Origin of the sequence: Dyella mobilis, assembly GCF_016904945.1 — a bacterium.
Lineage (GTDB): Bacteria > Pseudomonadota > Gammaproteobacteria > Xanthomonadales > Rhodanobacteraceae > Dyella_B > Dyella_B mobilis.
In genome coordinates this window covers 561,840-619,510 of record NZ_JADIKF010000040.1, presented here as the reverse complement: position 1 = coordinate 619,510, position 57,671 = coordinate 561,840, and the positions used below count along the sequence as shown (strand labels likewise).

Below are 57,671 nucleotides of genomic sequence, written 5' to 3'. Positions count from 1 at the left end.
ATTGCACACGCTGGCGCTGCGCAGGGCGTGGCCCTGCTCAATCGCTTCGGCAAGATCCTGCCGGCCGGCTATATCGAAGACGTCTCTCCTGAAGTGGCCGCGCACGACATTGCCGCGCTGGCCGGGCTCAAGAGCGACGATTCGATTCATCTCAATCTTTACGAAGATCCGCGCGATCAGAGCCTGCGTTTCAAGGTGATCCACGTTGGCGCGCCGATTTCGCTCTCCGATGCATTGCCCATGCTGGAAAACATGGGCGTGCGCATGCTCGCCGAACACGTCTACACGCTGGAAAGCGAAGGCCGCACGCTCACCATTCACGACTTCGAGCTGAAACCGAAGGCGCCGCTGGCATTCGAACTGGCGCACCTGCGCGAGCGTTTCGAGCGCAGCTTCGAAGCGTTGTGGCGTGGCCAGGCCGAAAGCGACGGCTTCAACAACCTGGTGTTGTCGGCGCAGGCCGATTGGCGCCAGGTCGCCGTGCTGCGCGGCTATTGCAAGTATCTGCAGCAGGTGGGCATTGCCTTCTCGCAGAGCTACATGGAAGAGACGCTCAACCGTTATCCGGCCATCGCCGGCGTGTTGATCGAGCTGTTCAACGCCAAGTTCGACCCGCATCGCGAGCAGCTCGGCGCCGCCGAGCTGGAAAAGGCCCAGGCCGATTTGCGCCGCGAAATGCATGCGCTGATCCCGGCCGAAACGCAGAAAGCCAAGCCTGAGCTGATCGACGGCATGGTCAATGTGCTGGCGCAGCCGCGCGAACAGCAAGTGCACGTGCTGTGGGAAGCGCTGAAGGCGCTGCTCGACGATGTGGCCAGCCTGGATGACGAGCGCATCCTGCTGAGCTTCATGAACACCATCCGCGCCACCCTGCGCACCAGCTTCTACCAGAAGTGGGATGGCGCGCATCGTCACTACATCAGCTTCAAGTTCGACTCCAAGCAGGTGCCGGACGCACCCAAGCCGGTGCCGTATCGCGAAATCTTCGTGTACTCGCCGCGCGTGGAAGGCATCCATCTGCGCTTCGGGCCGGTGGCTCGCGGTGGCCTGCGCTGGTCGGATCGCCGCGAAGACTTCCGTACCGAAGTGCTGGGCCTGGTGAAGGCGCAGATGGTGAAGAACACCGTGATTGTGCCGGTCGGCTCGAAGGGCGGTTTCTTCGTCAAGCATCCGCCGGTCGGCGGCGACCGCGATGCGCAGCTGGCCGAAGGTATCGCCTGCTATCGCCTGTTCATCAACGGCCTGCTGGACATCACCGACAACCTGGTGGAAGGCAAGGTCGTGCCGCCGCACGACGTGGTGCGTCACGACCAGGACGATCCGTACCTGGTGGTGGCCGCCGACAAGGGCACGGCCACGTTCTCCGACATCGCCAATGCGATCTCGATCGAGCACGGCTTCTGGCTGGGCGACGCCTTCGCCTCCGGTGGTTCGAACGGTTACGACCACAAAGGCATGGGCATCACTGCCAAGGGTGCGTGGGAGTCGGTGAAGCGCCACTTCCGTGCGCTGGGCCGCGACTCGCAGAGCGAAGATTTCACCTGCGTCGGTATCGGCGACATGTCCGGCGACGTGTTCGGCAACGGCATGCTGTTGTCGAAGCACATCCGCCTGCTGGCGGCGTTCGACCATCGCCACGTGTTCCTCGATCCCAATCCGGATACGGCGAAGTCCTTCGCTGAGCGCGAACGTATGTTCAAGCTGCCGCGTTCAAGCTGGGAGGATTATGACAAGTCGCTGATTTCTGCCGGTGGCGGCGTGTGGCCGCGCAGCGTGAAGTCGATTCCGATTTCGCCGGAAGTGCGTGCGGCGCTGAGCCTGAAGGCCGATGTGCAGCACCTGTCGCCGAACGATCTGCTCAATGCCATTCTCAAGGCGCCGGTCGATCTGCTGTGGAACGGCGGTATCGGTACGTATGTGAAAGCGACCAGCGAGACGCATGCGGACGTGGGCGACCGCGCCAACAACGGCCTGCGCCTCAACGGTGCGGAACTGCGTTGCAAGGTGGTCGGCGAGGGCGGCAACCTGGGCTTCACCCAGAAGGGCCGTATCGAGGCCGCGCAGCACGGCGTGCTGCTGAACACCGACTTCATCGACAACTCCGCTGGCGTGGACACCTCCGATCACGAGGTGAACATCAAGATCCTGCTCGACGACGCCGTGCAGCGTAACGAGATCACCGTCGACGGCCGCAACAAGCAGCTCGCCTCGATGACTGACGAAGTAGGCGAACTGGTGCTGTGGGACAACTACCGCCAGAACCAGGCCATCACCTTGATGGAACACCAGTCGGCCAAGCGCCTGGGTTCGATGGCGCACTTCATTCGTACGCTGGAGGGCGAAGGCCTGCTCGATCGCCAGGTGGAAAACCTGCCGAGCGAAGCCGAGCTGACCGAGCGCAAGACGCGTAGCCAAGGCATGACCCGTCCGGAACTGTCGGTGCTGCTTTCTTACGACAAGATCCGCCTGTTCCAGCAATTGCTGGAGTCGGACGTGCCGGAAGATCCGTACCTGTCCAAGGAACTGGTGCGCTATTTCCCGGCACCGCTGCACGACAAATACGCCGAGCACATGCAGCGTCATCGCCTGAAGCGCGAAATCATTGCCACCGCGGTGACCAACTCCACCATCAACCGCATGGGCGCCACCTTCATGATGCGCATGCAGGAAGATACCGGGCAGGGCCCAGCGGCGATCGCCAAGGCTTATACCGCTGCGCGCGAAATTCTCGGCGCGCGCGACCTGTGGGCGCAAATCGAGGCGCAGGACAGCAAGGTGGCCGAGAGCACGCAGGTCGATGCGATCCTGCAGATATGGTCGCTGCTGCGCCACATCACGCGCTGGTTGCTGAGCCGTCCGGGCGGCACGCTGGAAATCGCCGCCAACGTGGAGCGCTACCAGGCTGCCGTGGCCGAACTCAGCGCCACGGTTACGGATGCGCTGACGCCGGCTGGCAAAGCAGACTTCGCCACCAGCCAGGAAAAGTGGGAAGGCCTTGGCCTGCCGACCGAACTGGCTCTGCGCCTGGCCAAGCTGCCGGAACTGCGCGCCATGCTCGACATGGTGGAAGTGGCCCAGCAGAGCGGCCAGCCCATCGCCAAGGTCGCCAACGTGTTCTACGAACTGGGCCAGAGCCTGGATCTGGAATGGCTGCGCGGCCAGATCGAAGCCCTGCCGGTGGATGGTCATTGGCATGCGCAAGCACGCGGTTCGCTGCTGGATGAGCTCAACCATCAGCACCGCGCCCTGGCTACGCAGGTGTTGGCGCTGAATGGCGGCTCGAAGGACGTCTCGCCGGTGCAGGCATGGCTGGATCGCGACGATCCCACGCTGAAGTACACGCGCAGCATGCTGGCGGAAATCCTCACCCAGAACGCGGATTATCCGATCGCATCGGTGGCGGTACGTCGTCTGGCGCAGTTGGCGCAGGTGCCGGTAGGCTGACAGCACGCATCAGCGTCAGGGTAGTGTGCAGAAGGGCAAGGCCGTCATGGCCTTGCCCTTCGTCGTATCGTAAGCTCCAGAACACGACCCTCATCGAAGACGGATCTTATGCGCCTCGCGTTTGTCGCCAGCGAAACCAACGTGGCCCAGCAAGCTCGCCGCAAACTCGTGGATCGTTACGGCGACGTGCCCGCTGTCGAGGCGGAGGTGATCGTTGCCCTGGGCGGCGACGGCTTCATGTTGCGCACCTTGCACGCGCATCGCGCCATTGCCGTACCGGTCTACGGCATGAAGCTGGGCCGGGTCGGCTTTCTCATGAACAAGTACAAGCTCGAAGAGCTGCCCGAGCGCATCGCGCGCGCGCACACCGCCGAATTGTTTCCGTTGGAAATGGTCGCCACTGACAGCGATGGGCAGACCCGCACGGCGCTTGCCTTCAACGAAGTGTCGTTGTTGCGTCAAACCAACCAGGCCGCGCACCTGGAGGTAAGGCTCAACGATGACGTGAAGCTGGCCACCCTGGTCTGCGACGGCATCCTGGTTTCCACGCCGGCCGGCTCCACGGCCTATAACCTGTCGGCGCACGGCCCCATTCTTCCACTCGATGCCAACGTGCTGGCGCTGACCCCGATCAGTCCGTTCCGCCCGCGCCGTTGGCGCGGCGCCATCCTTCCGCATCGCACCCAGGTGAGCCTGCGCGTGCTGGATTCGGGGAAGCGCCCGATCAGCGCCACCGCCGATTTCCTGGAAGTGCGCAACGTTCGTACCGTGGACATCCGCCAATCGCAGGAACGCGGCGTGCGCTTGCTGTTCGATCCGGAGCACAATCTGGAACAGCGTATTCTGGATGAGCAATTTGCCGCCGATTGAACTCTTTTCGACCATGACCCGTTCTACTTCTTCTGTCCACGATGCTCGCTCGGCGACCGACAACAAGCTGGTTGTCGCGATTTCGTCGCGCGCCTTGTTCGATCTGGGCGACAGCCACACCCTGTTCGAGCGGCAAGGGCTCGATGCCTACCGCGCTTTCCAGATCGAGCACGAGAACGAGATCCTGCAGCCTGGCGTAGCGTTTCCGCTGGTGCAGAAACTGCTCGGCCTGAACAAGCTGGCGGGCGACTTGCCTCCGGTCGAAGTCATCCTGTTGTCGCGCAATTCCGGCGACACCGGCTTGCGCATATTCAATGCCATCCAACATTACGGCCTGGAAATCAGCCGGGCGGCCTTTACCAGCGGTGCCCCGACATCGGATTACATAGCGCCGTTCAAGGCGGATCTGTTTCTTTCTGCCAACGCCGAAGACGTTGGCAGGGCATTGAAGGCGGGCGTGGCCGCCGCCACCATTCTGCCCTCCGTGGCGCCGCCCAGGGCCAGCGAGCAATTGCGCATTGCGTTCGATGGCGACGCGGTGATTTTCGGCGACGAAGGCGAGCGTGTGTCGCGGGAAGAAGGCCTTGAGGCCTTCCATCGCAGCGAAACCGAGCTGGCCGACGAGCCGCTGTCAGTGGGTCCGTTCCGCGGCTTTCTCACTGCGGTGCATCGCTTGCAGGCGGCTTTCCCTGCAGAGAATTCGCCCATTCGCACTGCTCTGGTGACGGCTCGTTCCGCCCCCGCGCACAAGCGCGTCATTCTCACCCTGCGCCGCTGGGGCGTGCGCATCGACGAGGCCTTGTTCCTCGGTGGGCGCGACAAGGGACCGTTCCTCGACGCTTTCGGCGCCGACATCTTCTTCGATGACTCGCCGGCTAACGTCGAATCGGCACGCAAGCACGTAGCGACCGGTCACGTACCGCACGGCGTGAGCAATCCCTGATCGTGCAATGAGCCGCAGAGCCGTTGGTTGGGTTGGCGCAGCGTAATCCAGTCGTTTTGCGACGGCTGTTGCCGGTGAAGTCAGGGCACCGAATGGCCCTTGCAGGCGGTCCAGATGGCATACCAGTCTTCCGCATCGAGGCGGACGTTCAACGCAGCGACCGCATCGCGCAGGCCCTCGACGCGACCGGTGCCGGTAATCGGGCACGGGCGTGACGGATGGCGCAATATCCACGCGAAAGCGAGTGTGGTGACGCTGATGCCGTAGCGCGCAGCGATGGCAGACATTTCGGCTCGTACGCGTTGAGCCGATACATCTTCGCCGGTAAATAGACGGCCGCCAGCTAGCGGCGACCATATCATCGGGCGCAGGCCGAGCTGTTGTGCCTGATCCAGCGTGCCGTCGTCCAGCGCATGGGTTTGCAGCGGCGACAATTCCACTTGATTGGTTTGCAGGGGATAGTGCTGGTTCAACAAGGCAAGCTGACTGCAGCTGTGGTTGGAGACACCCCAATGCGCCACCTTGCCTTCGCGGGTGAGCGCGGCAAAGGTGTCCGCCAAATTCGCTGCATCCATCAAATAATCCGGGCGGTGGATCAGTACCAGATCCAACTGCTCGGTATGCAGGTTGCGCAAGGATTGTTCTACCTGCGTTCGAATGTACTGCGCGCCGGTGTCGTAGTAGTTCACCCGATACGGCCGTTGCCCGGAGCGCAGCCGAATACCGCATTTGGTGATCAATTGCATGCGTTGGCGCAGCGCAGGCATCGCTTTGAGCGCCTCGCCAAACAACGCTTCGGCACGGTAATCGCCGTAAATATCGGCATGGTCGAACGAGGTGATGCCAAGCTCCAGTGCCTGCTCGATCCAGCGGACGCGCGCGGCGACATCAAGGTGCCAGTCCGCGATGCGCCAAAGTCCTGCGACAATGGTGGATAGTTCGAGCCGCTCTGTCGACATACTGGACATCAACGTGCGCTACCGGATGATTTGGAGTCGCTGAGCTGGCCGGCCGACCAGCCGCCGCCGATATCGCCGATCAGCGACACCGTATCGACCAGGCGTTGCTGTTTGACGCTCAGCGCGCTTTGCGCCGTACTCAATTGAGTGGCCTGGGCAGTGGCTACGGTGGTGTAGTCGACGGTGCCGGCTTGATATTCGTTCAGCGCGATCCGTGCACCCTCCGTGGCGTTCTTGGCAGCATCGTCCACCACTTCGGCTTGCTGGGCCAGAATGCGCAAGCCGGAGAGATCGTCCTCGACATTCTGGAAGGCGGTCAGCACCGTGCCGCGATAGTTCGCAACCGAGCCTTCATAAGCGGCCTTGGCCGCAGCGACTTCGCCGTGGCGCGCGCCGAAGTCGAACACGGTTTCATCCACATTCGCCCCCAACGACCAGATGTGGTTGGCCAGGTGCAGCAGACCGGCCAGCGGCGATTGCGAGAAGCCGTCTGCTGCCGACAAGGAGACGCTCGGGTAGTACGCGGCTACGGCTACGCCCACCGCGGCATTCTGCGCGGCCATCTGGCGTTCCGCGACGGCAATGTCTGGACGGCGCTGCAGCAGCGTGGAGGGCACACCGACCGGTATGTCAGGTAGCGTGGGGAGTGTCGTGCCGGTTGGAATATCGAGCTCTTCCGGGTTCTTTCCGACCAGCACCGCAATGGCATGCGCGTAGTTGGCGCGCGCGATGCCGAGCGCTATCAGGCTGGCCTTGGCGTTTTCCAGTTGCGTGCGTGCGGCAATGACATCGGAGGGTGCAGCCGTGCCCGCCGTGCCCTGGTTTTCCACGACACGCAACGATTCGGTATAGGCATCGACGGTTTTCTGCAGCAGATCGGTATTGGCATCCGTGATGCGCAACTCGATCACGGCAGTGGCCAGTGCGACCTGTTCGGAAAGCGTGGCGTTGGCAAGCGTCGCCTCGCTGGCCTGAGCGGTGGCCTTGTTTTCCTCGATCGTGCGGCGAACCTTGCCCCACAGGTCGGGAGCCCAGCTGATATTGCCTTCCACCGAGCCGGAGGTGCTGATGGGGCTGAGATTGGCATTCAGGCTGGTGCTGCTGTGCGCGGAGCGCTGCTTGCTGCCGGAGCCTTCCAGGCCGATGGTCGGGAACAAGGAGGCGCGCGCGACTTTTACCTCGGCCAGGGCCTGCTGGTAGTTGGCGTAAGCCTGGCGCACCGTCTGGTTGGAGACCGATACCTGCGGCTCGAGTTGGTTGAGCAGCGGATCATTGAATCCGGTCCACCAGTCGCCTTTGGGCGCTTCGGCCGCCGGTGCGGCCTGCGACCAGCCCGGCAGTTCTTTGTATTGAGCGGGAACCGGCACCTGGGGGCGATGGTAGTCAGGGCCTACCATGCACCCGCTGAGCAACATCGCCAGCGAGGCGGCCAGAGCTGTGTGGTGAGTCTTCATCGTCATGCGCTCGCGTCCGATCTGTTCCACGGCAAGGTGGCGGCCCACTTGGCGAGTCGCGCGCGCAAGCGATCCAGGAATAGGTAGATCACCGGTGTCGTGTACAGCGTAAATACCTGGCTGAGAATTAAGCCGCCCATCACCGTGATGCCGAGCGGTTGGCGCAGCGACGCGCCCTGGCCGATGCCGATCGCCAGCGGCACGGCACCGAGCACGGCAGCCGCGGTGGTCATCATGATCGGCCGCAGGCGGACCACGGCCGCATCGTGAATGGCCCTGGTCGCCTCGTAGCCTTCGTCGCGCTGCAAGTGAATGGCGACGTCGATCATCATGATCGCGTTCTTCTTCACGATACCGATCAGCAGAATGATGCCGATCATCGCGATCACCGAGAACGGCGTGCCGAAAATCAGCAGCGCCAGCGTCGCGCCGATGCCGGCGGAGGGCAGGGTGGACAGAATGGTGATCGGATGCACCGTGTTCTCGTACAGCACGCCGAGCACGATATACACCGCACCCAATGCCGCCAGAACCAGCAGCGGCATGGTCGACATCGATTGCGAATAGACCTGTGCCGCGCCTGCCGTGGCGCCGTGGATGGAAGCGGGCATGCCCAATTCCTGCATGGTCTGGTTGATCGCTGCCAACGCATTGCTCAGCGATCCGCCGGGCGGCAGGTTGAACGAGATCGTCGCGGCAACCAGGCCGCCCTGGTGGCTGACTTCGGTGGCCGTGTGATTGTTGGTGTAGCTGGCCATGGCGGTGAACGGCACCATGGTTTCCTGCGCGGTACTGTCGGCGCTGCCGCTCGATGCACCGCCCTTGGAGTTGGAAATGGCGTTGGTGAGCTGGTTGGCCTGCGCGTTCGAATTGAGCGAGTTGGTGGACGCTGCACTCTTGCTGGCGCTCACAGCCGCGAAGCCCTGCACACCCGAAACCGTGCTTCCCGGCATCTGCGTTTGCTGCGTACCGGAGGGGTTGCCGGCGGCGGCGCTGAAGAACATGCGATCCAGCATCTGCGGGTACTGCCAGTATTGCGGCGCAACCTCCATCACCACGTAATACTGGTTGAGCTGGTTATAGACGGTGGAAACCGTGCGCTGGCCGAAGGCGTCATACAGCACGGCATCCATCTGGTTCGGTGCAAAACCGTAGCGGGCCATGGTGGCGCGGTCGAAGTTGACGTAGGTCTGCAGGCCGTTCTGCTGCAGGTCCGAGTTCACGTCTTGCAGCTGGCCACGCGATTTGCCGAGCGCAGCCACCAGTTTGGGCACCCACGTGAATAGCGCATCGGGATCGTCGCTGGTCAGCGTGTACTGATATTCCGCCGCTGAAGAGCGTCCGCCGATGTGCAGGTCCTGCGCCGCTTGCATGAACAGTTTGGCGCCGGAGACGGCGTTGAGCTTGGGTCGCAACCGGTCCACCACCTGCGCGGCGGACAGTTTGCGTTCGGCCAGCGGCTTGAGTTCGACGTAGACGTTGGCGGTGTTCAGCGCGCGGCCGCCGGTGAAGCCGGCCACGGATGCCACGGCAGGATCCTTCTGCACGATGGACTGCAATTGCGCCAGCTTCTTTTCCATCGCCTGGAAGGAGATGCTCTGGTCGGCGATGATCTGCCCCATCAGGATGCCGTTGTCCTGCTCGGGAAAGAATGTCGAGGGCACCAGCTTGATCAGGAACACGTTCAATACGATCAGGCCGATCAGCATCAGGCCGACCATCAAGGCATTGTCGAGTACCTTGGTCAACGAGCGCGAATAGGCATCCTTGAAGCGGTCGAACTGCCGTTCGTACCACAGCGCCCAGCGTGCCTTGGAATGCATGGCGGCGCCGGGCTTCAACACATAGGCGGCCATGGCCGGCGTTACCGTCAGCGAGATCACCATCGACAGCAGGATGGCGGTCGACAAGGTGACGGCGAATTCGTGGAACAGCAGGCCGATGATGCCGGGCATCAGCAGGATCGGCAGAAATACCGCGATCAACGACAGGCTCATCGAGATCACGGTGAAGCAGACTTCGCCGCTGCCTTTCAGGGCCGCTTCGCGCACATCCATGCCTGCTTCGACGTGGCGCACGATGTTTTCCAGTACCACCACTGCGTCGTCGACCACGAAGCCGGTGCCGATGGTCAATGCCATCAGGGACAGGTTGTCCAGGCTGTAGCCCATCAGGTACATCGGACCGAAGGTTCCGATGATGGACAACGGTAGCGCTACCGCTGGAATCAGGATCGCCCGCGGCGATTGCAGAAACACGAACACCACGCCGATCACCAGCAACACGGCCATGAACAGCGTGCGTTCGGTGTCGCCCACCGCGGCATTCACCGATTGCGAGCGGTCGATGGCAACGCCGATGTGTACGTTGCGCGGCAGCGTAGCCTCGATCGCAGGCAGCACTTTGCGTATCTCGCCCACGGTTTTGACGATATTGCCGCCAGGCAGCGGGAAGACGATCACCAGCACCGCGGGCTGGCCGTTATACAGGCCCAGGTTGCGGAGATTCTCCGCCGAGTCTTCGACATCGGCCACGTCGCGCAACAGGACCGGCGAACCTTTGCGGTACGAGACCACTAGATCACGGTAGGGCGCGGCTTTGTTGATCTGGTCGTTGGAAGTCACTTCGTAGCGCACGCCATTCTGGTCGATGTGACCTTTGGCGCTGTTGGCGTTGGCCGAACTGATGGCTGCGCGCACGTCCTCCAGACCGATGCCGTAGCTGTTGAGCTGATCGGGCTGCAATTCAACGCGCACAGAGGGCAGGGCGCTGCCGCCCAGCGTGATCTGGCCCACGCCATCCACTTGCGACAGCTGTTGCTGGATCACCGAATCGGCCGAGTCGTAAAGCTGTGCGCGAGTCAGTGTTTTGGAGGTCAGCGCCAGCACCATGATCGGCGAATCGGCCGGGTTGTACTCGCGATAGGTCGGGTTATTGCGCAGCGTGCTTGGCAGGTCCGCGCGTGCGGCCTGGATGGCGGCTTGCACATCGCGGGCCGCACCATTGATATCGCGGTTCAAACCGAACTGCACCACGATCCGCGCAGAGCCGACGTCGCTGGTGGAGGTGAGTTCGGTGACGTCGGCAATCGTGCCGAGGCGCTTTTCCAGCGGCTCGGCAACGGTGGAGGCCATGATCGACGGGCTGGCGCCGGCCATGCTGGCCTGTACCACGACCACCGGATAGGTGACGTTCGGCAGAGGCGCCACCGGCAGGCGGAAATACGCCAGCGCGCCGGAGAGCAGGATGGCGATCGCTAGCAAGGTGGTCGCCACCGGCCGCCTGATGAAGAGCGCGGAGATGTTCACGTGAGTTCACCGCGAATCTTCATGCCGCACCATCCTCCGCTTCCAGCGAAGGCTTGCGCTGGAAGCGTTGCGCAAGCCGGTCGAAGAACAGGTAGATCACCGGTGTGGTGAACAAGGTCAGCAACTGGCTCAGTGCCAGGCCACCGATGATCGCAAGACCCAGCGGGCGGCGCAGTTCCGAGCCCGTTCCGGTACCCAGCAACATCGGCAGCGCGCCGAGCATGGCGGCAAGGGTGGTCATCAAGATCGGGCGGAAGCGCAGCAGCGAGGCTTCGAAGATCGCCTCGGCGGGCGGCTTGCCGTGTTCGCGTTCGGCTTCCAGCGCGAAGTCCACGATCATGATCGCGTTCTTCTTCACGATGCCGATCAGCAACACAATGCCGATGATGCCGATCACGTCCAGGTCTGCCCCCGCAACCATCAGCGCAAGCAGCGCGCCGATGCCTGCCGAAGGCAGGGTGGAGAGAATGGTTACCGGGTGGATGAAGCTCTCGTACAGCACGCCGAGCACGATATACACCGCCACCAGTGCGGCAATCAGCAGATAGACCTCGCTGGAAAGCGAATCCTGAAATGCCTGCGCCGCACCCTGGAACGAGGAGTTGATCGAGGACGGCAGCTTGACCGCGGTCTCCGCCTGGTTGATCTCCTCCACCGCCTTGCTCAGCGATGCATCCTTGGCGAGGTTGAAGGAGATGGTGACCGAGGGGAACTGGGCCAGATGGCTGATCACCAGCGGTGACTTGGTCACCTCGATCTTGGCGATGGCCTTGAGCGGCACCTGGCCGCTGCTGCCGGTCTGGCTTGGCAGGTACAACTCGCCCAGCGATTGCAGCGTCGGCAACTTCTCCGGCTTGGCCACCAGGATCACGCGGTACTGGCTGGATTGATCGAAGATGGTCGACACGATGCGCTGGCCCAGCGCGTCGTACAGCGCATTGTCGATGGTGGCCGCCGTGATGCCGAAGCGCGCGGCCAACTGGCGGTTCACCTCGACGTTGACGCTCAAGCCGTCGTTGTTCAGATCGCTGGTGACATCGGTGATCGACTTGATCTGCTTCATGCGATCGATCAGTGCCGGCACGTATTTCTGGAATTCGTCCTGGCTCGGGCCGCGCAGCACGAACTGGTACTGGTTCGGCGAGACGGTGGTGTCCAGGGTCAGATCCTGCTCGGGTTGCAAGTACAGCTTGATACCCGGAACGTCCGCCACCTCGGTCTGGATGCGGCGGGCGATTTCCGCCGCGGTTTCCGAGCGGTCGTCGCGCGGCTTGAGGTTGATCAGGAATCGGCCGTTGTTGAGCGTGGTATTGGTGCCGTCGATACCTACGTAAGAGGTCAGGTTGACCACGTCCGCGTCTTTCAGGATCGCCTGGGCCAGGGCGGCCTGGCGATCGACCATGGTGTCGTAGGACACCGAGTTGTCGGCGATGCTGATGCCCTGGATCACGCCCACGTCCTGGACCGGAAACAAGCCCTTGGGAATGATCACGTACAAGATGCCCGTGATGGCCAGCGTCACCACGAAGATGACGAGCGTGGCGGTCTGGTGACTCATCACGAAGCGCAGTCCGCGTTCGTACGCTGCCAGGGTTTTGTTGAACAGGTTTTCGCTGATGTGTTCGAAGCGGCTGGGGTGGCGCTGGGATTCGGCGCGCAGAATGCGTGCGCACATCATTGGCACTAGGGTCAGCGAAACGATGCCGGAAATCACGATGGTGACGGCCAGCGTCACCGCGAATTCGCTGAACAATCGCCCGATGACGCCGCCCATGAACAGCAGCGGGATCAGTACCGCGATCAGCGACACGGTCAGCGACAGAATGGTGAAGCCGATCTGGCCTGCGCCGATCAACGCGGCATTCAAAGGCGTTTCGCCTTCCTCCAGATAGCGCACGATGTTTTCGATCATCACGATCGAGTCGTCGACCACGAAACCGGTGGCGATGATCAGCGCCATCAGCGAAAGGTTATCGATCGAGTAGTTCAGCTCATACATCATCGCCAGCGTGGCGATCAGCGACACCGGCACCGAAATGCTGGGGATGATGGTCGCCGGCAAGTTGCGCAGGAACACGAAAATCACCAGCACCACCAGCATCACGGCAAGCACCAGCTCGAATGCCGCGTCGGCCACCGAAGAACGGATGACGCCGGTGCTGTCCGAAACGATCTGTACCTGCATGCCCGCCGGCAGCGTGGATTCGAGTTGCGGCAGTTCTTTCTTGATCTGATCGACTGTCGCGATCACGTTGGCGCCCGGTTGGCGCTGCACGTTGAGTACGATGGCCGGTGTTCCGTTGTACCAGGCCCCTTGCTCGGTATCCTGGGCGGCCTGGGTGACGCGAGCGACATCCTTGAGGAACACCGGCGCCCCGTTCTGGTAGGACACCACCGTGTTCAGGTAATCCTTGGGGTCCTGGATCTGATCGTTGCCGTTGATCGTGTAATCCAGCTTGGGGCCGTCGAAATTGCCTTTGGGCTGGCTCACGTTGACGTTGGCGAGCAGGGAACGCAGGTCGTCGATATTGAGCCCGTAGGAAGCCAGCTTCTGCGGGTCCGCTTCGACGCGCACCGCCGGTACATTGCCGCCAGCCGGTGTAACCAAGCCCACGCCTTGCACTTCCGAAATCTTGGTACCCAGGCGGTTGTTGGCCACGTCCTGCAACTGCGGCAGCGACATCGATTTGGAAGTCACCGCCAAAGTGAGAATCGGCTGGTCCGCCGGATTGACCTTGGCGTAGGTGGGCGGCGCGGGCAGGCCGCTGGGCAGCAGGCTGTTGGCCGCGTTGATGGCCTCCTGGACGTTCTGCTCGGCAACGTCCAGGTTGAGCGCGAGATTGAACTGCAGCGTGATGACCGACGCGCCCGCGGAGCTGCTTGAGGTCATCTGCTGCAGGCCGGGAATTTCACCCAGTTGCACTTCCAGCGGTGCGGTGACCGTGGTGGCCATCACGCTCGGGCTGGCACCGGGATAGAAGGTTTGTACCTGGATCGTCGGATAGTCCACATCCGGCAGCGACGACACCGGCAGGAAGCGCATCGCGACCAGGCCTACCAGCACCAGGGCAATCATCAGCAATGACGTTGCCACCGGCCTGAGCACGAACAGGCGGGATATGTTCATCGGATCGCTGCCCGCCGATTACGAGTTGGAAGCGGCGGAATCGGAGCCGTGATTCCGCTTGCCGCCGTGATGGGGGGCTTGCGCCGACGATGCAGCGGAAGCCGGCGCTTCGTCGCTGCCTTGCGGCTTCGCCTTGGCGATCTTGATCTTGGCGCCGTCGTTGAGGCGATCCATGCCGTCGGTCACCACCGTCTGTCCGGCGGAAAGACCGGAGAGGATGACCGTGTTTTTGCCGTCGCTCGGGCCCGGCGTCACCTTGTGAACCGAGACGGTATCGTCGGCATTGACCAGATAGACATAATCGCCGGGCGCGCCGCTCTGCACGGCGGGCGTAGGCACCAGCACCGCCTGCTTCAGGGTGTCGACCAGCAGTTGCGTGTTGACGAATTCGTTGGGATACAGCGACTCGTCGTCGTTGGGGAAAGTGGCACGCAAGGTGACCGTGCCGGTACTGGTTTCCATCTGGTTGCTGATGGCATACAGCGTGCCGGAGGCGAGCTGCTTGGTGTTGTCGCTGTTGTAGACGTCGACCGGCAGTTTTGCGCCGGAGTTGAAGCGCTGCAGTACCTGGCCGAGCGAATTTTGCGGCACGGTGAATTGCACCGTGGTGGGCTTCATAGTGGTGATCACCACGATCCCCGGCGAGCTGGACGCGGTGACATAGTTGCCCGGATCAACCAGTCGCAGGCCGACGCGGCCATCGACAGGTGCGGTGATGTGGCAATAGGCAAGATCCAGTTCGTATTGCGCAATGGATGCCTGATCGGCTTTCACCGCGGCCTCGTCTTGCGCCACGGTGAATTTCTGGTCCGCGTAAGTCTGCTCGGCGATCGATTTCTGTTGGTGCAGTTGTTCATAGCGGGCGAGGTCGGTGCGAGCCTGGTCGAGGCTGGCTTGATCCTTGGCCAATTGCGCCTGGGCTTGCTGCTTGTCGATCTCGTACTGGCGCGGATCGATCTGGGCCAGAAACTGGCCTTTTGTCACGTCCTGGCCTTCCTTGTAGCCCACCTCGGTCAGGTAGCCGCTCAGTTGCGGCAGCACGGTGACCGTGGCCACCGGCGTAACGGTGCCCAATTCATTGAGCACCACGGGCATATCGCCCAGCGTCGCCTTGGCTGCGCTCACGACTTGTGCGGGGTTGCCGGTGCGGGCCGGCTTGGCGCCGAAGATGAGATGAAACAGCACGAGAAGCACGATCGCTACGATAACCACCACAGCGACCAGCGGGCCGCGTTTCTTGCGAAAGTGTCCGGCGGCGCGCGGGGGGTAGACACTCATAACCATCTCCAGATAATCACTCCTGAGTCTACAAGAGCGCTTTCAGTTGTCTAAACGAGGCTGTAGGGGGCAGCGGGCGGGCCGTCAGCACGACGGTCAATGCCCTCTTAACGGTCCATTGTTCAGCTGGTTGACACATAGGCGGCTATTTTGCCGCCATCATGCATTTGAGCGAATCAGTGCATTCAGGCTGGTTTTATCTAGCGAGCCACGCTCCATTGTGATGACTTTTGGCACGTGGCTGCACTGCGAATAGGCCTATTGCAAATGGGAGAGCGTTGTGGCGCCCCCTTTTGCGGTCAACGGCCTGTCACATCGGGGACCACCTTGGTGCGCTTCCACCAGCCGGTGACCTTTTCCTCGCGCACCAGCGTGAACAGGCCGGCACCGAGAATCATGGTGATGCCGATCAGCATCGGCCCGTCGAGTTTGTCGCCGAACAACCAGTAACCGAATCCGATGGCCCAAAGCATCTGGCTGTATTGCGTGGGAGCCACCCGGTTGGCGTGTGCGATCAGCGTGGCATACATCAGCAATACGCCGGCCAGTGCCGCCAGCAAGCCGTAGCCGGCCAGCAACATCCATTGGTGCCAGTCGGGCCACGCAAAGTGCGGAATCATCAACAGGCCGCCGGCGATCATCGGCCCCATCACGCCGGCGCCGTAGAGGCAGACGCGTTTTTCGTGCGGTCCGGCTACACGCAACGCCACCACCGAGCACGCCGCGAACAAGCCGCACACGATGCCGGCGATATCGCCGGCTCCCAGCGCGCGGAAGCCGGGACGCAGCACCACCAGCACACCGGCAAATCCGACAAACACCGCGGTCCAGCGACGCCAGCCGACGTGCTCTTTCAAAAACAGCACGGACAACACCGTGACGAAGATCGGCATCAGAAAGATCATCGTGAACACTTCGGCCATCGGCAGCAGGGTAAATGCGATGACCGACGCAATATTGCCGCCGGCGCCGGCAGCGGCGCGCACCCACCACAGCGACGGCCGGCGCGCCACCACGACGTCGCGCCAGCGGTCCCCTTTGCCGATGATGAAAGGCAGTGCCGCCAGGCCGAACACGGCACCAAAGAACACCGATTCATACGGCGGGATCGAACCGTGCAGCGATTTGACGAAGGCATCGCTGATTGCGTAGGCCGCGAACGCAGCGAAACCGAGGAGCACGCCTTTGATCATGTGACGTCCGTGAAGATGGGGAAGGGGGCGCGCAGCCCTTATAGGAATCTCTCCATTTTGCCGGGTCTTTGAGTCAAAAACGATGACTGTCGGATGCTTTTGCGCGTAGTCCCATAGCCGAGCCGTTGCCGACATCCACACCATAAGGCTCCGCCTTTTTCCGGCGGGGCGTATGGATGGCCGATCCGGGCAGGCATCGGCTTCCTGGCCGCGGTAAGCCCTGGCTTACGCCGGTTCAGTACCCAGCCGGCTTCCATCGCCTTGCCTCGACCATGGCCAAGCTAAGGGATGCAACTACCGTGGCCCATCGACGATTGCCGGCGCTTGCCGCCGGTCTGCTTTCTCCGGTCCTGATCGGCTTCAGCGCTGATGCGCTGGCGGTCAAGGTAACCGACAATCTCGATCTGGGCGGCGCCTTGCGCGTTCGCCTTGATAACGATCCTGGCCGCGGCGTGCACGAGATTGGCCTGGATACCGTCATGTTCAGTGCAAAATACGACTCGGACAGCTGGATCGGCGCTGCACGCTACCGCTTTTATGGCAAGTCATACCCCTATCAATACGTGCGCCGTTTCGGCGACATTTCATTCGCCGAGTACGCCTGGATCGGCTACAAATTCGACAGCCGGAAACAATTGCAGCTCGGCCTGAACCAGGTTCCGTTCGGTCTGCAGCCCTATTACAGCAGCACCTTCTACGAAACCCTGGGCAATGTGATCGGCTTGGAAGACGTGTGGCAACTGGGGGCAAAGTACATCCAGAGCGTGGACGACTGGAATTTCCAGTTCGGCTATTACGTGCGCGCGGCCTGGCCGGGCGCAGGCACGAGCAACGGTTCAACCTACTCGATCGTGGTGACGCCAGCCGACCCCGGTGTCGCCGGAGGCAGCCGCAATGACGAGCGCGGCCTGGCTATCGCCCGGGCTGCCCGCAAGGTGGACATCGGCCACTTGAAAGGCGAGGCCGGTGTGTCGGTCATGAGTTCCAGCCTTTACAACCGCGATACCCATCGTTACGGGCGGCGCAACGCCTTTGCCGTGCATTACGCCGCGAACCAGGGGCCCTGGGGCGTTCAGTTGCAGTATGCGCGCCAGCAGATGTCGCCGAGGAATCCCGGCGACAACGGCACGGTCAGCTTCGGCGGGTACGACGGCAGCTTCAACGTCGCCAGCAGCGGCAACTTCTATACCGGCGATCTCAGCTACTCGTTGCCGGGCGCTTATGCCGGAGGCTGGATAAGCGGCATGAAGCTTTATGCCAACTACAGCCTCTACGAAAAATCCCGCAACGATTTCCGCAATTCGCAGCGCTTCATTCTTGGCACTTCCTTTACTTTGAAAAAAGTGTGGATTGCCGTCGAATGGTTGAATGGGCGAAACGACCCCTACCTGGGCGGTAGCAGCTACGCACAAAGCGCGGCAGCGGGGGGCATCAATGGCTGGAAAGGCCAGTTCTACACCAACATTGGCTATTACTTTTAGTTGGGCGTGAAGCCAGGGAAGGCGCGCATGAAACGCAAGATGCCCATGCTCAACGCGCTCAAGGTGTTCGAGGTGGCGGCCAGCTTCGGCAATTTCACGCGTGCCGCCGAGGTGCTCAGCGTCACGCAAAGCGCCGTCAGCCGGCAGGTGCGCCAGCTCGAAGATCAATTGGGCGAGACGCTGCTTGAGCGACATCACCACCACCTTCACCTGACCCCTGCGGGCCGCTTGCTGCTCAAGGCACTGCAGCAATCGTTTGACGGTATCGAGCTGACCGTTCGTGCCATTCAGCAGAAGCAGCACCTGAATCGCCTGCGCGTCAACGCACCCCCGACTTTCGCCATGCGATGGTTGGTGCCACGGCTGGGCAGCTTGCGTGAGCGTCATCCCGAGCTCGAGATAACCGTTACCAGCGCCCTGCAGGATACGCTGGTCGAGTCGGGTCAGCTCGATTGCGCCATTCGTTTCGGTAATGGTGAATGGGACAATCTCGAGAGTTCGCTGTTGCTGCACGAGCAGCACATTGCCGTGTGCGCACCCTCGCTTCTGAAGGGGAGGGCACACGACCAGCTTGATCTTTCCCACCTGACGTTGCTGCACGTGCTGTCCCGGCAGAACAAGCGCTACATGACGTGGCAGCACTGGCTGGATGCATCCGGCATCAGCGGCATCGATCTGCGCGGCGGCTATGAGTTCGACTTGCTGGACATGGCCATACGCGCCGCCACAGCGGGATTGGGAGTCGCCATTGTCGACCGCCACGTGGTGGCGCAGGAACTGTCGGACGGCCGTCTGGTGCAATGGCTTGACGTGCAGGTGGAAGGCCATCAGTCGTATTGGTTCGTGACTCGTCCCGAGCAGATGCTGAGTCCGGCCGCGGAAAAATTCAGGGTTTGGTTGCTGCAGGAAGTGGCTGCGTGCGACCGCAGCATGACGCATTTGCGCGAGCCGGCGCGGCCGGGGCAACGCTGGAGTGTTGCTCGCGATGGCGAAACGCATCATTCCTTTTTTGAATGATTCCCCAGCGAATTAATCGTTTGTGAGCCGGCTCCGCCGTCGCTCAATCTCTTTTGAGAATTGGGGTGCCGAGGCTGCTTCTCGCGCACATTTAAGTCCAAGTCGGGCTGACCCGAACCTCAGGTCACAGCGAGCGAGAACACTCATGCGCAACGAGCGGAACTTCATCGACGGCTTTTTCGTCGACACGGGCGGCGAGCCGTCCATCGCCGTGTACAACCCGGCAACGGGAGAACGCATCGGGGAGGTCGACGCGGCAAGCCCCGCACAAGTGATGGCTGCGGTGGCCGTGGCCTCGCGAGCCCAGCGCGAATGGGCGCGGCTTCCTTCCGCCGAGCGTGCTCAATACATGCGCAAGCTGGCCGATGCGCTGGTGGACAACGCTGCGAGCATCGGGGGCGCCTTGGCCGACGAATCGGGCAAGAGCCTGGTGGACGCCAGCAACGAAGCGATTTATGCGGCCGAAATCACCCGTTACCACGCCGAATGGGCTCGCCGCATCGAAGGCGAAGTCATTCCCAGCGACAGCCAGGACGAAACGATCCTGCTGCAGCGCGAGCCAATTGGCGTGGTCGCTTGTCTCATTCCCTACAATTTTCCCGTCTACACGTTGATGCGGAAGATCGCGCCGGCGCTGATTGCCGGCAATACCGTGGTCGTTCGCCCCAGCAACAACACCCCGCTAAGCGCCTTGGAAATTGCGCGTGCGGTGGAGCAGGCGGGGATTCCCGCTGGCGTGGTGAATATCCTGGCCATGCAACATGCACAGGCCGCTCAGCTTTGCACACAACCGGGCATCGGCATGATCACGCTCACCGGCAGTGTGGGCGTCGGCCGCATGGTGCTGGAATACTGCAAGGAAAATATCGCCAAACCTTCCTTGGAACTAGGCGGGAAAACGCCGGCGATCATCGAGCCGGATGCAGACCTGGAGCAGGCTGCCGCGGCGATCGTTGCATCCAAGACCACCCATTGCGGTCAATTGTGCACGGCGATCGAACGCGTCTACGTACAGGCCAGCGTGCACGATCGCTTCCTGGCTTTGCTGCGCGAAAAGTTCAAGGCCGTGCGCATCGGCGACCGTGCCAAGGATCCCGGTCGCATGGGGCCGCTGGTTACCGACCGCGCGCGCCAGGAGATCCACGCCAAGGTGCAACGTGCGATCGCGGCAGGTGCCGTGCTCGAGGCAGGTGGCGTGATGCCTGAAGGCCCTGGTTTCTTCTACCCCGCCACGCTGCTCAGCCATTGCAAGCAGGACATGGAAATCGTGCAGGAGGAAACCTTCGGTCCGGTACTGCCGATACTTCGATACGACACGCTGGATCAGGCCGTGGCGATGGCCAACGACCATCAATTCGGGTTGTCGTCGGTGCTTTATACCGAGCGATATCGCTCGGCGCTAAAGGTCGCCAATCGCATCGAAGCGGGCGAGCTCTACGTGAACCGCACGCCGGCGGACCCTTATCAGGGCTTTCACGCCGGATGGAAACGCTCCGGCCTGGGCGGCGACGACGGCAAGCACGGCATGCTGGAGTTCACCCAGACGCGCCTCGTGGTCATGAGGTACTGAGCGCGTGAACACCAAGGCACAAGCCATTGCAAAGACTGCGCAGTCCGGGCTGGGGAGCAATCTCTATCGCTACGGGCAATTGCTGCTGCTGGTGATTGCCGCCGGCGCCATTTATCCCGTCCTTTATCTGCGGCAGGTCTATCAGACCAGCATGATCGAGGCATTGGCGATCAACAACGAACAGCTCGGGTATCTCTATTCGATCCTGGGCGCGGCCTTCATGATCAGCTACCTGCCAAGCGGCTGGCTGGCCGATCGCATGGCGCCGCGCATCCTGATCAGCATTTCGCTGCTCGGAACGGGTCTGCTGGCGATGTGGTACGCCACGTTGCCGAGCTTCCACCATCTGCTGCTGATCTTCTGCGGCTTCGGCGTCACCACCGGCCTTACCTTTTGGGCGGCGCTGCTCAAGCGCGTGAAGCTTCTGGCCAGCAAGAAAGAGCAAGGGCGTTTCTTCGGCGTGCTCGACGGCGGTCGCGGCTTGATCGAGGCGCTGCTGGCTACGGTGGCCATCAGCCTTTTCGCCCACCTCACCCAGGACCGCGGGCAAACCTTGGGCGAAGGCTTCCAGCAGGTGATCCATCTGTACGCCTACACCTGCCTGGCACTCGGTGTCGTGCTGGGTCTGCTGCGCGATCCGCGACAGGCGGACGCGGAGAAGGTTGAAGAAAAAACGGCATCCAAGGGCAATCTGCTGCGGGACCTGAAGCAACTCGCGAGCCTTCCGGAGTTGTGGCTGATCACCGCCATCGTGTTCTGCGGGTATCACTTCTTCTGGGCCACTTACAGTTTTTCCGCCTACCTGGAGCAGGGCAATCTTGGTCTCACCGCGACCATGGCCGGCGTCATCACCACCATCAAATTGTGGATGCGGCCGATCGGCGGCATCGGTGGCGGCTGGCTTGGCGATCGCTTCTCCAATCTGCGCGTGCTTACCTGGGCGCTGGTCCTGGCGGGCGTAGGCATGCTCGGCTTGATCACGTTGCCGATGTTGCGCATCGTGCCGCTGGTGATCGTGCTGGTGGTATTCATCGGCTTGATGACCTACGCGATCCGCGGCTTGTACTGGGCCGTGCTTGATCAATGCCCGATTCCGGAGCGCATCACCGGCCTGGCCATCGGCATCATTTCAGTCGTCGGTTATTCACCCGACGTGCTGCTGCCGCTGATCAACGGTTGGATCACCCAGGCCGTCCCCGGCATGTTGGGCTACCAGATTTATTTCACTTATGTCCTGGTGATGGGATCACTGGGCGTAGTGGCTGCACTCGCCTTGAAGAAACGCATCGCTAAAAGGATCCGCGCGTGAAAATCATTTCCCTGCAAACTCACGTCGTCGCGGTACCGCCACCGCACATTGGTGGCATGTACTGGTTGTTCGTCACGCTGAAAACCGATACGGGCATCGAGGGCGCCGGCGAGATCTATGCGGCGACTTTTCACCCCAAGGCGATGGTGCCGATTATCGAGGATGTATTCGAGCGCTATCTGCTCGATCACGATCCGCATCACGTCGAACGCTTCTTCCGCCAGTGCTATTCCAGCGGGTTCACCCAACGTCCCGATCTCACCATGATGGGCGTCGTCAGCGGTCTGGAGATGGCTTGCTGGGACATCATCGGCAAGGCTGCCAACAAGCCGGTTTACGAATTGCTGGGCGGCAAGGTGCACGAACGCCTGCGCTCCTACACGTATTTGTACCCGATCAACAGCAAGGGCGAATACGACTATGGCGACCCGGATCTTGCCGCCGAGTGTGCGGTGCATGCGATGGAGCAGGGCTTTACCGCCGTAAAGTTCGATCCGGCCGGTCCGTATACCGCTTACTCCGGCCACCAGGTTTCGCTGGAAGTGTTGGAACGCTGCGAAACCTTCTGCCGCAAGATCCGCGAGGCGGTAGGCAACCGCTGCGACCTGCTGTTCGGCACGCACGGCCAGATGGTGCCTTCATCTGCGATCCGTCTGGCCAGGCGACTGGAGAAATACGACCCGCTGTGGTTTGAAGAACCCGTCCCGCCGGGACAGGAAGATGCCATGGCGCAAGTAGCGGCCAAGACTTCGATTCCGATTGCGGCCGGTGAACGGCTCACCACCAAGTATGAATTTTTCAAGCTGCTGCAAGCCGGCGGCGCATCGATTCTGCAGATGAATGTCGGGCGCTGCGGCGGCCTGCTGGAGGCCAAGAAGATCGCCAGCATGGCCGAGGCGTATTACGCACAGATCGCGCCGCACCTTTACAACGGCCCGGTCGGCGCAGCGGCCAGTTTTCAGTTGGCAGCCTGCACGCCGAACTTCCTGATCCAGGAAAGCATCGGCACCTGGGATGGTTTCCATGCCGAAGTGCTGAAGAAGCCGCTGCAATGGGAGGACGGATACATCATTCCGTCCCGCGAACCCGGGCTGGGTGTCGAACTGAATCTGGATGTGGTGCGCGAGCACGCGCCGTATGTCGGCGAGCGCCTGCATTTGCAGATGGCGCCAAACCCCGCCGACGTCAAAGACCACTCGCCCGCGCGAGGTTGAGTCGCCATTTCACTTAAACCGGCCTCTTATCCATGACATACGACTACATCATCGTTGGTGCCGGCTCCGCCGGCTGCATCCTGGCCGATCGCTTGAGCGAGTCGCGTCGGTATTCGGTGCTGGTGCTGGAGGCCGGCGGCCAGGACAACTCGCCGTGGATCAAAATGCCCGGCGGCTTCGTGAAGCTGTACTACAACCCGCAGTACAACTACATGTATTACTCCGAGCCGCAGCCGCAGTTGGACGGTCGCAAGCTCTACGCGCCGCGCGGCAAGGTGCTGGGCGGCTCGGGTTCGATCAATGCCATGATCTACGTGCGCGGCCAAGCTCACGATTTCGACGATTGGGCGGCTGACGGCAACGACGGCTGGGGATGGCGCGACGTGCTGCCATACTTTCGTCAACTGGAAACGCATCCGGAAGGCGACAGCGAATATCACGGCGGCCATGGGCCGATCCACATCAGCACCATGCGCGGCAAGACGCATCCCATCTGCGATTCGTTTCTTGCGGGCTGCGATGAGCTGGGTTATCCACGCAGCCCGGACTTCAACGGTGCGCAGTTCGAAGGTTCCGGCATTTACGACCTGAATACGCGCCGTGGTGAACGTTGTTCCAGCAGTGTTGCCTGCCTGCATCCCGCCATGAAGCGTAGCAATGTGCGGGTGGAAACGAATGCGCTGGTGGAACGCGTGTTATTCAACGACGACGGGCGCGCAGTGGGTGTGCGCGTGAAGCAGGGCGCCGAGTCGCGGGATTTCCACGTCAACCACGAAGTAATTCTTGCCGCCGGTGCCGTGGGCACGCCGCAGATCCTGCAGCTGTCGGGCGTTGGCAATAAAGCATTGCTGGACCAGCATGGCATTCAGACGCAGCACCACCTGCCGGCGGTAGGCGAGCATTTGCAGGACCACCTGTGCGTGAGCTACTACTACGAGGCCAACGTGCCCACGCTCAACGACGAGCTGCGTTCGTGGTTCGGGCAGACCAAAGTCGGCTTGCAGTATTTTCTCGGCCGCAGCGGCCCGCTGGCGATGAGTGTCAACCAATCCGGTGGCTTCTTTCGCGGTGACGAAGCCCAGAAGCACCCCAATCTGCAGCTTTACTTCAACCCGCTCTCCTATCAGATTCCCAAGAGCAGCAAGGCCACCATCCGGCCGGAGCCCTATCCGGGCTTTCTGCTCTGCTTCAATCCGTGCCGCCCGACCAGTCGCGGCAGCGTGCGCATCGCATCGGCCCGGGCCGAGGACGCGCCGGTCATCGATCCGAACTATCTGAGCACCAGCAAGGATATCGTCGAGGCGATCCAGGGCAGCCGTCTGATCCGGCGCATCATGAATACCGAGGCGCTACGTGCGGTGACGGTGGCGGAGACCCTGCCAGGGCTTTCCGTGCGAGACGATGAGGCCATGCTCGACTACTTCCGCCAGAACTGCGGCTCCATCTATCACCTGTGCGGCTCGGCCGCGATGGGCAGTGACCCGGCCAAATCGGTGGTGGACAAGCATTTGAAGGTGCACGGCCTGCGCGGATTGCGCGTCGTCGACGCCTCGGTATTCCCCAATATCACCTCGGGGAACATCAATGCCGCCACGATGATGGTGGCCGAAAAGGGCGCCTCGCTGATCCTGCAGGACAAGGCCTGAGCAGCCCTTGGCCGGCGGAGGCTCCTGGGCAGGGCGCTGGCTGGCGCCAGGCTGACGGCTGCTGCAGCCCGGCATGACCGGAATGACGGGCCCCGGCTACAATGCTGGGCTCCCCGATCGCTTCCGGAACTTTTATGGCAGCCCGCTTGAACCCGCTCGACCTGTATGACGTACGTTCCCTGCTCACCGACGAAGAACGCATGGTGCAGGACACCGTGGGCCGTTTCGTCGATGAAAGAGTGCTGCCGATCATCAGCGATTGCTTCGACCAGGGCCGCTTTCCCAAGGAATTGATCCCGGAAATCGCCAGCCTCGGCCTGCTGGGTGCCACCATTCCCGAAAAGTACGGTTGCGCCGGCATGAACGGCGTCAGCTACGGCCTGATCTGCCAGGAACTGGAGCGCGGCGATTCGGGCTTGCGCAGCTTCGCCTCGGTGCAGAGCTCGCTGTGCATGTACCCGATCTACGCCTACGGCAATGAAGAACAGAAGATGCATTACCTGCCGAAAATGGCGGCAGGCGAGGTGATCGGCTGCTTCGGCCTGACCGAGCCGCACGGCGGCTCCGATCCGGCCAACATGAAGACCAACGCCAAGAAAGACGGCGGCGACTGGGTCATCAACGGCGCCAAGATGTGGATCACCAACGGCAACATCGCGCAGATCGCGATTGTCTGGGCGCAGACCGACGACGGTATCCAGGGCTTTATCGTGCCCACCGACACCAAGGGCTTCGCCGCGCAGGAAGTGCACAAGAAGATGAGCCTGCGCGCGTCGGTGACCTCCGCGCTGTTCTTCGACAACGTGCGCGTGCCGGAAGCCAACCGTCTGCCGAACGTGAAAGGCCTCAAGGGTCCGCTCGGCTGCCTCACCCAGGCCCGCTACGGCATTACCTGGGGCCCGATCGGCGCCGCCCAGGCTTGCCTGAAGGAAGTGCTCGACTACACCCAGGAACGCATCCTGTTCGGTCGCCCGCTGGCGTCCAACCAGGCGATCCAGCTGAAGATGGCCGACATGGCTCGCCGCATCACCATGGCACAGCTGCTGTCGCTGCAGCTTGGCCGCCTGAAGGATGCCGGCAAGATGGAGCCGACCCAGGTTTCGCTGGCCAAGTGGAACAATTGTCGTATGGCTATCGACATCGCGCGCGAATGCCGCGACATCCTTGGCGGCGCCGGCATCACGGTCGAGCACTCGGCGATCCGCCACGCGCTGAACCTGGAATCGGTCATCACGTATGAAGGCACCGAGACGGTGCATCAGCTGGTAGTAGGCCGCGAGCTGACCGGCATCAACGCGTTCTAAGTCACGGAAGACAGGGGACCAGCTGGATGCGCGTGCATACGTGGATGAGGCCATGGCTGCTTGCCATGGCCCTGATGGGAATGGTGCGGGTGGGTTGGGCGTCCGACAGTACGCTGATCGACCCGGCAACCCGCATCGACCCGGTGATGGTGCTGGCAAACTTCGATCTTGGGCCATGCTCGCAGGAGATTCCCGGGCTGCTCAATCGGCCGCTGCTGGGTTTTGCCCTCGATCCTGACAAGATGAAGCAGATGCCGACTTACGTCTTCTGCAGGAATCTGCCCCAGGCCATGCTTCAGCATTTACTGGCGCACCACGTGGATGCGGTGTTGCAAGAATTCGACACCCAGCCGCTCAAGCGCGATCCCTACATCGCCGCGTTCCAGGCCTTCGAGCAGAAAGCTTTCAAGGCGCCGGAAAATGCCAAGCGTTACGTATTGCAGTACGACGGCACGTATTTCGGTGAAAACGCGCGCGCCAACCTGGTCATTTCGTTGTTCAGCCCGGTCAATGCGGATGGCAAGCGCGCGCATCTGGGGGATTTCGACTTGGGCAACTTGCTGTACGAGCCAGTCGTTCCGTATGCCAAGTACACCACCCTCCGCCTGATGTCGCCGGATGACGTGGCCGAACGCATTGCCGCCACGCTGGAGAGCCGCTGCGCCAAGAAGGGGCTTTTCGGCAGCAGCATGCCCTGTACTGATCGATTTCATCTGACCGCGCCAGGGCGCTGAGCGCCACGCCGGGAGGTCGACACCTTTGACAGAGATCCGCCTCGAAACCGATCGCCTGATCCTGCGTCCGCCGATAGCTGCCGATTTCGACGCCTACGCCGCCAACATGGCCGATCGGGAAGCCTCGCAATTCATCGGCGGTCCGCAATTGCGGCCGGTCGCCTGGCGCGGTTTCCTTTCGCTGGCGGGCGCCTGGATGATCCAGGGTTTTTCCATGTTCTCGGTGATCGAGAAAGCCAGCGGGCAGTGGATTGGCCGGCTTGGTCCATGGCATCCCGAAGGCTGGCCCGGCACCGAAGTGGGCTGGGGATTGACGCGTGCGGCCTGGGGCAAGGGCTACGCGTATGAAGGCACCGTCGCCGCGATCGACTGGGCGTTCGAGCACCTGGGCTGGAGCGAAGTGATCCACTCCATCAACGTCGACAATGGCGCCTCGCAAGCGCTGGCCAAACGGCTGGGTTCTCGTTCGCGCGGCATGTCCAAGCTGCCGCCGCCGTACCAGGATGTCGAGGTCGAAATCTGGGGACAGACGCGCGAGCAATGGCGGCGACGTCAGTGAGCCATTCCCGTCAAGCCTTGCGGGACGCCATAGCGGCCGCAGTACCCGCGCTGCATCGATATTGCTGCGACAACTGGGTGGTCATCGGCAGTGCCGCTGCGGCGCTGGCGGGCGCAAAGGTCGAGGTAGCCGACCTTGATCTGTTGACCAGCGTGGAAGACGCCGATCGCCTGATCGAGGCGTGGCAGGAGCAGCGCGACCTGCGCTACACCCCGGCAGCCGGCGATCGTTTCCGTTCGCGTTTTGCGCGTTTCCGTTTTCCGGGTATGCCGGTCGAGGTCATGGGAGGCCTGGAGTACCAGGGCATACGCGGCTGGCAGCAGATGCAGGTGAACGAGGTCGTGCAGGTCACCTGCGCCGGCGTTACCGTGCCCATTCCCACCCGAGTCGAGCAGATCCGCGTACTGGAGAGCTTTGGCCGGCCCAAGGACCTGCAGCGCGCCGCCGCGTTGCGCGCATTGTGAAAAGGCCTGCATGCCCCGTACTGGCGGCAATCAGGTCCGTACATCGATAATTTCCCATTCCGCGCCGTTCGTCGGCACGTCTTTGAACGAGAGCTTCGCCATCATGTCCGCCACGCCCATCGCCGCCCGCCACAAAGGTTTCAACCGCGCCGAGATCGTCGATCAGAACTTCACCGAGTTCGTGCAGAACTGGCAGGGCCAGGTGCACACCCGGCCGCGCGAGCACGATCCCATTCTTCCCGGTAGTGCGCTCGATGCGCAGGGCTTCAGGGAACTGCTGGAATCGCAACTCATTTCGCGGCATCTGGACCTGATGGCTCGTGTGCTGCGCGTGCAGAACAAAGTCTTCTACACGATCGGCAGTTCCGGCCACGAAGGCAACGCCATGGTGGCGCGCCTGACCCGCCACACTGATCCGGCTTTCCTGCATTACCGCTCCGGCGGCTTCATGGCCGAGCGCTTCCGCAAGCTGCCGGGCATGGACCCGGTGATGGATTCGGCGCTGTCGTTCGCGGCGAGCAAGGAAGATCCCGCCTCCGGCGGCCGCCACAAAGTGTGGGGCAGCAAGCCGCTCTGGGTGTTGCCGCAGACTTCCACCATCGCTTCGCACCTGCCCAAAGCGCTCGGCACGGCGGTGGCGATTGAACAAGCTCGCCGTATCGGCCATCAGTTGCCGATTCCGGAAGACTCCATCGCCATCTGTTCTTTTGGCGATGCCTCCAGCAACCACGCCACCGCGCAGACTGCTTTCAACGCGGCGGCGTGGACGGCTTACCAGAAGCTGCCGGCACCGGTGCTGTTCGTGTGCGAAGACAACGGCATCGGTATCTCGGTGAAGACGCCGGGTGGCTGGGTGGCGAACAACTTCCAGCATCGCCCGGACCTGGATTACTTCTTTGCCGACGGCCTGGATCTGGCCGAAGGCTATGCGCAGGTGCAGCGCGCGGTGGATCACTGCCGCAACACGCGCCGCCCGACCTTCCTGCATCTGAAGACCACCCGCATCATGGGTCACGCCGGCACCGATTTTGAAATCGAGTGGCGCAGCATCGAGGAACTGGTTGGCGTGGAAGCCTCCGATCCGCTGTTGCGTTCCGCTGCCATTGCATTGGCATCGGGCCTGTACAGCAAGGACGAGTTGCTGGCGCTCAACGAGACCACCCGCAAGCGCTGCTTTGCGGCCGCCGAAGACGCCGATCGCCGTCCTCGCCTGGAACGTCTCGATGAAGTGATGGCCCCGCTGGCGCCTTACACGCCGGACAAGGTCAAGGCCGAAGCCGAGCGCGCCGACTACAACGACAAGCGCGTTGCCGTATTCGGCAATGAAGAAAAGCTGCCGGAAAAGCAGCCGCCGCGCCACCTGGCGATCCAGATCAACCAGGCGCTGCACGACGTGATGGCGAAGTATCCCGAAACGCTGTTGTTCGGCGAGGATGTCGCGCAGAAGGGCGGCGTGTACACCGTCACCAAGGGCCTGCACAAAGCCTTCAAGGGCAGCCGCGTGTTCAACACGCTGCTGGATGAAACCGTGATTCTCGGTCTGGCTCAGGGCTACGCCAACGTGGGCATGCTGCCATTGCCGGAAATCCAGTATCTGGCGTACTTCCACAACGCGTGCGACCAGATTCGCGGCGAAGCGGCTTCGCTGCAGTTCTTCTCCAACAACCAGTACCGCAACCCGATGGTGATGCGCGTGGCGTCGCTGGGTTACCAGCGCGGTTTCGGCGGCCATTTCCACAACGACAACTCGATCGCGGCGTTGCGCGATATTCCGGGATTGGTCGTGGGCTGCCCCAGCCGCGGCGACGATGCGGCCACCATGCTGCGCACGATGCTGGCGCTGGCCAAGGTCGACGGACGCGTCTGCGCGTATCTGGAACCGATCGCGCTTTACATGGCCAAGGATCTCTACGAAGCGGGCGATGGCCAGTGGCAGTTCGCCTATCCGGCGCCAGGCGAAGCCATGCCGCTGGGCGAAGGGCGTGTCTACGGCGCGGATGCGAACGACCTGGTGGTGTTCACGTTCGGCAACGGCGTGCCGATGGCGTTGCGCGCGGCCAGGACGATCGAGAAAGAACTCGGCTGGAAGGTGCGCGTGGTGGACCTGCGCTGGCTGGCTCCGCTCAACGATGCGTTCATTGCCGAACAGGCGAAGAACGCCAAGCGCATCATCGTGCTGGACGAAGGCCGCAAGAGCGCCGGCGTGGGCGAGGGCGTCATCACCGCTATCGTGGAGGGAGGTTTCGGCAGTACCCCGCTCGAACGCGTGGTAGGTGCCGACACCTACACCCCGCTTGCCGGTGCTGCATTCCTGGTATTGCCGGGCGATGCAGATGTCGTTGCTGCGGCGAAGAAGCTGGCCGGCTGAAGAGCCGCCTGAACGAGTCGGTTGGGTTACTTCCGGATCAAGCCCGGAGTAGCCCAACTCACCGGCTTTGCTCGTGCGCGGAATGCGGCTTGTGATGTGAGCCGCTCATTTCCGCCCGCCGCTCGAAGGTATGCGCGTGATTGCGCCCGTTGAGCTTTACGTAATACATCGCCTGGTCAGCGCGCTCGACCAGCGTTTCCAGCGTATCACCCAGACTGCGCATCGCCAGGCCGATGCTTACGCTGAGCAGCAACTCCCGTTGATCCACGGCAATGTCCAGTCGATGCACGCGCCGACACAGGCGCGTGGCGACCTGCATGGCTTGTTCCTGGTGGACGCCATGCAGCATGGCGACGAACTCCTCGCCGCCGTAGCGGCCCAGCAAGTCGGAGGGGCGCAATTCGCTGCTCAGGATGTCGGCTACCGAGACCAGCGCCCGATCGCCCGCCGCATGACCCTGATGGTCGTTGAGCGCCTTGAAATGATCCATGTCCATGAACAGCAAAGCGATCGGCTGGCCTTCCTCAATGGCGTCGGCCAGCATGCGATTGGCTGCCTCGGTCCAAGCGCGGCGGTTGAGCAGGTTGGTGAGCGGATCGCGATCGGCCAGCACGCGAACGCTGTCGCGATCGCGGCGCATCGTCAATGCGCGATCGGCCAAACCGAGCGAGAGCACGACGGCTTCGAAGGCGCCCATGGCGATACTGGCGTCGTTGAGCCAGTCCAGTTTGGGCAAGGCCCCGGTTACCTGTGCGCTGGTCATGGCGGTCAATATCAGTAGCGGGGTCCAGCCGAGCAGAAAAAACCAGGCCGGGCGCGATCCGCGAAACGCCGCCATCAATGCCGTGCAGAGCAGCAGTACGGCGCCGAGTATCAGCACGGGATTGACCAGTACCTTGGCCATGTCCATCAGTGCAGGAATTTGGCTGCAGCGCAGCACCACGATCAGCGGCATGGCCACGCCGAGCGCAATCACCGGGATGCGCAAGAAGGGCGTGTAGCGCGATAGATCGCAGAACCGGCTGGCAAACAGTGCGGCAAACGATACCGACAACGCCGTTGCCGAGGCTCCCACCAGCAGTTCCGATCCGGCCAGCCAGCTCGCCCCCAGCGGATGAAACAAGAATCCCGTCTGGATGCTTTGCACCAGGACATAGCAAAGCATGTAGCCGGTGTACCAGGCGAATGTCACGTCGCGCAGCATGACGGCGAAGCATGAGGCCATCAGCGCCATGGCCACCATCACGGCGAAACACGCTGCGGCGAAGCTCAGCCAGCTGGCGTCTTGCTGCAAATAGTCGTCCATGCTCTGCAGTTCGAAGCGTTCCGGTGCGCTGACCGTGCTGCTGGGCTCGAACTTGAGCAGAATGGGTGCGGTCTGCTCTCGATCCACACTCAAGCGGAATGCCAGCCGACCGTGTCCATGCAAGGGTGCGGTGAAGTCGTCCAGGGCGAGGGTGCGTGGCGGGCTTTTGCCTTCGAACAGCGTGACCTCTCCCATCGGGGCCGGGTAGATCGACAATACGCGTTCTTCGTCGGCGCTGGGCGGGCCAGGCTGCAGCACCACCCAAGCACCCAGTTCGTCGCGCGGGAACCACTGCAGCATCGAAGGGTTGAAAGCCTTCAGCGCGCCATGCCCGAAAGCGTTGAGGATCTGCGCAGGCGTATCGCCTCGTGCCGCTTCGCGCCAGGCACCGCGCAAGGGGGCCGCCGTGCCGGCGTGCAGCAAGGAGAACCACAAAAGCCACATCAGCGGCAGGGCGGCGATCAGCCACCTGCGTGCGCGCCAGCCTTTTCGCAATACGTCCCCAGTCACCCCAGCTCCTTATCCTGAAGTGGCCCCGCACCCGTGCTGGCTGGCGTTGGCCTGGACCCGGTCGTCGCACAGTCGTTGCGGTCGCCGGTTCATAATCGCCGACAACATCGCCATGGTGGACTTACTCGTGGCGAGATGGAACGTTCGGCGACGAATTCAGCCCAAGAATATGCAGGGTACGTGCCAGCACCCGGGGTAGGATTTTTTACGGGAAATTGCACGAGCAGCGGACGTCGTTTTGCCAAGCTGCGACCGGGTGTGACAGGCTAGGTCAGGTTTATCACCCGGGAAGGAGGAGCCATGGCAGCCATCAAGGTCGCGGTATTGGTCGGCAGTCTGCGCAAGGACTCGATCAATCGCAGGTTGGCGCGGGCCGTGGAGCGGTTGGCCCCGGCCGATTTTTCGTTCGAGCACATATCGATCGGCGACTTGCCGCTCTACGACCAGGATTTCGATCACGACTATCCGTCGATGTGCCAGGGGATAAAGCACCAGATCAAGGCGGCCGATGCATTGCTGTTTGTGACACCCGAATACAACCGCTCGATTCCCGGCGTGCTGAAGAACGCCATCGACGTCGCGTCGCGTCCTTACGGCACCAACGCGTTTGCCGGCAAGCCGGGCGCGATGATCGGCACGTCGATTGGCGCTACCGGCACGGCCCTGGCGCAGCAACACTTGCGCAACGTGCTGGCTTACCTGGACGTTTTGCTGCTCGCGCAACCGGAGGTGTACGTTAAGTTCACCGAAGGGTTGATCGATGCCGATGGCCACGTCAGCGTCGAGGGCACGCAGAAATTCCTGCAGGGGTTTGTCGACCGCTACGTTGCCTGGGTGCGCAAGTTCGTTGGTGCCTGATTTTCCAGCTTGTCGCGCCCTCGCCGCTTGGCGATGAGGGCGAAAGCGTTGAATCAACGCACTACCAGGCCACCGACGCCGCAATATTTCTCGAGCAATTGTTGCTGCACGTCGTGAGGGTGTTGTCCGTCCAGCGGTTGCAGTCGCGTGTACTGGCCATCGGCCTGCAATTGCCAGGCGGTGGTGTTGTCGGCCAGGTAGATATCCAGTTCCTTGCGAATGCGTTGGCGCAGCTTGCGGTCTTCGATCGGGAAGGCCGTTTCGACGCGGCGGTCGAGATTGCGCTCCATGAAGTCGGCACTGGCCAGGTACATGCGTTCGTCGCCGTCATTGGCGAACCAGTAGACCCGGCTGTGCTCCAGGAAGCGGCCGACGATGGAGCGCACGCTGATGTTCTGCGATACGCCGGGAATGCATGGCCGCAGGCAGCACGTGCCGCGCACCAGCAGGTCGATCTTCACGCCGGCATTGCTGGCTTTATATAGCGCACGAATCATTTTCGCGTCGGTCAGCGCATTCACCTTGATGATCACGTGCGCAGGCTTGCCGGCTTCGGCGTGTGCCTGCTCGCGGGCGATCATTTCCAGCAGCGATTTCTTCAACGTAAACGGCGCATGCAGCAGCTTCTTCATCTTGAGCAGCTTGCCCATGCCGGTGAGCTGGCTGAAAAGCTTGTGTACGTCTTCGCACAACGCCGGATCGGAAGTAAGCAGGCTGTAGTCGGTGTACAGGCGCGCGTTGCCGCTGTGGTAGTTGCCCGTGCCCAAGTGCGCGTAACGCGCCAGTTTCTCGCCTTCGCGGCGCTGGATCAGCATCAGCTTGGCGTGGGTCTTTACGTCGACCACGCCGTAGATAACGACGGCGCCGGCCTGTTGCAGGCGCGTGGCCAGGCCGAGATTGGATTCTTCGTCGAAACGCGCGCGCAATTCGACCACCGCGATCACTTCCTTGCCTGCGCGTGCCGCTTCCACCAGTGCATCGACGATTTCGGAGTTGGCGCCGGTGCGGTACAGCGTCTGCTCGATGGTCAGCACGGCCGGATCTTTCGCGGCCTGGCGCACCAGGTCGACCACCGGGGCGAAGGATTCATACGGGTGCATCAGCAACACATCTTGCTTGCCGATGACCTGGAACAGATCCTCCGCTTTCTTCAGGGCCTTGGGGATCGCCGGTACGAAGGGGGGATATTGCAACTGCGGGTTTTCGCTGCGGCTGACGATACCGAACAGGCGGGTGAGATTGACCGGGCCGTTCACCTCGTACAGCTCCGCCTCGGTGAGGCCAAATTGCTTGAGCAGGTAGTCGGTAAGCGGCTTGGGACAGTTGTCGGCTACTTCCAGCCGCACCGCGTCGCCGAAGCGGCGCGAGGACAGTTCGCCGCGCAACGCACGCGCCAGATCGTCCATTTCTTCCGGATCGATGGTGAGGTCGGCGTTGCGGGTCAGGCGGAACTGATAGCAGCCGCGCACTTCCATGCCGGGGAACAGTTCTTCGGCATGGGCATGGATGATCGAAGACAGCAGCACGTAGTTTTCGCCGCCATCGCAGGCTTCGGGCGGCAGGCGGATGATGCGCGGCAGGACGCGTGGCGCCGGCAGGATCGCCAGGCCGGAGTCGCGCCCGAAGGCATCGACGCCTTCCAGCTCCACGATGAAATTGAGGCTCTTGTTCACCAGCAGCGGAAACGGGTGGGTGGGGTCCAGTCCGATCGGCGTCATCATCGGCGCCACTTCCTGGCGGAAGTAGCGCTGCACCCAGCGTTTCTGCACGCTCGACCAGCTTTCGCGCCGCACGATGCGGATGCCGTGCTGATCCAGTTCGGGCAGCAGCCGCTCGTTGAGAATGGCGTACTGCCGCGCGATCTGCCGGTGCGCGATGTCGCTGATTTCCGCCAGCGCCTGCTTGGGCGTCATGCCGTCCGGGCCGACGATCTCGTGTCCGTAGGCCAGCTGCCCCTTCAGGCCGGCCACGCGTATCTCGAAGAATTCGTCCATGTTGCTGGAAAAGATCAACAGGAACTTCAGCCGCTCCAGCAGCGGCGTGCGTTCGTCCAGCGCCTGCTCCAGTACACGGTTGTTGAACTGCAGTTGCGACAGTTCGCGATGGAGGTAATAGGCCTTGTCATTGAAATCGACGGCCGGTGCGGGGGCGACTTCCGGCGCGGTGGCGCTGGCAGCGGACATGGCGTCCTGATCGTTGCGTTTGCTCATCGAGACATCATCCGGTAACCGGCGGTGGAAGGCGATACCGCACCCCTGCGGCGGCGTCGCGATGCTGACATGCTGCCGCATGGCGTTGACGCGAATGTGACATCAAGCGGTTGTCACGCCTCTTCACGAGGCGTCCCGTGGCAGCAGGTAATGACTGGGCGCGGCACCCAGCGTACGCCGAAATGCAGCGGTGAATGCGCTGGTACTGCTGTAACCCAGTTCGATCGCCACCTGGGTTACCGACTGGCCGCGGCCCAACCGTGCCACCGCCGCCAGCAGGCAGGCTTGTTGGCGCCAACTGCTGAAGCTCATGCCGGTCTGTTCGCGAAACAGCCGGGTGAAGCTGCGGCGACTCATGTCGGCCTTGTGCGCCATGGTGTCGATGTCGATTTCCAGCGATGGCGACTGGATCAGCGCGCGGCACAGCCTGGCCAGGCGCGGTTCCTGCGGCAGCGGGGTGCTCAGGGGCAGGGTGGGCATGCGGGCGATTTCGTCCACCAGCAGACACATCAGGCGATCGTGGCGGCCGCCCAGCTCGTATTCGGTAGGCAGGTCCACGGCCTCGGAAAGCAGGGCATGGAGCAAGGGCGATACGCTGATCACCGAGCAATGCTCCGGCAGGCCTGCATTGCCGGCCACGGCGGGCTGCAGATAGGCGCTGCGCGTGCTGGTGGGGCCACCCATGTGCACGGCGTGCTCCACCCCCGGCGGAATCCACAGTGCGCGCCGGCTGGGCACCACCCAGGTGCCTTCTGTGGTGGTGACAGTCAGTACGCCGGTGATGGCGTACAGGCATTGCCCGCGCTTGTGCACGTGGCGCGGCAGAATCGTGCCGGAAGCGTAGTCGTTGCCCGAGGCAAGCACGTCGCGCGGCGTGTCCTCGTAGCCAAAGATTCGGGTGTTACGCATCGGTACATGGCCTCGCGTTTGGCCCGATTTCTACAGAAGTTGACCCGATAGTGCATGCAGGCCGACGAGGCCTACTTTAAGGTGACAACCATGGCGAGGCAATCTCGCCCTATCCCCAACCTTCGAGCATCTATGCAGAACTCAGCCGAAACGGTTTCACTGCCGTCGGAAGCGCCGGCCCACGCGACCGGGCGTACGGATTTCACCATCCTGGGGGCGATCAGCTTCTCGCACCTGCTCAACGACATGATCCAGTCGCTGATCGTGGCGATCTACCCGATCCTCAAGAGCGGCTTCCATCTCAGTTTCGGCCAGGTCGGCCTGATCACGCTGACTTACCAGATCACCGCTTCGCTGCTGCAGCCGATGGTCGGCATGTTCACTGACCGCAAGCCGATGCCGTACTCCTTGCCGGTGGGCATGGGCTTCACCCTGAGCGGTTTGCTGTTGCTCGCCGTAGCGCCGAATTTCCCACTGCTGCTGCTGGCTGCGGCATTGGTTGGTACCGGTTCTTCGGTATTCCATCCGGAATCTTCGCGCGTGGCCCGCCTGGCCTCGGGCGGGCAGCACGGGTTGGCGCAGTCCCTGTTCCAGGTCGGGGGCAACACCGGTTCTTCGCTGGGTCCCTTGCTGGCGGCGTGGATCATCGTGCCGCACGGCCGTGGCAGCGTGGCCTGGTTCTCGCTGGCGGCATTGTTGGCCATGGTGGTGTTGCTGCAGGTGGGCCGCTGGTACCGCTTGCATCACGTTGCACGCAACAAGGCGGTGCGGCACGTCGCCGGCGAAGCATTGAGCCGCGGCAAGGTGGTGATGTGCCTGTCCATCCTGGGCTTGCTGATCTTCTCCAAATATTTTTATCTGGCCAGCATCAGCAGCTATTTCACGTTCTACTTGATGCACACGTTCGGCGTTTCTGTGCAGAACGCGCAGGTGCATCTGTTCGTGTTTCTGTTCGCGGTGGCAGCCGGTTCGTTGATCGGCGGTCCGGTGGGCGATCGCATCGGGCGCAAGTGGGTGATCTGGGTATCGATCCTGGGCGTGGCGCCCTTCACGCTGGCGCTGCCGCACGCCAACCTGTTCTGGACTGGCGTGCTGACGGTGGTGATCGGTCTGATTCTGTCCTCGGCTTTCTCGGCCATCCTGGTCTATGCGCAGGAACTGATTCCCGGCCGGGTGGGCATGGTGTCGGGCCTGTTTTTCGGCCTTGCGTTCGGCATGGGCGGCATCGGTGCCGCCGTGCTGGGGCAGGTGGCGGATGTACGCGGCATCGACTACGTGTATCAGTTGTGCGCTTATCTGCCGCTGATCGGTGCGCTGGCGTTGTTTTTGCCGGATCTGGAAAAGCCCAGGCGCGCTTTGGCCAAGGCATGAAGGCGTAGGCAAGCGGTCTCGTCCTCGCTCAAGCGGTCCACATCTGCGCAGCATGCAGCACGCGCAAGATGGATATGGCGCGTGCGTCCACGGCATACACCACGATGTAGTTGGGATGCACCACCATTTCCCGGGTGCCGGCTACGCGGCTGTGACGATAGTTATCCGGATGCAGAGGGAGTTCTGATGTTTTTGCTTCGATGTCGTCCTTCAGACGTTGGGCCGCGTCAGGATTGTCATCGGAAATGTAATCGACGATCGCCAGCAGGTCGGCGCGAGCTGATTCCTTCCATTCAACGGCGAGCACGACGCTTCCTGTCGATAAGCGCTTGAGTGTCATCCATGACGCGCTGCTGAGAGTGGGTAGGGCCAGGATCGGCGAGCGCTTCGCGCACCTTTTCACGAAACCAGGCATCGTAAGCGGCCGGATCGGCCGTGAACCCTGGGGGCAGGGCGCCTTCGTGGGCTACACGGGTGAGCAGAATGCGCACGGCATCGGAGATGGTCAGGCCCAAACGAGCGAGCTTTTCCGCTGCGGCACTTTTTAGATCGTCGTCGATGCGGACGTGCAACATCGAGGTATGAGAGGGCACGGCGACGTCTCCTTGAACGCGAGGCGTCATTGTATCTCAAAAGAGATACGGTCGGGCTTCGGGGTGGCAATGCACAACGGCCCGCTTGAGGCGGGCCGTTTGCTTTTTCATGAAGGCGGGAAGCTTAGTGTTTCGCAGGCGTGGGGCCTTGCACCACCTGGGTCAGGTTTTGCGGCTTGAGATATTTCTTGAAGGCGGCCTGCACCTGTTCTGGCGTGAGTTCCATGAAGTATTTGGCGGCGACCATCGGCTGGTTCAGTGGTTCGCCGTGCCAGGCCCAGCTCAGCAACGAACGCCCGATGCTGTTGACGCTGGCGACGCTTACCGGAATGGAGCGGATTTCGTACTGGCGGGCGTTGGTCAGTTCATCGTCCTTGATCGGCGTGGTTTGCATGTCCAGCAGGTTCTGGCGCACCAGGCCGTCGACCGGTGCGACCTTGTCCGGGTCGCTGCCGTATTGCACGAAGAACATCGAGCGCGACCGGTCGAAACGCATGCCCGAGCCTGCGCCGTAGGCGTAGCCGTGCTTGACGCGGATATCGGCCATCAGGCGTGAAGCGAAACCGTTGCCGCCGAGTACGTCATTGCCGAGCTGCAGGGCGTAGCGATCCGGATTGTGCATGTTGAGCTCGAGCATCTGTCCCATCAGCACCTGGTCTTGCGAGGCGTACGGGTTGTCGATGACGGCGTAGCCGGGCGGGTTCACCGGTACCGGCTTGGAAATCACATCCGGTTTCGGTCCCGAGGCTTTCCACGAGCCGAAGTAGCGTTCCACTGTGGCTTTGGCCTGCTCGGGCGTCACATCGCCCACCACCACGATGGTGGTGAGGTCGGGACGATAGGTCTTGGCGTAGTAATCCTTGAGGTTCTGCAGGCTCAGCTTGTTGACCGTCTCGGGCGTGGCACGGCGCAGATCGGGATCGCCCTTGGGCAACATGCCTTCCATCAGGCCCTTCATCATCTTGTATTGCGGAGACTGCATTTCGCCGGCCAGGGTGCGTGCGAGGGTCTCCTGTTGCACGGCAAAACCCTGCTGCGGAAGGGCCGGATGCAATTCGTTGTCGGCCAGCAGTTGCATGGCGCTGTCGAAATGATCGCTCAGGGCGGCCACGCCGAAATCGGTGCCGCCGTTTTCCGACGCGGAGATGTCATCCAATGCCTTGTGGAAAGCATCGCGATCCAGTGTGGTGGAGCCGTAATCGAACAGGGTGGACAACAAGCGTGCAGCGCCTTCCTGCCCGGCGGGCTCGTGCAATTTGGGGTTGTTGTCGATGTGCCCCAGTACCGTCACCGTCTTACTGATGCTTTCCGGCTGCACGATCAGGTGGATGCCGTTGTCCAGTTTCATTTCCACGGGAGCCAGGGTCCAGCGCGGCATTTCCAGCTTGCTCAGTTTTTCGGATGCCCATTCCGGCAGCGGCGCATCGAGCTTGTCGTTGCCTGCGAAGTTTTCTGAGCCGCCGAAGCCGGCACTGTCCGGCGGACGCTGGCCGTTGTTGTCGGAGGTGAGCACCACGGTGACGCGCTGGTCCGGCTTCAGGTATTCGCGCGCGATGCGGTTGACGTCGTCCACGGTGACGTTGCGGATCTGCTGTTCGGCCTCTTCGGGCGATTGCAGGCCCATCCACGCGATCGCCTGCGACCAGGCGCTGGCCAGTGTCACGGCACTGTTCTTGTTGAATTCGGCTTGTGCGATCTCGGCGCGCTTGGAGGCTTCGACCAGATCCGCCGGCACACCGTTCTTCAACAGATCGGCGATCACGCCTTCCAGATCGGCTTTCGCCTGTTTCGCATCGCCGCCTTTGGGAAAGCCGACTTCGATCGCGCCGATGCCGCCGTTGCTGAATGGCTGCAATTGCGCATCGGCGCTCAGCACCTTGCCCTGCACGGCCAGCGCACTGAGCGAACTGCGCGCGTTGTTGAGCACATCCAGTAGAACCTGCGCGGCGGCGTTGTCCTTGTCCTTCATGCCGGGCATGCGGTAGAGGAACTGCACTGAGCCGGTGCCTTGCGGCGTGGTGGCGCTGATCGTTTCCGATTTCACCGGCTGCAATGCGAGCTTGGCGGGCTCGGACAACTTGCGCTGCGGAATCTTGCCGAACAGTGTCTGCACTTTGGCCAGCGTGCTTTGCGGGTCCACGTCACCGACGATCACCAGCAGCGCATTGTTTGGCGCATACCAGGCGTCATAGAAACTTTGCAGGTCCTTGGCCGTGGTCTTGTCGAAGGACGGGCGTGTGCCGAGCGGATCTTCTTCGTAGCCGGTACCTGCGTACAGGATGCGCTCGGCTTTCTGGAAGGCGAGGTAACCCGGATCGGAGATGTCGCGCGAGACTTCCTGCTCGATCGCGCCGCGCTCGCGGTCCCAGTCTTTCTGCGTGAGCAATGCGCCTTCCATGCGCGAGGATTCGATGTGCAGCAGGATGTCCAGGTAGTTCGACGGCGCCACGAAATAATACTGGGTGGCGTCGTTGGTGGTGAACGCGTTGTTGTCCGCGCCCATCTTGCCCGTCATCTCATTGAGCTGCGCGCCGGTCATGCCCTGGCTGTCGCGGAACATCATGTGTTCGAGCGCGTGCGCGGTACCTGGAAGGCCTTGCGGCGTGTGGTAGCCGCCGGCCAGATAGGTGATCTGGGTGGTGACCATCGGCGAGAGCGTTTCGCGCACGATCACCACGCGCAGGCCGTTGTCCAGGGTGGCGTGCAAAACCTTGCCGTCATTGGCAACGGCTTGCGAGGAGACGGGCGCATCGGCGCGGGCCGGCAGTCCGGCGGCGGCGAGGCCGAGGCCCAGCATCACGCTCCATGCCAATGTCTTGAAGGGTTTGGACATCATGTTTCATTCCTTGCGTGGACAACGGTAGACCGTTCGATGGTGCCATAGTGCCCGGCAACCGCCTACGTGCCGGAAGCTCGTGCGGGGCCACTATCGAGAAACCCTGGGCAGGGGTATCTTGCCGGCATGTCGTGAGATCCCACGAGGAGGAGTCGAACCATGTTGGTAGTGACGACCGAAAACGTGCCGGGCCATCAGGTGGTCCAGGTCAAGGGGCAGGTATTTGGCGTGGTGGTGCGCAGCCGCGGTATCGGCGGCAACGTGATGGCCGGCCTTCGTTCGCTGGTTGGCGGCGAAATCCACGAATACACGCAGATGTTGGAGGAAGCACGCCGCCATGCGTTGGACCGGCTGGTGTCCAACGCCAAGGCGATGGGTGCCAATGCCGTCTTGATGATGCGTTTCGACTCCGCCGAAATCGGCCAGACCATGAGCGAAATCGTCGCTTATGGCACCGCCGTCGTGCTGGACCCGCCGACCTGAGCCGCATCGCCGTGCTGCCGATGTTCTTGTATGTATTGGGCGGTGTGTTGCTGCTTGGCGCGGGCATCGCCTTGCTGACCGGCCTGTTCGTGGTGCTGCTGCCGCAGTTGCTGGTTGGCGGGTTGCTGCTGGTGGTCGGGCTGGCGATCGAGCGCTGGCGCTACAAGCCGCTGATGCGTACCGGACCGGACCCAAGCTGGAAAGATACCGGTGAGCGTTTCATCGACCCCGGCAGCGGGCAGCTGACGGCGGTCTATTTCGACCCGCAGCGTGGCGAGCGCCATTACATCGTGGTCGATGAGCAGATGCCCCCGCATTAACGCCAGGCTATCGGCACATCGGATAGCATCACCCACCTTGGTTCGTTTGAATACACAGCTATAAAGGAGCATTCATGCCTTCAGGAAATCCGGTATTGCGCGAAAAGGCGTTTCAGGGGCTGCCCGTCACGGGCGAGCGCATGACCTTGAACGGCACCATCACGCGCACCGCGTTGCTGCTGGTGCTGGCGGTGATCACCGGCGGCTGGACGTGGCAGCGTTTTGCCGACGTGGCTGCAGGCGGTGACGTGAGTGTTGCCCTGGCAGCGGTCAGTCCCTTTATGTGGGGTGGCCTGGTGGCTGGTTTCGTGTTGGCGCTGGTGACCACCTTTGCGCGACGCTGGGCGGGTATTACCGCGCCCCTCTACGCCATTGCCGAAGGCTTTGCGCTCGGTGGCATCTCTGCCATGATGAATTTGCGCTTTCCGGGCATCGTGATGCAGGCAGTGATGCTGACTGTCGGCGTATTGGCGGTGATGCTGGTGGCTTACCGTTCCGGTTGGATCCAGGTGACCGACAAATTCCGCATGGGTGTGGTCGCCGCGACCGGCGGCATTGCGCTGTTGTATCTGGTGGATATCGGTTTGCGTGCCTTTACGTCCATCCAGCTTCCCTTTATCCACGAGACTGGCGCGATCGGCATCGGCTTCAGCCTGCTGGTGGTCGGTCTGGCGGCACTGAACCTGGTACTGGACTTCGACATGATCGACCGGGCCGCCCAGCAGGGCGCCCCGAAGTACATGGAATGGTACGGGGCGTTCGCCTTGATGGTGACGCTGGTGTGGCTGTACATGGAATTGCTGCGGCTGCTTTCCAAGGCACGCCGCTGATCCTCGTTTTCCCCTCTCCCCAACGGGGAGAGGGGGCAATGCGAGGGCAAAATGCTACCCTTGCCGCTTTATCCGGCAGCAGGTGGGTATGACGAAAGAGGCAGGCCGCGGACACGCCTTGTTGGTGGGGGCGGGCATTCTTTGCAGCCGCCTGTTCGGCCTGGTGCGGCAGCGGGTGTTTTCGCACTATTTCGGTCTTTCCGACGCGGCGGATATTTTCAGTGCCGCGCTGCGCGTGCCCAACTTCCTGCAAAACCTGTTCGGGGAAGGCGTGCTTTCGGCCTCCTTCATTCCGGTCTATGCGCGCCTGCTGGCGCAGCACAAGCAGGAAGAAGCTGACCGTCTTGCCGGTGCGATTGCCGCGGCCCTGGCCTTGATCATCGCGGTCATCGTGGCCTTGGGTGTGTGGGCCACGCCGTCCTTGTTGTGGCTGATCGCCCCGGGCTACGTCGGCGAAAAGCGCGAGCTGACTATTCTCATCGTACGGATTCTGTTTCCCGGTACCGGGATCCTGGTGTGGTCGGCGTGGTGCCTGGGCATCCTCAACAGCCATCACAAGTTCTTTCTTTCCTACGCGGCACCGGTGGTCTGGAATCTGTCGATGATTCTGACCATGCTGTTTTTCCGCCACCTGCAGGCCGATCGGCTGATCGTGTATCTGGCGTGGGGCACCGTGCTGGGGTGCCTGTTGCAGTTCCTGGTGCAGTTGGGGCCGGTGTTGAAGCTGGTGCCGGGCATGCGTTTGCGCATGGATCTGCGCAACGTGCACGTACGGCAGGTCGGAGGCAGTTTCCTGGGCGTGGCGGTTGGTCGCGGCGTGGTGCAGATCAGCGCGTTCGTCGACCAGGCCATTTCCACGTTGCTGGGCAGCGGCGCAATCGCTGGCATGACGACGGCATCGTCGATCAATCTCTTGCCGGTCAGCCTGTTCGGCATGGCGATTTCCGCTTCGGAGCTGCCGACCTTGTCGCGCATGGCCGGCGATGAAATGGATGGCGAGGTGTCTGCCAAGTTGTCGCAGCGTTTGAACAACGGGCTGGAGCGCATCGCTTTTTTCATCGTGCCTTCGGCAATGGCGTTTTTCGCGCTGGGAAACGTGGTGGTGGCGGCGCTGTATCAGTCCGGTGCGTTTACGGCGAAGGATTCGCACTACGTGTGGGCGATCCTGGCCGGCTCCGGTGTGGGCTTGCTGGCAACGACCTTCGGTCGTCTTTACTCGTCGACGTATTACGCCATGCGCGATACGCGCACGCCGCTGCGTTTTGCGATCGTGCGGCTGGCGTTTACCGCCGCGCTCGGGCTGGCCAGTGCCTTGTTGCTGCCGGGCGTATTCGGCATTCCCCTGCAGTGGGGGGCGGTGGGATTGACCGCATCGGCGGGTGTGGCAGGCTGGATCGAATTTCATCTGCTGCGGCGAACCTTGAACAAGCGCATCGGTGCCACCGGCGTACCGATGGCGATGATGGCGAAGCTTTGGGCATCGGCGTCTCTGTCCGCGCTGGCAGCGTGCGCGGTGGAGTATGGCCTTCCGTTGCACGGCCCCATCGTCACGGCGCTATTTGTGCTCGCTACTTACGGCGTTGCGTATTTCGGCATCACGTATGGGCTGCGCATCAAGACCAGCGTGGAAGTGCTGGAGAAGATATTGCGGCGCCTGGGCGTGCGCGGAAAGGCTTAGCGCCGCAGATTGCTGCGCGCCAGCTCGATCAGCTCGTCGCCGCGTCCGTTCATCACGGTGCGCAGTGCCCACAGGCTGAAGCCCTTCATCTGTTCGAGCTGGATCTTGGGCGGCATCGACAATTCCTGCCGGTTGGTCACCACGTCCACCAGGGCGGGGCCGTCGTGGGCGAAGGCTTCGCGCAACGCCTTTTCCAGGTCGCCCGGATCTTCCACGCGTACGCCGTAGATGCCGGCTGCACGCGCCACGGCCGAGAAGTCGGGATTGTCCAGCGACACGCCGGTTGGCAGGAAACCCGCGGCCTTCATTTCCAGCTCCACGAAACCCAGCGTGCCGTTGTTGAATACGACGATCTTTACGGGTAACTGATGTTGCACCAGGGTGAGCAGGTCGCCCATCAACATGGCAAAGCCCCCATCGCCGGACAGGCTCACCACCTGCCTTGCCGGATAGGCGGTTTGCGCGCCGATGGCCTGCGGCATGGCATTGGCCATCGAACCGTGCACGAAGGAGCCCAGCAGGCGGCGCTTGCCGTTGACGTGCAGATAGCGCGCCGCCCAGATCGTGGGTGTGCCGACGTCGCAGGTGAAGACGGCATCTTCGCTGGCGATGTCGCTGACCACTTTGGCCACGAACTGCGGATGGATCGGCTTGCTGCCGGCTTTGCCGACGGCGAGATCGTTGAGGCCTTCGCGAGCTTTTTTGTAATGGGCGAGGCTGTTCTTCAGATGCGTGTCGTCGCCCGCAGCCTTCAACCGCGGCAGCAGGGCGGCAACGGTGGCGCGCACGTCGCCGACCAGGCCGAGATCCAGACGGCAACGGCGCCCGAGGTTTTCCGCACGCAAATCGATCTGGCAGATTTTCGCCTCGTCGGGGAAAAACTGCCGATAGGGAAAGTCGGTGCCGAGCAGGAGCAGGGTGTCGCAGTTCATCATGGCTTCGTAGCCGGAGCTGAAGCCGATCAGGCCGGTCATGCCCACGTCGTACGGGTTGTCCCATTCGACGTGTTCCTTGCCGCCCAGTGCATGCACCACGGGTGCTTTCAAGGTTTCGGCGAGCTTGATCACCTCGTCGTGCGCACCTGCGCAACCGCGTCCGCAGAACAGGGTCACCTTGCGGCCGCTGCCGAGCAGGGCGGCGAGCTGATCCAACTGCGAATCGGAAGGTGTGACCACCGGTGCCACCGGCAGCAGGCTGGCCGCGGTGGCGACTGGACCGCTGGCTTCGGAAAGTGCGACGTCGCCGGGAATCACCAGCACGGAAACGCCGCGCTGACCGACCGCCGTACGAATGGCGATCTCCACCGCGCGATGAATCTGCGAGGCGCTGCTCACCAGTTCGCAATAGTGGCTGCATTCGCGAAACAGGTTCTGCGGATGGGTTTCCTGAAAATAGCCGCTGCCGATTTCCACCGACGGAATGTGCGCCGCGATCGCCAACACCGGAGTGCGCGAACGCTGTGCGTCATACAGGCCGTTGATCAGGTGCAGATTGCCCGGTCCGCACGAGCCGGCACAGACGGCCAGCTCGCCGGTAAGTTGCGCCTCGGCACCCGCCGCAAAGGCAGCGGCTTCTTCGTGCCGGTAGTGGATCCATTGGATGCTTTTGCGCTGGCGCAGCGATTCGGTGATGCCGTTGAGGCTGTCGCCGACCAGGCCGTGGATGCGTTTCACGCCGGCCTGGGCCAGGGTTTCAACCAGTACATCGGCAACGTTGCGGATGCTCATGACGCCGTCCCTTCCGTGACCAAGGCAAGGCTTGCATCTTGGCAAAGCCTTGCTTTGATTTCCGTAAAGGTGACGGCGCGGGGCGAAGCTGGAATTCGCTTCGTGCCGACAGGTCTGTCAGTGTGCCCCGACCACCATGGGTTCCGGTTCCAACCGTACCCCGAAACGTGCCTGCACGCCTTCGATGACGTGCTGCGCGAACGCCCACAGTTCCTGTCCGGTGGCCTTGCCGTGATTGACCAACACCAGGGCATGGCGGTTGGAAATGCCCGCATCGCCTTCGCGCATGCCTTTGAAGCCGGCCGCTTCGATCAGCCATGCGGCGGAGAGTTTCCAGCGTGCATCGCTGCCCGGCCATGCCACCAGTTCGGCGTGCTCGCGCTTGAGCGCTTCGCCTTGCGCAGCATCGACGATCGGGTTCTTGAAGAAGCTGCCGGCGTTGCCGATGACGGCGGGGTCGGGCAACTTGCGCGTACGCAGATGCACCACGGCTTCGGCGACGTGGAACGGTGCCGGCTTGTCCACGCCCATACGCGACAGCTGTTCGCGAATGCCGGCGTAGTCCAGCCGCAGAGCATGCTGACGGGGCAGGGCAAATCGCACTGCGGTGACGATGAACCGATCGGGTTCGTGCTTGAACAGGGAATCGCGGTAGGCGAAGGCGCAGGCGGTGCGGTCCAGGGTCACCACGCGTCGCTCGACGCGGTCCCAGGCTTCCACGCTCTCGATGAATTCGGCCACTTCCGTGCCGTAGGCGCCGATGTTCTGGATCGGCGCGGCGCCGACCGTGCCGGGAATCAGGATCAGGTTTTCCAGGCCGGCGAAACCCTGCCCCAACGTCCAGCGCACGAAGTCGTCCCAGCGTTCGCCGGCGGCCACGGCAATACGTGCCACATCGCCGTCCTGCTCCACGTGCACGCCGCGCGTTTCCATCGCCAGCACGGTGCCGTCGACATCGCCGGTCAGGAGAATGTTGCTGCCTTCGCCCAGCACCAGCAGGCGGCCGCTGCGCAGGGCAGGGAAGTCCAGCAGTTCCGGCAGCTTGCTCGCATCGCGCACTTCCGCCAGCAGCTTGGCGCGGGCCGCCACGCGCAAGGTGTTACGCGCCGCCAGCGGTGCGTTTTCGATCAGGGTGTAGCCGCCCATGTCGACGCGTTCAACGGCCATCACGTGGTTTCCCGGCGGCGAATTTCGTTGACGCATTCGGCAATCAGGGCCGGTCCGCGATAGATCAGGCCCGAGTAGATCTGGGTCAATACGGCGCCGGCTTCGATTTTTTCCACGGCGTGGTGTCCTTCGACGATGCCGCCCACGCCGACGATGCCGATGCGGTCGCCAAGGCGTCGGCGCATGCCGCGCACCACTTCGGTCGAATGTGCGAGTAGCGGCTTGCCGGACAGTCCGCCGGTTTCGTTGCCGAGCGGATCGTCGGCAACGGAAGAGTGATCAATCGTGGTGTTGGTGCAGATGACGCCGTCGATCTGCGTGGCCAGCAGCACGTCGGCGATGCTGTCCAGCTCGGCTTCGTTGAGATCCGGCGCGATCTTCAGCAGCATCGGTTTGCGTGCGCCGTGCTGCGAACCGAGCCGCTCCTGCGCTTCGCGCAAGGTTTCGATGAAACGGCGCAGCGTGGCTTCTTCCTGCAGATCGCGCAGACCCTTGGTGTTGGGCGAAGAAATATTGACGGTGATGTAGCTGGCATGCTCGTATACGCGCTCCAGGCAGAACAGGTAATCGTCCACCGCCTTCTCGTTGGGCGTGTCTTTGTTCTTGCCGATGTTGATGCCGAGTACGCCGCGATAGCTGGCACTCTGCACGTTGCGCACCAGTGCATCCACGCCGGCGTTGTTGAAACCCATGCGGTTGATGATGGCCTGGTGCTGCGGCAGGCGGAACAGGCGTGGGCGGTCGTTGCCGATCTGCGGGCGCGGCGTCACCGTACCTACTTCGATGAACCCGAAACCCAGCGCGCCCAGCGCATCGAGATGCTCGGCATTCTTATCCAGGCCCGCGGCCAACCCGACCGGATTGGGAAAATGCAGGCCGAAGGCTTCGGTGGGGTGATCCGGCGGCGGCGCGGCCACGAGGTGCGCGAAGTTGCTGCGATGGGCCACGTCCAGCCCATAGAGCGTCAGGCCATGCGCGGTTTCTGCGTCCAGCTTGAACAGCAGCGGGCGAATCCAGTCATACATGTTTCAAGCAACCTCGCCGAGATAAACGCGGGTGTCGTAGTCGAAGCTTACCTTGCCGTCCGCCTGGCAGGCATCGAACAATTTGCGCAGCGCTTCGATCATGGGCGCGTGGTTGGGATGGCCCTCTTTTGGTGCATACGAAGAAGACATCAGCCTGCCACGCAACGCGTCGAAGTCCAGCAATTGGCAGTGGTCGAATTGTGCCGTGGTGCGCCAGCCGGCGCCGAACCACTCGCGCATGCGCGGCTCGTCCGCATAGCGCTCGGCCACGCTGGTGTAGTCGGTACCGTAGGTTTGCAGCAGCGCCTCATAGCCCTCCAGGAACGGCGTGCCGGTAAGCCGGCGCGAGTTCCAGTAGATGGCGGCCAGCCCGTCCTTGCGCAGAATGCGCTGAAATTCGCGCCGTGTAGCGACGGGATCGAACCAGTGGAACGCCTGCGCGACCGAGATCAGGTCGGTGCTGTCGTTTTCCAGCGTGGTCGCGTCGGCGCGACCGTCCACGGCCCGAAAGCGTGGATCGCTGCCGAGCCAGCTCACCGACGCTTCGCGCATCGCGGCATTGGGTTCCACGGCGGTGACGGCGTGGCCGCCATCCAGAAACATCTTGCTGGAAATGCCGGTGCCGGCGCCGATGTCCGCCACGCGCCAGTCCGGCGTGACGCCTTGGGTGTCGTGCAGCCAGCGCAGCAGAGCGGTGGGATAGGTGGGGCGATAGCGCACGTAATCGGCAACGCGATTGCTGAAGCGTTCGGTGGATTGGAGATCGGTCATGGGCATTTATCCTGAAAGGAGCTGGCCGCCGTCGACACATAGCGTCTGCCCGGTTATCCAACTGGCCCAGGGCGATGCCAGAAACAGGGCGGCGTGGGCAATTTCTTCCGGCGTGCCGAAGCGGCCAAACGGAATCTTGGTCAAAGTCTGCCGGTACAGCTCGGGTGTTTCGTGCTTGCGCCGATCCCACAAACCGTCCGGGAATTCGATCAAGCCGGGCGCGATCGCATTGACGCGGATGCGATCGCGGGCAAGGTCCATGGCTTGCGACGTGGTGTACTGGTTCAACGCCGCTTTCACCGCTGCATAGGGCGCACTGCGCACGCTTGGATGGAAAGCGGCGATCGAGCTGGTATGCAGGATGCTTGCCTGCGGCGAACGCTGCAGATGAGGCAACGCCGCGCGCGACGCACGCACGGCTGCCATCAGGTCGATATTGAAACCGGCGGCCCAACCTTCTTCGGTGTCGTCGAAGCCGTAGCCGCTGGCGTTGTTGATCAGCACGTCGATGCCGCCCAGCGACTGCGCTGCACGTGCGATATACGCATCGATGGCGGCCGCATCCCCCAGGTCGCAGGATTGCCGGTGCACCGTGACGCCGCATTGCGCGATGGCCGCCGCGGTTTCATCAAGCGCAGCTTGTCCGCGTGCGCAGATCGATACCGCCGCACCCGCGGCGGCAAACGCCAGCGCCATACTGCGGCCGATGCCTTTGCTGCCGCCGGCGACAACGACACGGTAGCCATGGAAATCAAAAGGGGGAGAGGTCGAAAGCGATGTCATGCCACTGTCCTTCGGAGCGGTGGTTCCCTCTCACCTCCGGGGAGAGGGTAGGGCGAGGGGCCAATCTTGCGACGAGGATGCTTATCGCGAGAAGGCCCCTCACCTCGGTCCTCTTCCCCAGCTTTGATCAAGCATGGGGAGAGGAGGCAAAGCTCAACTTACAGATCGAACTTGATGCCCTGCGCCAGCGGCAACGAATTGGAGTAGTTGATGGTATTGGTCTGGCGGCGCATGTAGACCTTCCACGCATCCGAACCGGATTCGCGGCCGCCGCCGGTTTCCTTCTCGCCACCGAAGGCGCCACCGATTTCGGCGCCGGACGTACCGATGTTGACGTTGGCGATGCCGCAATCCGAACCGGCCGCCGACAGGTACTGCTCGGCCGCCTTCAGGTTCTGCGTGAAGATTGACGAGGACAGGCCCTGCGGTACGGCGTTCTGCAGATCGATCGCTTCGTCCAGCGTCTTGAACGGCATCACGTAGAGAATCGGTGCGAAAGTTTCCGTCTGCACCACCTCGTCGCTGTTCTTCAGGCCGGTAACGATGGTCGGCAGCACGAAGTTGCCCTTGCGGTCCGTTAGCGCCGCACCGCCGGTGCGCACCGTGCCGCCGCTGGCCTTGGCCTTTTCGACCGCGGCGAGGTAAGCCTTCACTGCGTCCTGGCTGTTGAGCGGACCCATCAGGGTGGTTGCGAGCGTGGGATCGCCGATCTTGCCTTCCACCTGCTTGTAGGCGGCGATCAGCTTGTCGGTGACGTCACCGATGATCGACTCGTGCACGAACAGGCGGCGCGTGGTGGTGCAGCGCTGACCGGCGGTGCCGACGGCACCGAACACGATGGCCGGAATGGCCAGCTTGAGGTCGGCGCTTTCGTCCACGATGATGGCGTTGTTGCCGCCCAGTTCCAGCAGCGAACGGGCCATGCGCTTGGCAACGCGCTCGCCCACCTGGCGACCGATCTTGGTGGAGCCGGTGAAGCTGATCAGCGGAATGCGGTGATCGTCCACGAAAGCCTGCGACAGCTCGGTGCCGGCGTCGTTGAACAGGAAGAACAGGTCCGGGAAGCCGCCGGCCTTCAGCGCGTCGTTGCAGACCTTCATGGTGGCGATGGCCGACAGCGGGGTCTTCGGGGACGGCTTCCAGATGCAGATGTCGCCGCAGATCGCGGCCAACATGGCGTTCCACGCCCACACTGCAACCGGGAAGTTGAACGCGCTGATGATGCCGACCAGGCCCAGCGGCTGGTACTGCTCATACATGCGATGGCCCGGGCGCTCCGAATGCATGGTGTAGCCGTAGAGCATGCGGCTCTGACCCACGGCGAAATCGGCGATGTCGATCATCTCCTGCACTTCACCATCGCCTTCGGGCTTGATCTTGCCCATTTCCAAAGCGACCAGCGAACCCAGCGCATCCTTGTGCTTGCGCAGGGCCTCACCGCACAGGCGCACGGCTTCGCCGCGTTGCGGTGCCGGGGTGGTACGCCATACCTTGAAGGCTTCCTGGGCACGCTTGACGATGATGTCGTAATCGGCGGCGCTGGAGGCATGCACCGTACCGATCACTTCGCCCGTCGCAGGATTCAGCGGCTGCAACGTGCCGGCGTTGGTGGTCTTGGACCACTCGCCCTGGCCGAGATACGTACCCGACTGCTCGCCGGTCAAGCCGAGCGCCTTGAGGATTTCGTGCGACATGCGTACTCCTGAGCCTGGCGCCGGACGGCGCCTTGAATGGGGAAACGCCTATTCTATCAGGGGCGCGCCTCCGGTCGGATTTCGCCGGATCGCGCTGGCCCCAGATCCATGCCAAAATCCCGCCCGGTCAGGCACTGCAAGCCGAGCCCCCGTAGCTCAGTTGGATAGAGCGTCCCCCTCCTAAGGGTACGTCAACTTTATAAGTTATTGATTTGAAATCACCATACGCCTCTATGGTGAGCAGAAAAACGAACCAAAACGCGGGTGTTGTGTAGAGTATGTAGACCTCTACAGATTGATCTTCTGGACCTCGCTCATGCCGCCCGTTGGGCAGAGGTGGGCATACATTTCAGTCGTCTTGTAGTCGGCGTGGCCGGCGAATTTCTGGATGCGTCGCAACGGCACCCCGGCCATCGCCAGGTGAGCGCAGAATGTGTGGCGAAGGCGGTGCAGCGTCCCGCCGATCTTGGCCGCTTCGGCGTCCTCTGTGAACCAGTCCGACAGGGTGTCGGCATGGCATTTCACGAACTTGTTCGGCAGCTCGGCCAGGGCTGACAACGCGCTCGCGTTCAACGGAACCTCCCGGCGCTTGCCTGACTTAGTTCGTATCCTGGGGCTCAGCGATTCGATCCGAATCCGCTTCTCTTTACCGTATTCAGCCACGTCCGCCTTGCATGCCTTGGCAAACTCCCCGCGACGTATCCCAGTGTTCGCCATGAACCGCCATATTGCCGCCCGTGCTGGATTGGCTTCATACAAGGCAGTCAAGTCCTCAACGGAGTAAAACTCCACGGCGACATCGCGCACGCCACGCGGCGCTTTGACTTTCGCCACAGGGTTGAAATCCAGCACCTCCAATTCAATGCCGCGCTTGAACGCGGTTTTCAGTCTGCGTATTTCCTTGCCAACCGTCTCCGGGGCTGCCTCATCATCCGACAAGCGTTCCGTCTTCCAGTCCTCGACCTCCTTGGGCTTCACCTTGTCGATATGGCGATGGCCGAACCGATCAATAAACCGCTTGCATTCGGATCTCAGCTTGCCGCCCGTTGTGGGGTGCTCGGCGTCGTACCAATCAAAATAGGTTTCCAAATATGCGCGCACCGTTGGTAGGCGCGGCAGAATCCTTACTCCGTGCTCGAGTTCCGCTTCTTTCGCGGAACGAATTTTCTCAGCGGCACCGCTTGAAATCTTCCCGGCAGAACGCCGCCAGCGCTTGCCGCTTTCGGACCATGAGAGATAGGCGACGTGTCCGCGCCATTCGATGGTTGGCTTTGCCATTGCTGTGATTTCTCGATGAGTTCAAACAGTTCGCTCTTGGAATACAGCTTCTTGCCCATGAAGCGGCGAGGTCGTACGCCAAGCGCCAGGTAATCGGTCTGGAATTTGCGCAGGCTGACGCCGCAGTAATAGGCGGCTTCCGGCTCTGTCAGCCAGTCCTTTCCGGAGATATCGATCTTCTCAGCAGCGCCCATCGCTAAACCTCGACTCGCTTAAATTTGACCACCAATATGCTCCGCGTCTGCGTCTTGCGGCCTTCCAGGATCGCCATCACCATAGGGGCAGAGAACAGGATGGGGAGTTCACGCATGGCCGATTCCAATAGTCCTTCTGATGCATCGCTCTTTTGGCAAGACATGCACAGCCATCTTAAAAATGTTGACGCTGGCCTTATTGGGCCAACGATGAAAAATTTTCTCGATAAGCGAGATCCATCCGCGAAGCTTCTGTCCGATGTGTACTTGCAGATGGACAATCCAAATGCGCTTCCATTTGCCACTAATGATCGCGTGCGGGAGCGCCTCAAAATATGGATTGACGCCAAGCTCGTAGCCGAGCAGATCGGTGTACAACAGAACTTGGCTGATTCGAATGATCGACTTGGGAAGCGAATGCTTTTTGCGGCATGGGCTGGTGTCGCTGTTGCCCTGGCCGGCGTCTTGGTCGCGATCGTTTAACTGATCCATGGCTAATCTCATGACGCAACTCCCAATAAATGCAATTCGATCTTGTCCACACGCTCCAGAAGTTCATGCCGCATTTCGCAGAGCTTCCGCATCATCGCGTCGCGAGAGTCATCCGGCTTGAAGCGCCAAATCGCCAAGTGCAGCGCGCCCTTGTGGTCGCGCCGAAATAGCCGGTAGGTAACGCCGCCGCTGTCGCCCATCACGCGGCTCCACGAGAAGCGCGTGGCAGGATTCGGGCACTTGCGCCGGAACTCTTTCATATCGCGACCTTGATGGTGATGCGGCGCCCTTCAAGCTCATGGCTGAAGGCCCGCTTGGTGGAGACAAGACTGTTGAGCCACCGGTGCCGGGTGAGGATGCGCTGCTGAAGCCGATGGCTATCGGCGTGCTGCATGTGGCCCTGGTAGCTGCCCCAGACTGAGGACAATTTCCGGTAATCGGCAGGCGTTGCCTGCGCCATTCCTGCCTGCACGTGAGCCGAGCGCCACGCCTGCAGCGCCTCACGGACATGCTTCAGGACGCGGCGACGCACGCGGGTATGTGTGGGGTAGACGACATAGCCCAGAAAGTCGATGCCGCTGCTCAGCGGGCGCAGACGGATGTCAGCCTTGAGCTTGAGATTGAGCCGGTCGGCGAGGAATGCCTCGATGCGAGCCTGCCAATTTTCCAGCACCGCGCGGTCATGATGGACCAGCACAAAGTCATCGACATAGCGCAGGTAGCGCTTGGCCTTGAGTACATGCTTTGCGAACTGATCCAGCTCGTTCAGATAGACGTTCGCGAAGAACTGGCTAGACAGGTTGCCAATCGGTAAGCCACATCCTGTAGCCGCATTCTCCAGCCGCTTGTGCGCCGGAACGCGCTCCCGCTCGGCCTCAGTTGATCGATAGACGACACCCTGCTGCTGGATCGAATGCCGGAGTAGCGCATGGGTGGCTCGCAGGGCTTCCGGTCGAACTTCGCCGCGCTCAAGCTGGGGTTTCAGCAGCTGCCACAACACGCGTCGATCGATGCTGTTGAAGAAGTTGGCGATATCGAGCTGAAGATACCAGCCGCCGCCCTGGCCGCTGGCCACCTGGCGAACGAACTGGCGCAGGCGTGCGACCGCTTTGTGGGTTCCTTTCCCGCGGCGGCTGGCGTAGCTGTCATGGATGAATTTCGGCTCATAGATCGCTTCTAGCTGCGGCACAAGCCAGTGGTGCACGACCCGATCCGAGAAGGCCGGCGCGTGGATCTGGCGCGCCTTCGGTCGCTGGGCGATGAAGCAGGTAGCCGGAGAGGGCACCCAAGCGCCAGCAGTGAGGGCGCGCTGTAGATCGAACAGACCGCCGGTCCAGTCAGCCAAGAACTCCAGCATGTTCTCGCTAGGCTGCTTATGACGGCGAGCATTACGCATCGCCGTATACAGTTCTCGGAACGTTACACCCTGACACTCACGGGCGGGCACGGACGCCACCGGCCGGCAGAAAGCCTTGTTGTTGCGATTGAGGTTGTTGACGTTGCCGTTGTTGAAGTTCACGGCGAAGACGTAGGACGTTGCCCCCATCACTTGCGATCCGGCCGCGCATCCATCTTGGTAGCGTGGCGTCGTCATGGAATGACCTCACACGTCGAGGCGGACGGGGTACTCAGTGTCGAGGCGCGCTGCGGCTTTGCTCGCGAAACCGCATTCTGGCCTTTGGGGTGTAGCTGACGCTTCCAGCCGCCGACCTCTCGGCCAAGCTCAGCGAGCTTGCGGGCAAGGTCTTCGAACTGGCCAAAGCTTGCAAAGGCCTGGAGACGCTTGGCGAGCTGAAACGTAATCCTGAAATCGATGATGGCTTCGTCCAGAGCCTCCACGAGCGTGAGGCGCTCGGCAGGCTTGCACCACGCCCGGCTCGCCAGCTGCACCACCTTGAATATCTGCTGGCGCAACTGCTGTCCCGAAACGTGCTGATGGCGCTTCGGGAACTGCAACACGGATTTCTCAATGTCGAGCATCAGAGCTTCCGCGTGGCGAAGGATGGGCGGGACTGTGGACACGGCTACCTCTCGATATTCAATAATCAATCACTGACGGGCGGGCACGGACGCCACCGGCCGGCAGAAAGCCAGGTTGCCGCGAGCGAGGCCGCCGACGCCGCCGCGGTAGAAGAGCACGGCGAAGACGTAGGACGAATCAGGCTCAGGATCGGGCGTGCTGGTGCGATAGTAGGTCGGCTGCACATCCGGGAAGAAAGCCTTGTCGCAAGCTGGATTCCACTTCGTGTGGTCAGCGATGCCGAACTCTTCTTCCAAGGTCGGCTGGCGCCAGGTTGTGAGGCCGAGATAGCCAGAGGCATTCAGCTCTGCAATGCGCTCCTCGGTGGCAGCTGCATTGATCGCATCCGGCCAAACACCTACCGCACGGTAGATGCCGAACTTGCTATCGAGGACGGCCTTGTGACCCGTGGCATCGTCCGGCAGGTGAATCAGGTCATCTCCGATCTTCGTGTAACGCTGAGCTTCTTTGACGGCTGCTGCACGATCGACCGGAAAAGCGACCGCATCGCCGTGGATGCTCGGCGGCAGCTGAAGCGTCAAATGCTCAATGTGGATGAGCGGGGAGGAATTGCGTACCTGGGCATTCATCGGTGTGTTGCTCCTGGGTGGTGGTCGAACAAGGAAGCCGCCTGCGATTGAGATTTCCTAACCTCAAGCCATGAGAAGGGGCTCATCGCAAGCGGCTTGCTTGTCAGGCCGCCTTCGCTCGTTCTCGCCAAAATGGATCGGGGTCCGGCACATCAATGCCAAATTCGGCTGCTTTGCGCTGGATGAAGTCGTAGAACTGCGACATGGTTACGGTGTCGATAACATCGCGCTCGCCACACTCGTTCGTCGTCGTGGTACGTCGTGGGCGACGCCGACTTAAGCCTGCGTCTACCCACCCAAAGAACTCGCCGCAGAAGTCGCGATGAAGTTGCTTTTTCTCTGCGTCGCCTTGTAGGCCGGTTGCCGCCATAATCACGTCGTAGGCAACGCCATACATGGCGGCGTTCTGGTCTAGTGATCGCTCAGGGCGTGCTTCCTTGATTTCGACCTTCCATGATTTGGTGTCGGGAAGACGGTCAACGAAAGCATGCAAATTCGATTTGACGTTGTCGCGACCCGGATGCTTCTTGCGGAGAACATATGTCGAGGTCATGCCGCACGCTCATTCAGGAACTTCAAAGCCTCCATTACCTCTACCCATAGCGAGTTGCAGGCATCGGCAAGCTTCGCGATATATTCCTCATCGCGATCAATTCGCTGGTGATACAACCGCAAATGCTCCGGCATGCGCGGGTCATAGCTAACAAAATCGGACCAGTCGCGGCCTGTCACATAAAGCTCGCCCTGGACCTGCGGGATATGTTCTTCCGGCATGCCGTTGCGCAGCGTTTCGATGTGATTTGCGGGATTCTGCGGGCACTTGATCTGCGTCTGTCCGCAGTCAGCAATGAGGCCATCCGGTGAGCAACCCACGTAGGGAATTATCGGATGCGTGACGAAACCAGTGCAGACGACGATGATGCCGGTCTCAGCCTCATAGGCTGCGCGCGCGGCCGCTTCCACATCATGACCCCAATCCAGAGTCTTTGCCCTGATCTGCTCGCGCGGCTCGCCGGTCAGGATCTCTGCGACGATGTCTCCAATATAATCAGTGCGCGCCTTGAGGCTCCTGGCTTCTTTCTGTTGTCCCTTGCGCGGGCCACTCTTATAGACGCCATCGCCGGCAGTAAACGCCATCACATCGCACATGCGGCTGGCGGTGATCTTGCCAGCGCGAGCGTCTCGCCATTCCTGAGTGTTCTGTTCCATTACTCAGCCTCCTGCGAAACCGCGTCAGCAGCAGTGGCGCGATCCTTGAGTGTGTCTAGCTGATCAGCCACCAGGGCGCGCTGATCCTTGCTGAGCGCCTCCCAGGTCTTACGCAGATCCTCTGTTCCATTGTCTGCCACGGCATACAGGTCAGCGATGAGCGCTTGCCGTTCGGGCGAATCTTCCGGAACCGTGCGCTTGACCGCTTGTGCTCCCGGCCGTGCGCGGGCGCGTGCATCCTCGGCTACCTGTTCGCGTAGCTCCTCGGGCAGGTCTTCGATGTCCTGGGTGAAGATATCGGACGCAGCCGTCACGGTCAGTACCGCGTCGACCATGGCGCGTTTCTTCGCCATTTTGAGGATGGTGTTGCGCACGTCGTTGGGATTCGTGCGGACCTGCTGTTGCTTCTCAGTCTTGCCCTGCCACTGCTTATATTTGACGCGGCGCATGTTCTCCGGGATGTCGTCGAACTCCTCCTTACACACAGGCCTGCGCCATGCGTACTTCTCTTCCTGTGAGGAGCATTCGCCGACACCGACGCCAAGCAGGCGCCCGTCCGGCGACAAGATTTTGTA

The 57,671-nt window shown here is 62.0% G+C and carries 48 protein-coding genes (2 of these 48 cut by a window edge); 21 read left to right on the top strand and 27 right to left on the bottom strand.

Translation table 11 applies throughout. From position 1 onward, the window contains the following. The 3 genes from ISS99_RS19105 to ISS99_RS19095 all read left to right on the top strand — a co-directional run. Positions 1 to 3,444 carry the 3' portion of an NAD-glutamate dehydrogenase gene (locus ISS99_RS19105; protein WP_204633197.1) on the top strand. The gene continues 1,479 nt to the left of window position 1, outside the view, so 3,444 of the gene's 4,923 nt are visible here — the last part of the coding sequence; the start codon falls outside the window, past its left edge; it ends in the stop codon at positions 3,442 to 3,444. Between the two features lie 108 nt (positions 3,445 to 3,552). Further along, a complete protein-coding gene (locus ISS99_RS19100) occupies positions 3,553 to 4,314 on the top strand; it encodes an NAD kinase (RefSeq protein WP_204633196.1) in 762 nt (253 codons plus the stop codon). A gap of 13 nt (positions 4,315 to 4,327) precedes the next feature. Further along, positions 4,328 to 5,257: a 5'-nucleotidase gene (locus tag ISS99_RS19095; RefSeq protein ID WP_204633195.1), complete on the top strand. Its 930-nt coding sequence runs from the start codon at positions 4,328 to 4,330 to the stop codon at positions 5,255 to 5,257. A gap of 80 nt (positions 5,258 to 5,337) precedes the next feature. Here ISS99_RS19095 and ISS99_RS19090 read toward each other — a convergent pair whose 3' ends face one another. The 6 genes from ISS99_RS19090 to ISS99_RS19065 all read right to left on the bottom strand — a co-directional run bounded on the left by ISS99_RS19090 (position 5,338) and on the right by ISS99_RS19065 (position 16,576). Continuing rightward, complete coding sequence (locus ISS99_RS19090) at positions 5,338 to 6,216, bottom strand: aldo/keto reductase (protein WP_204633194.1); 879 nt, start codon at positions 6,214 to 6,216, stop codon at positions 5,338 to 5,340. 8 nt (positions 6,217 to 6,224) lie between these two features. Beyond that, complete coding sequence (locus ISS99_RS19085; RefSeq protein WP_204633193.1) at positions 6,225 to 7,676, bottom strand: efflux transporter outer membrane subunit; 1,452 nt, start codon at positions 7,674 to 7,676, stop codon at positions 6,225 to 6,227. Next, positions 7,673 to 10,978 (bottom strand): efflux RND transporter permease subunit, encoded by a 3,306-nt coding sequence (locus ISS99_RS19080; protein ID WP_204633192.1) that lies wholly within the window; start codon positions 10,976 to 10,978, stop codon positions 7,673 to 7,675. The genes ISS99_RS19085 and ISS99_RS19080 overlap by 4 nt, the downstream gene beginning before the upstream one ends. A gap of 19 nt (positions 10,979 to 10,997) precedes the next feature. Further along, positions 10,998 to 14,105 (bottom strand): efflux RND transporter permease subunit, encoded by a 3,108-nt coding sequence (locus tag ISS99_RS19075; RefSeq protein WP_204633191.1) that lies wholly within the window; start codon positions 14,103 to 14,105, stop codon positions 10,998 to 11,000. 18 nt (positions 14,106 to 14,123) lie between these two features. Further along, the gene (locus ISS99_RS19070) at positions 14,124 to 15,383 is read right to left on the bottom strand and encodes an efflux RND transporter periplasmic adaptor subunit (RefSeq protein WP_204633190.1); all 1,260 of its coding nucleotides are present in this window, start codon (positions 15,381 to 15,383) and stop codon (positions 14,124 to 14,126) included. A 299-nt stretch (positions 15,384 to 15,682) separates the two neighbouring features. After that, the gene (locus tag ISS99_RS19065; protein WP_204633189.1) at positions 15,683 to 16,576 is read right to left on the bottom strand and encodes a DMT family transporter; all 894 of its coding nucleotides are present in this window, start codon (positions 16,574 to 16,576) and stop codon (positions 15,683 to 15,685) included. A 299-nt stretch (positions 16,577 to 16,875) separates the two neighbouring features. Here ISS99_RS19065 and ISS99_RS19060 point away from each other — a divergent pair, with 299 nt between their 5' ends. The 11 genes from ISS99_RS19060 (at position 16,876) to ISS99_RS19010 (ending at position 30,242) form a co-directional block, all read left to right on the top strand. Beyond that, a complete protein-coding gene (locus ISS99_RS19060) occupies positions 16,876 to 18,057 on the top strand; it encodes a porin family protein (RefSeq protein WP_204633188.1) in 1,182 nt (393 codons plus the stop codon). A 27-nt stretch (positions 18,058 to 18,084) separates the two neighbouring features. Beyond that, positions 18,085 to 19,074: a LysR substrate-binding domain-containing protein gene (locus ISS99_RS19055; protein WP_204633187.1), complete on the top strand. Its 990-nt coding sequence runs from the start codon at positions 18,085 to 18,087 to the stop codon at positions 19,072 to 19,074. Between the two features lie 145 nt (positions 19,075 to 19,219). Next, positions 19,220 to 20,644, top strand: coding sequence for an aldehyde dehydrogenase (gene aldA / locus ISS99_RS19050; protein WP_204633186.1), 1,425 nt, complete (start codon positions 19,220 to 19,222; stop codon positions 20,642 to 20,644). A gap of 4 nt (positions 20,645 to 20,648) precedes the next feature. Next, on the top strand, positions 20,649 to 21,953 hold the full coding sequence (locus ISS99_RS19045; RefSeq protein ID WP_204633185.1) for an MFS transporter: 1,305 nt from the start codon (positions 20,649 to 20,651) through the stop codon (positions 21,951 to 21,953). Next, positions 21,950 to 23,167 (top strand): mandelate racemase/muconate lactonizing enzyme family protein, encoded by a 1,218-nt coding sequence (locus tag ISS99_RS19040; RefSeq protein WP_204633184.1) that lies wholly within the window; start codon positions 21,950 to 21,952, stop codon positions 23,165 to 23,167. The genes ISS99_RS19045 and ISS99_RS19040 overlap by 4 nt, the downstream gene beginning before the upstream one ends. 32 nt (positions 23,168 to 23,199) lie before the next feature. Then, entirely contained in the window at positions 23,200 to 24,813 is a 1,614-nt protein-coding gene (locus ISS99_RS19035; protein WP_204633183.1) for a GMC family oxidoreductase, read from the top strand. 134 nt (positions 24,814 to 24,947) lie between these two features. Next, positions 24,948 to 26,117, top strand: a complete 1,170-nt coding sequence (locus tag ISS99_RS19030; RefSeq protein ID WP_204633182.1) for an acyl-CoA dehydrogenase family protein — start codon at positions 24,948 to 24,950, stop codon at positions 26,115 to 26,117. A gap of 26 nt (positions 26,118 to 26,143) precedes the next feature. Beyond that, the gene (locus tag ISS99_RS19025; RefSeq protein WP_204633181.1) at positions 26,144 to 26,851 is read left to right on the top strand and encodes a hypothetical protein; all 708 of its coding nucleotides are present in this window, start codon (positions 26,144 to 26,146) and stop codon (positions 26,849 to 26,851) included. 25 nt (positions 26,852 to 26,876) lie between these two features. Continuing rightward, positions 26,877 to 27,410, top strand: a complete 534-nt coding sequence (locus ISS99_RS19020; protein WP_204633180.1) for a GNAT family N-acetyltransferase — start codon at positions 26,877 to 26,879, stop codon at positions 27,408 to 27,410. Then, entirely contained in the window at positions 27,407 to 27,874 is a 468-nt protein-coding gene (locus tag ISS99_RS19015; RefSeq protein ID WP_284343686.1) for a hypothetical protein, read from the top strand. Before ISS99_RS19020 ends, ISS99_RS19015 begins: the two co-directional genes overlap by 4 nt. A gap of 103 nt (positions 27,875 to 27,977) precedes the next feature. Further along, positions 27,978 to 30,242, top strand: a complete 2,265-nt coding sequence (locus tag ISS99_RS19010; RefSeq protein WP_204633178.1) for a thiamine pyrophosphate-dependent enzyme — start codon at positions 27,978 to 27,980, stop codon at positions 30,240 to 30,242. A gap of 58 nt (positions 30,243 to 30,300) precedes the next feature. Here ISS99_RS19010 and ISS99_RS19005 read toward each other — a convergent pair whose 3' ends face one another. Continuing rightward, positions 30,301 to 32,058, bottom strand: a complete 1,758-nt coding sequence (locus ISS99_RS19005; protein ID WP_284343687.1) for a sensor domain-containing diguanylate cyclase — start codon at positions 32,056 to 32,058, stop codon at positions 30,301 to 30,303. 300 nt (positions 32,059 to 32,358) lie between these two features. Here ISS99_RS19005 and ISS99_RS19000 point away from each other — a divergent pair, with 300 nt between their 5' ends. Then, positions 32,359 to 32,916, top strand: a complete 558-nt coding sequence (locus ISS99_RS19000; protein ID WP_204633177.1) for an NADPH-dependent FMN reductase — start codon at positions 32,359 to 32,361, stop codon at positions 32,914 to 32,916. 53 nt (positions 32,917 to 32,969) lie between these two features. On the opposite strand, the gene ppk1 is transcribed toward ISS99_RS19000, so the two are convergent. After that, the gene (gene ppk1 / locus ISS99_RS18995) at positions 32,970 to 35,126 is read right to left on the bottom strand and encodes a polyphosphate kinase 1 (protein WP_204633176.1); all 2,157 of its coding nucleotides are present in this window, start codon (positions 35,124 to 35,126) and stop codon (positions 32,970 to 32,972) included. A 123-nt stretch (positions 35,127 to 35,249) separates the two neighbouring features. Then, positions 35,250 to 36,035 carry an AraC family transcriptional regulator gene (locus tag ISS99_RS18990; RefSeq protein ID WP_204633175.1) on the bottom strand — a complete coding sequence of 262 codons (786 nt, stop codon included), beginning with the start codon at positions 36,033 to 36,035 and terminating at the stop codon, positions 35,250 to 35,252. Positions 36,036 to 36,167: 132 nt separating this feature from the next. Here ISS99_RS18990 and ISS99_RS18985 point away from each other — a divergent pair, with 132 nt between their 5' ends. Further along, positions 36,168 to 37,406 (top strand): MFS transporter, encoded by a 1,239-nt coding sequence (locus tag ISS99_RS18985; protein ID WP_204633174.1) that lies wholly within the window; start codon positions 36,168 to 36,170, stop codon positions 37,404 to 37,406. Between the two features lie 28 nt (positions 37,407 to 37,434). Here the strand turns inward: ISS99_RS18985 and ISS99_RS18980 are convergent, their stop codons facing one another. The 3 genes from ISS99_RS18980 to ISS99_RS18970 form a co-directional block, all read right to left on the bottom strand. After that, the gene (locus tag ISS99_RS18980; RefSeq protein WP_204633173.1) at positions 37,435 to 37,713 is read right to left on the bottom strand and encodes a type II toxin-antitoxin system RelE/ParE family toxin; all 279 of its coding nucleotides are present in this window, start codon (positions 37,711 to 37,713) and stop codon (positions 37,435 to 37,437) included. After that, positions 37,700 to 37,999, bottom strand: coding sequence for a type II toxin-antitoxin system RelB/DinJ family antitoxin (locus ISS99_RS18975; RefSeq protein ID WP_204633172.1), 300 nt, complete (start codon positions 37,997 to 37,999; stop codon positions 37,700 to 37,702). The genes ISS99_RS18980 and ISS99_RS18975 overlap by 14 nt, the downstream gene beginning before the upstream one ends. Before the next feature lie 124 nt (positions 38,000 to 38,123). Beyond that, positions 38,124 to 40,835 carry a M16 family metallopeptidase gene (locus ISS99_RS18970; RefSeq protein ID WP_204633171.1) on the bottom strand — a complete coding sequence of 904 codons (2,712 nt, stop codon included), beginning with the start codon at positions 40,833 to 40,835 and terminating at the stop codon, positions 38,124 to 38,126. Positions 40,836 to 40,994: 159 nt separating this feature from the next. Between ISS99_RS18970 and ISS99_RS18965 the strand changes: the two genes are divergently transcribed. The 4 genes from ISS99_RS18965 (at position 40,995) to murJ (ending at position 44,146) form a co-directional block, all read left to right on the top strand. After that, a complete protein-coding gene (locus ISS99_RS18965) occupies positions 40,995 to 41,318 on the top strand; it encodes a YbjQ family protein (RefSeq protein ID WP_204633170.1) in 324 nt (107 codons plus the stop codon). An 11-nt stretch (positions 41,319 to 41,329) separates the two neighbouring features. Continuing rightward, positions 41,330 to 41,638, top strand: a complete 309-nt coding sequence (locus ISS99_RS18960; protein WP_204633169.1) for a hypothetical protein — start codon at positions 41,330 to 41,332, stop codon at positions 41,636 to 41,638. Positions 41,639 to 41,712: 74 nt separating this feature from the next. Further along, positions 41,713 to 42,468: a Bax inhibitor-1/YccA family protein gene (locus ISS99_RS18955; RefSeq protein ID WP_204633168.1), complete on the top strand. Its 756-nt coding sequence runs from the start codon at positions 41,713 to 41,715 to the stop codon at positions 42,466 to 42,468. A gap of 88 nt (positions 42,469 to 42,556) precedes the next feature. Next, positions 42,557 to 44,146, top strand: a complete 1,590-nt coding sequence (gene murJ / locus ISS99_RS18950; protein WP_204633167.1) for a murein biosynthesis integral membrane protein MurJ — start codon at positions 42,557 to 42,559, stop codon at positions 44,144 to 44,146. Here murJ and poxB read toward each other — a convergent pair. The 8 genes from poxB to ISS99_RS23360 all read right to left on the bottom strand — a co-directional run bounded on the left by poxB (position 44,143) and on the right by ISS99_RS23360 (position 52,785). Continuing rightward, complete coding sequence (gene poxB / locus ISS99_RS18945) at positions 44,143 to 45,873, bottom strand: ubiquinone-dependent pyruvate dehydrogenase (protein WP_204633166.1); 1,731 nt, start codon at positions 45,871 to 45,873, stop codon at positions 44,143 to 44,145. The genes murJ and poxB overlap by 4 nt on opposite strands. A gap of 117 nt (positions 45,874 to 45,990) precedes the next feature. After that, on the bottom strand, positions 45,991 to 47,019 hold the full coding sequence (gene murB, locus ISS99_RS18940) for a UDP-N-acetylmuramate dehydrogenase (RefSeq protein ID WP_204633978.1): 1,029 nt from the start codon (positions 47,017 to 47,019) through the stop codon (positions 45,991 to 45,993). Positions 47,020 to 47,039: 20 nt separating this feature from the next. Next, positions 47,040 to 48,065 (bottom strand): quinone-dependent dihydroorotate dehydrogenase, encoded by a 1,026-nt coding sequence (locus ISS99_RS18935; RefSeq protein ID WP_204633165.1) that lies wholly within the window; start codon positions 48,063 to 48,065, stop codon positions 47,040 to 47,042. A 3-nt stretch (positions 48,066 to 48,068) separates the two neighbouring features. Continuing rightward, positions 48,069 to 48,836: a class I SAM-dependent methyltransferase gene (locus ISS99_RS18930; RefSeq protein WP_204633164.1), complete on the bottom strand. Its 768-nt coding sequence runs from the start codon at positions 48,834 to 48,836 to the stop codon at positions 48,069 to 48,071. Positions 48,837 to 48,842: 6 nt separating this feature from the next. After that, positions 48,843 to 49,619 (bottom strand): SDR family NAD(P)-dependent oxidoreductase, encoded by a 777-nt coding sequence (locus tag ISS99_RS18925; RefSeq protein WP_204633163.1) that lies wholly within the window; start codon positions 49,617 to 49,619, stop codon positions 48,843 to 48,845. A gap of 158 nt (positions 49,620 to 49,777) precedes the next feature. Beyond that, positions 49,778 to 51,313, bottom strand: coding sequence for an L-piperidine-6-carboxylate dehydrogenase (gene amaB, locus ISS99_RS18920; protein WP_204633162.1), 1,536 nt, complete (start codon positions 51,311 to 51,313; stop codon positions 49,778 to 49,780). Between the two features lie 288 nt (positions 51,314 to 51,601). Beyond that, complete coding sequence (locus ISS99_RS18915; RefSeq protein WP_239538185.1) at positions 51,602 to 52,402, bottom strand: tyrosine-type recombinase/integrase; 801 nt, start codon at positions 52,400 to 52,402, stop codon at positions 51,602 to 51,604. Between the two features lie 35 nt (positions 52,403 to 52,437). After that, positions 52,438 to 52,785 carry a hypothetical protein gene (locus ISS99_RS23360; protein WP_239538184.1) on the bottom strand — a complete coding sequence of 116 codons (348 nt, stop codon included), beginning with the start codon at positions 52,783 to 52,785 and terminating at the stop codon, positions 52,438 to 52,440. A gap of 114 nt (positions 52,786 to 52,899) precedes the next feature. On the opposite strand from ISS99_RS23360, the gene ISS99_RS18910 reads away from it, so the two are divergent. Then, on the top strand, positions 52,900 to 53,268 hold the full coding sequence (locus ISS99_RS18910) for a hypothetical protein (RefSeq protein WP_204633160.1): 369 nt from the start codon (positions 52,900 to 52,902) through the stop codon (positions 53,266 to 53,268). A 17-nt stretch (positions 53,269 to 53,285) separates the two neighbouring features. Here the strand turns inward: ISS99_RS18910 and ISS99_RS18905 are convergent, their stop codons facing one another. The 7 genes from ISS99_RS18905 to ISS99_RS18875 form a co-directional block, all read right to left on the bottom strand. Next, a complete protein-coding gene (locus tag ISS99_RS18905) occupies positions 53,286 to 53,537 on the bottom strand; it encodes a hypothetical protein (RefSeq protein WP_204633159.1) in 252 nt (83 codons plus the stop codon). Continuing rightward, the gene (locus tag ISS99_RS18900) at positions 53,534 to 54,871 is read right to left on the bottom strand and encodes a reverse transcriptase domain-containing protein (RefSeq protein ID WP_204633158.1); all 1,338 of its coding nucleotides are present in this window, start codon (positions 54,869 to 54,871) and stop codon (positions 53,534 to 53,536) included. The genes ISS99_RS18905 and ISS99_RS18900 overlap by 4 nt, the downstream gene beginning before the upstream one ends. Beyond that, positions 54,868 to 55,257: a four helix bundle protein gene (locus tag ISS99_RS18895; protein ID WP_204633157.1), complete on the bottom strand. Its 390-nt coding sequence runs from the start codon at positions 55,255 to 55,257 to the stop codon at positions 54,868 to 54,870. Before ISS99_RS18895 ends, ISS99_RS18900 begins: the two co-directional genes overlap by 4 nt. A gap of 69 nt (positions 55,258 to 55,326) precedes the next feature. Continuing rightward, the gene (locus ISS99_RS18890) at positions 55,327 to 55,887 is read right to left on the bottom strand and encodes an Lcl C-terminal domain-containing protein (RefSeq protein ID WP_204633156.1); all 561 of its coding nucleotides are present in this window, start codon (positions 55,885 to 55,887) and stop codon (positions 55,327 to 55,329) included. A gap of 103 nt (positions 55,888 to 55,990) precedes the next feature. After that, positions 55,991 to 56,440 carry a hypothetical protein gene (locus ISS99_RS18885; RefSeq protein ID WP_204633155.1) on the bottom strand — a complete coding sequence of 150 codons (450 nt, stop codon included), beginning with the start codon at positions 56,438 to 56,440 and terminating at the stop codon, positions 55,991 to 55,993. After that, positions 56,437 to 57,096 (bottom strand): lambda exonuclease family protein, encoded by a 660-nt coding sequence (locus tag ISS99_RS18880; protein ID WP_204633154.1) that lies wholly within the window; start codon positions 57,094 to 57,096, stop codon positions 56,437 to 56,439. Before ISS99_RS18880 ends, ISS99_RS18885 begins: the two co-directional genes overlap by 4 nt. Beyond that, positions 57,096 to 57,671 carry the 3' portion of a hypothetical protein gene (locus ISS99_RS18875; protein ID WP_204633153.1) on the bottom strand. 276 nt of this gene lie beyond the right edge of the window, so 576 of the gene's 852 nt are visible here — the last part of the coding sequence; its start codon lies beyond the right edge, outside the window; the stop codon is at positions 57,096 to 57,098. The genes ISS99_RS18880 and ISS99_RS18875 overlap by 1 nt, the downstream gene beginning before the upstream one ends.

Coding starts and splice junctions, on each gene's coding strand:
- ISS99_RS19085 (WP_204633193.1), bottom strand. CDS start 7,676: ATGACGATGAAGACTCACCACACAGCTCTGGCCGCCTCGCTGGCGATG.
- ISS99_RS19065 (WP_204633189.1), bottom strand. CDS start 16,576: ATGATCAAAGGCGTGCTCCTCGGTTTCGCTGCGTTCGCGGCCTACGCA.
- aldA (WP_204633186.1), top strand. CDS start 19,220: ATGCGCAACGAGCGGAACTTCATCGACGGCTTTTTCGTCGACACGGGC.
- ISS99_RS18880 (WP_204633154.1), bottom strand. CDS start 57,096: ATGGAACAGAACACTCAGGAATGGCGAGACGCTCGCGCTGGCAAGATC.
- amaB (WP_204633162.1), bottom strand. CDS start 51,313: ATGTCGCACGAAATCCTCAAGGCGCTCGGCTTGACCGGCGAGCAGTCG.
- ISS99_RS19090 (WP_204633194.1), bottom strand. CDS start 6,216: ATGTCGACAGAGCGGCTCGAACTATCCACCATTGTCGCAGGACTTTGG.
- ISS99_RS18970 (WP_204633171.1), bottom strand. CDS start 40,835: ATGATGTCCAAACCCTTCAAGACATTGGCATGGAGCGTGATGCTGGGC.
- ISS99_RS19010 (WP_204633178.1), top strand. CDS start 27,978: ATGTCCGCCACGCCCATCGCCGCCCGCCACAAAGGTTTCAACCGCGCC.
- ISS99_RS18935 (WP_204633165.1), bottom strand. CDS start 48,065: ATGTATGACTGGATTCGCCCGCTGCTGTTCAAGCTGGACGCAGAAACC.
- ISS99_RS18985 (WP_204633174.1), top strand. CDS start 36,168: ATGCAGAACTCAGCCGAAACGGTTTCACTGCCGTCGGAAGCGCCGGCC.
- ISS99_RS18965 (WP_204633170.1), top strand. CDS start 40,995: ATGTTGGTAGTGACGACCGAAAACGTGCCGGGCCATCAGGTGGTCCAG.
- ISS99_RS19025 (WP_204633181.1), top strand. CDS start 26,144: ATGCGCGTGCATACGTGGATGAGGCCATGGCTGCTTGCCATGGCCCTG.
- ISS99_RS19030 (WP_204633182.1), top strand. CDS start 24,948: ATGGCAGCCCGCTTGAACCCGCTCGACCTGTATGACGTACGTTCCCTG.
- ISS99_RS18900 (WP_204633158.1), bottom strand. CDS start 54,871: ATGACGACGCCACGCTACCAAGATGGATGCGCGGCCGGATCGCAAGTG.
- ISS99_RS23360 (WP_239538184.1), bottom strand. CDS start 52,785: ATGGGCGCTGCTGAGAAGATCGATATCTCCGGAAAGGACTGGCTGACA.
- ISS99_RS19100 (WP_204633196.1), top strand. CDS start 3,553: ATGCGCCTCGCGTTTGTCGCCAGCGAAACCAACGTGGCCCAGCAAGCT.
- ISS99_RS18890 (WP_204633156.1), bottom strand. CDS start 55,887: ATGAATGCCCAGGTACGCAATTCCTCCCCGCTCATCCACATTGAGCAT.
- poxB (WP_204633166.1), bottom strand. CDS start 45,873: ATGAGCATCCGCAACGTTGCCGATGTACTGGTTGAAACCCTGGCCCAG.
- ISS99_RS19070 (WP_204633190.1), bottom strand. CDS start 15,383: ATGAGTGTCTACCCCCCGCGCGCCGCCGGACACTTTCGCAAGAAACGC.
- ISS99_RS19055 (WP_204633187.1), top strand. CDS start 18,085: ATGAAACGCAAGATGCCCATGCTCAACGCGCTCAAGGTGTTCGAGGTG.
- ISS99_RS18925 (WP_204633163.1), bottom strand. CDS start 49,619: ATGACATCGCTTTCGACCTCTCCCCCTTTTGATTTCCATGGCTACCGT.
- ISS99_RS19075 (WP_204633191.1), bottom strand. CDS start 14,105: ATGAACATATCCCGCCTGTTCGTGCTCAGGCCGGTGGCAACGTCATTG.
- ISS99_RS18990 (WP_204633175.1), bottom strand. CDS start 36,035: ATGCGTAACACCCGAATCTTTGGCTACGAGGACACGCCGCGCGACGTG.
- murB (WP_204633978.1), bottom strand. CDS start 47,019: ATGGGCGGCTACACCCTGATCGAAAACGCACCGCTGGCGGCGCGTAAC.
- ISS99_RS19000 (WP_204633177.1), top strand. CDS start 32,359: ATGGCAGCCATCAAGGTCGCGGTATTGGTCGGCAGTCTGCGCAAGGAC.
- ppk1 (WP_204633176.1), bottom strand. CDS start 35,126: ATGAGCAAACGCAACGATCAGGACGCCATGTCCGCTGCCAGCGCCACC.
- ISS99_RS18885 (WP_204633155.1), bottom strand. CDS start 56,440: ATGACCTCGACATATGTTCTCCGCAAGAAGCATCCGGGTCGCGACAAC.
- ISS99_RS18930 (WP_204633164.1), bottom strand. CDS start 48,836: ATGACCGATCTCCAATCCACCGAACGCTTCAGCAATCGCGTTGCCGAT.
- ISS99_RS19035 (WP_204633183.1), top strand. CDS start 23,200: ATGACATACGACTACATCATCGTTGGTGCCGGCTCCGCCGGCTGCATC.
- ISS99_RS18955 (WP_204633168.1), top strand. CDS start 41,713: ATGCCTTCAGGAAATCCGGTATTGCGCGAAAAGGCGTTTCAGGGGCTG.
- murJ (WP_204633167.1), top strand. CDS start 42,557: ATGACGAAAGAGGCAGGCCGCGGACACGCCTTGTTGGTGGGGGCGGGC.
- ISS99_RS18895 (WP_204633157.1), bottom strand. CDS start 55,257: ATGCTCGACATTGAGAAATCCGTGTTGCAGTTCCCGAAGCGCCATCAG.
- ISS99_RS18910 (WP_204633160.1), top strand. CDS start 52,900: ATGGCCGATTCCAATAGTCCTTCTGATGCATCGCTCTTTTGGCAAGAC.
- ISS99_RS18905 (WP_204633159.1), bottom strand. CDS start 53,537: ATGAAAGAGTTCCGGCGCAAGTGCCCGAATCCTGCCACGCGCTTCTCG.
- ISS99_RS19095 (WP_204633195.1), top strand. CDS start 4,328: ATGACCCGTTCTACTTCTTCTGTCCACGATGCTCGCTCGGCGACCGAC.